The sequence below is a fragment of the Candidatus Accumulibacter sp. ACC007 genome, assembly GCF_907163205.1.
Taxonomy (GTDB): Bacteria; Pseudomonadota; Gammaproteobacteria; order Burkholderiales; family Rhodocyclaceae; genus Accumulibacter; species Accumulibacter regalis.
In genome coordinates, this window is the sequence record NZ_CAJQUD010000002.1 from 1 (window position 1) to 49,380 (window position 49,380).

The following is a 49,380-nucleotide window of genomic DNA, read 5'->3' on the forward strand; positions in this document are numbered from 1 at the left end:
CAGGAGCGCCACTTGCGCTGGTGGTTGGCGGCATGGGGGCCGAGGATCCTGCGGCAATGGTTTCTCGCGGTGACCCGCCTCAAGTGTCGCAAAGTCCTTACGCCGCGGAAGTTGGGGATTTGGGGCGTCCGCTGCTTTGCGCCACAGCTGCAGGCTTCCGTCCGCGGTAATTTTACCACCATAGGAAATGACGCCGCCACCTGTTAATCCGTGCCTCGGCTCCGCCCGCACTCTCGATCGCGCCGTGTGCTGGCCATGTGAGCTTGGCAGCGGTGCCCTGGGTCGTTGTGCTACTGACCGTGTCGAATGGCCGCTTCGGCCGCCCAGCGGCGCCGGGGCAGCCTGTTGGATTTCTGGTGCTACGAAATGCGTGTCTAAGAAGGACACCTCCAGGCAAAGCCGGTGGACGGCCCCGCGGGGCGAACGCGTCGCGCGCAGGAACTCGTGCCTCGGGGCTGACGCCGAGCCGGGTCGGTCACGCGGCGCGCCCCGAACCCAAGCTGAACACAATCGCAGGCAAGCGAGAGTTCGCCGTCCGAGCTGACGCCTACCTTGTGTTTTCCCGTCAGAACGGCTGCCCGCGAAGTCCGATGCTGGGAGCCGCTTCGATGAGTGCGTCCAGGCGCGCCGCCGCTGCGCCTTACTCCCTGCCCTCTGCTCTGATGCGTTGGTGGAGCGGCTGTCCCCAGGCATCGCTTAATAGTCCCGCCTTGGCGGTGGATCTCCCTTAGCCGGTCGACGCCATCGCTTGCAACTGAAGTCCGGCTAGCTTCGCTACCGACCTGGTGAATACTTCGCGGTCAGAACGCCAACCTGGCACAATGAATGCCGGCCGCCTAAGCCTGGCGATCGCCGCCGACAGCTCCTTCTAGCAGCGGGATCAACGTCTTGTTCGCGCACGGGGTCACCGGGGCACCCCCCGCCGTCGTCGATCACGCCGAGACTGCCTGCGACGCCAGTACATGGCGGGCACAAAGCCGTTGTCACCGGAGCCCTTTTCAGCACCTCCCCTTGCACACCGACATGCTACCGCCGCCGCAGCCGCATTCGGCGCATTGCCCGCGCCAAGGTCCGTCGGCTGTAATCAGAATCGCGGTGCTCGCGGCGCCCGAATTGACTTTCTCTCGCTTCGCGAACGCGCGACTTCAATGATCGTATTCGGACAGCTATCGGCTCCGTTGATATTACCCCTTGTTCTTCAAGGGGGCCCTGGTGGGGCCGTGAAAGCTCGGCGGCGCATTGCCGAGGCCGTCAGAGCGAGCCTGAAATGCAGCGCCTCGAGGCAGCGCGTCGAGCTCACGCCATGCGTGCCCGGCCGAGCTTTGCAGGCCGCCAGCGCCGGTCTCGCTCGCCGGAGCAGCGGCGCGACGCTGAGCCAGCGACAGCCCTGCGCCGTGGCGGAAAAAGCTTGTGGCCCTGGGCGAAGGCCGACCTGGGCCACGCTTCTGCGTATGTCTTTCTGGGCCGCCTTACGCTGCCGACACTTTTCTCGGGGGCCGCCAGGGGATTGCCCCCGGCGCCTTTCGCATCCTAAACAATCATACCCTGGGAGTGTTGCCGTGAGAGTGCTGTCATGAAACAGCTTCTGGCCACCGCCCTGCTGGCGGTCGCCTTTTCGGCCTTCGGCCACGGCGGCGAAGATCATGGCGCGCCGCCGCCAGCGCTCAGCCAGAGCGTCGCGCCACGGGCGAGTGCCGCCAGCGAGGAGTTCGAAGTCGTTGTTGCTCTCGAAGACCGGAAACTGGTGATCTATGTCGATCGCTTCGCCAGCAACGAGCCGGTGGCGGACGCCAGGGTCGAGGTCGAGGCGAGCAGCGTGCAGGGTCTGGCCAGCGAGACTTCGCCCGGCACCTACGTCATCGAGCTCGCCGCTGGCCTTCCCGCGGCCAGGCATCCGCTGACCATCAGCATCGAGACCGGCGACAGTGCGGATCTGTTGTCGTTGCTGCTCGACACGTCACGGCCGGCGAGCACCGTTGCGGCACACAGCCATGAGTGGAGCGAGTGGGCGGTGTGGGTCCTGGCCGCCGTGCTGCTGCTTGCCGGCGCCGCCTTGCTCCTGCGCCGCCGCCGGCAACGCAGATGATTGCGAAGAGGAAAACGATGCCCTTGCACAGAATTCTCGCTGCCGCCGCGCTGGCTTGTTCTGCCAGTGCGGTGCTGGCGCATGGCGACGAGGATCATGGCCAGGACAGCAAAGCGGTCACACCGGTGCCGGTCAGCGCGCCACGCGACGGCGCCACGACGAGCATGCGCCCTGCCGCGTCGCCACAGCGCCTGCCCGATGGCAGCCTGTTCGTGCCCAAGCCGTTGCAGCGGCAGATCGGCCTGCGCAGCCAACGAGTCGAGATCGGACCGCTCTCCGCGACGATCGAACTCAATGGTCAGGTGATCGCCGACCCGGAGACCGGCGGCCGCGTGCAGGCGACGTTCGCCGGGAGCGTCGAACCGGGGCCCAAAGGCATGCCCTTCGCCGGCCGAAAAGTCACCCGGGGCGAGATCGTGGCCTACCTGCGCCCGGTCAGCAGCGCCATCGAACGCGGCAACCAAAAAGAGCAACAGGCCGAATTGGCGGGCCAGTTGGCCATTGCCGACGCGCGCGTACGACGGCTGGAAGCGCTTGAAGGGGCGGTGGCACACAAGGAAATCGAAGCGGCGCGCATTGAACGCGGCGCGCTGCGCAAGCGTCTGGCCGCCACCAGCGCCAGCATCGACAGCGCCGAGCCGCTGCGCGCGCCGGTAGCGGGCGTGATCAGCGCCAGCCGCCTGGTCGCCGGTCAGGTCGTCGATGCCAAGGAAATCCTCTTCGAGATCATCGACCCATCACGCCTGGCGGTCGAGGCGCTGGCCTACCAGGCCGGCATCGGCGCGACGCTGATTTCTGCCAGTGCCCTCTCCGAGCAAGGCGCGCTGGAGCTTCGCTTCGTCGGCGGCGGACGACAGATGCGCGAGCAGGCGCTGCCGCTGCTGTTCCGCATCGTCACGCCGAATGCCATGGTCGCCGTCGGGCAACCCGTCAAGGTGATCGTTCGCACGGCGCACGAGATCGAGGGCGCGGCCGTGCCGCGTTCGGCGCTAACCCGCGTCGGTGCCGGCGAGACGGCGGTCTGGGTGCGCACCGACGCCGAACGCTTTGTAGCCCGCCGGGTGCACCCGCAAGCGCTCGACGCGAACCACGTTGCGATCAGCGACGGCCTGCACCACGGCGATCGCGTGGTCATCGAGGGCGCCGGCCTGCTGTCGCAGGTACGCTGAGATGTTCGAACTGATTATCCGCGCCAGCCTCAAGCAGCGGCTGATCGTCGTCGGCGTCTCGCTGCTGCTGGTCATCTATGGCGCGATCACGCTGCGCCAGATGCCGGTCGATGTCTTTCCCGACCTCAACAAGCCAACGGTGACGCTGATGACCGAAGCCGGCGGTATGGCGCCGGAAGAAGTCGAGCAGCTGGTGACCTTTCCGATCGAATCCGGGATGAACGGCATGCCGGGCGTGACGCGCGTGCGCTCGGTCTCGGGAATCGGCCTGTCGATCATCTACGTCGAGTTCGAGTGGGGTTCCGACATCTACCGCAACCGGCAGCAGATCGCCGAACGCCTCAATTTGGTGCGCGATCAGTTGCCGCCGGGGATCGTCCCGCAGCTCGGACCGATCTCGTCGATCATGGGCGAGATCCTGCTGATCGCCATCCCCGCCGACCCCGCCAGGATCAGTCCGATGCTCGTTCGCGAATACGCCGACTGGGTGATGCGGCCACGCCTGCTGACCATCCCGGGCGTCGCCCAGGTGATTCCGATCGGCGGCGAAGTGCGTCAATACCAGGTCGAGCTGCGCCCCGCACAGCTGCAGGCGCTGGGCGTCGAGCGCGAGAAACTGGAAGCCGCGCTGCGTGATTTCGGGGCCAACACCAGCGGCGGCTTCCTGGACGTGCACGGCCGCGAATACCTGATCCGCCAGATCGGTCGCAGCTCGCGCATCGAGGATCTGCAGAACCTGGTGGTCACCGTCAGGAACGGCCAGCCGATCGTCCTCAAGCAGTTGGCCGACGTCAAGGTGGCGCCGGCGATCAAACGCGGTGACGGCAGCTTCCAGGGCAAGCCGGCGGTGATTCTGTCGGTGCAGAAGCAGCCCGCTGCGGACAGCGTGCTGCTCACTCGCGAGGTCGAGAGCGCCATCGCCGAACTCGCCAGGAGCCTGCCCGAAGGGTTCGAAGCGCCGTCGTTCCTGTTCAAGCAGGCCGATTTCATCGAGCACTCGGTGAATAACGTCGAGGAGGCGCTGCGCGATGGCGCCATCCTCGTCGCCGTCATCCTCTTCCTGTTCCTGCTCAACGTGCGCACGACGATCATTTCGCTGATGGCCATCCCGGTGTCGCTGCTCGCCACGGCGCTGGTCTTTCGCTACTTCGGCCTGTCGATCAACACCATGACCCTTGGTGGCCTGGCCATTGCCATCGGCGAACTGGTCGACGACGCCGTGGTCGGCGTCGAGAACGTCCTGCGTCGCCTGAAGCTCAACCGAGAGGCCGGCACGCCACGCCCGGTCGTCGAGGTGATCGCCGCGGCCACCCTGGAAGTGCGCTCGGCAATCGTCTACGCAACGGTGATCATCGTCCTGGTCTTCGTGCCCCTGTTCGTCCTGCCCGGTATCGAGGGGCGCCTGTTCACGCCGCTCGGCGTCGCCTACATCGTTTCCATTCTGGCCAGCATGATCGTCTCGGTGACGCTGACGCCGGTGATGGCCTACTACCTGCTGCCGCGCATGAAGCAGCTGCATGCCGGTGACAGTCCACTGGTGATCTGGCTCAAGCGTGCCGACGCGCGCCTGCTGCACTGGTCCTTCCCGCGTGTGCGCGGCCTGTTGATCGGCGCGCTGCTGCTGGTGCTGGTCGTCGCTGCCAGCGTACCGTTTTTCCCGCGCTCCTTTCTGCCGCCCTTCAACGAAGGTACGCTGACCGTCAATGTGCTGCTCAACCCGGGTACCGCGCTCAGCGAATCGAACCGCATCGGCACGCTCGCCGAGCAGGTGGTCGCCGAGGTTCCCGAGGTGACCAAGGTCGGCCGACGGACCGGGCGGGCCGAACTCGACGAACACGCCGAGGGCGTGCACTACACCGAGATGGACGTCGACCTCAAGGCGTCCGATCGTGGCCGGGCAGAGATCATTGCCGACATTCGCCAACGTCTCGCCACGCTGCCAGCGGTTTCCAACGTCGGGCAGCCGATCTCGCACCGGCTCGATCACCTGCTCTCGGGTGTGCGTGCCCAGATCGCGCTGAAGATCTACGGCGACGACCTCGACACCTTGCGCGCCCTGGCCGCCGACTTGCGCGGGCGGCTGGCGCAGATTGCCGGCGTGACCGACCTGCAGATCGAGAAACAGGTGCTCATCCCGCAAGTGAAAATCCACCTCGACTACGAGCAGGCGGCGCGCTACGGCGTCGCGCCCGGCAATCTCCTGCGCAGCCTCCAACAGATGATCGAAGGCGAGCGGATCACCGAGATCGTCGAGGGCAACCGTCGCTTCGACCTGCTGGTTCGCCTGCCGGAAAGCGCGCGCGGGCCGCAGGCGCTGGCCAATCTGTTGATCGAAACGCCGACTGGCCACGTGCCGCTGTCGAAAGTCGCCAGCGTCGAGGAAAGCGATGGCCCGAACCAGGTCAGCCGCGAGAATTCGCGGCGCCGCATCGTGCTTTCGGCCAACACCGACGGCCGCGACATGTCGCAGGTCATCGCCGACATCCGCAGCGAACTCGCCGCCAAACCGCTGCCCGACGGCTATTTCACCGCGCTTGAAGGGCAATTCCAGGCGCAGGAACAGGCCGCGCGACTGATCAGCGTGCTCGCGACGATCTCGCTGACGATGATCTTCATGGTCCTCTACAGCCGCTACCGTTCGACCGCACTGACGCTGATCATCATGGGCAACATCCCGCTGGCGCTGGTCGGCAGTGTTATCGCATTGTGGATTTCCGGGCAACCGCTGTCGGTCGCCGCACTGGTCGGCTTCATCACCCTGACCGGCATCGCCACGCGCAACGGCATCCTCAAGATCAGCCACTACATCAATCTGTGCGTCTTCGAAGGCGAGACCTTTGGCCAGCACATGATCGTCCGCGGTTCTCTGGAGCGTCTGACGCCGGTGCTGATGACCGCGCTGGTGGCGGCCTTCGCGCTGCTGCCGCTGTTGCTCTCGGCCGATGCGCCGGGCAAGGAAGTGCTGCACCCGGTGGCGGTGGTGATCTTCGGCGGGCTGATCAGTTCGACTCTGCTCGATACGCTGCTGACGCCGCTGATGTTCTGGAGGTGGGGAAAACCGGCGCTGGAGCGCCTGCTGGCCGCCGCTGAAGGCGAAAGTTTCTGAACCTGTTGCAGGCAAACTCACCCGGGGCCGGCCGGGTGGCCGAGCAGACGCGCTTCACGCCGCTGGCGGCGAGCCAGCAGGAGTGCAGATTTCCGCCGCAACGATCACCGGCGCGAGCAGGCAAAGCCGCAGACGGGCGTCGCCCTGGCTTGCCGGAATCGCCAGCGATCATTCGCCGGCGACGTTCCCCCAGCGCGGAAGCAGCGCATGCGGGACGCGCAGTTGATCGAGGATGCGGGCAACGACGAAGTCCACCATGTCCTCGACCCGCTGCGGGTGGTGATAGAAGCCGGGGTTGGGCGGCAGGATGACCGCTCCCGCCCGCACCAGGCGCAGCATGTTCTCGAGATGGATGGCGGAGAGCGGCGTTTCACGCGGGACCAGAATCAGCTTGCGGTTTTCCTTGAGGACCACGTCCGCCGCCCGCTCGATCAGCTTGCTGGCCAGTCCCTGGGCAATCGCCGCCAGGGTGCCCATCGAGCACGGGCAGACGACCATCGCGTCGGGCGGGTTGGAACCGCTGGCCACCGGCGCAAACCACTCTTCGCGCCCGTACACTTCGAGCCTGCCGGGGAGGGCCCGATAGCGTTCGCGCAATGCTGCCTGGGCATCGCTGGCACGGGCTGGCAGGTCCAGCGCCATTTCCTGCCTGGCGACGATCTGCGCGACCTGCGAGTAGAGCAGCTGGACGCGGCAATCGGCGGCCAGCAGGCATTCGAGCAACCGCACGCCGTAGGGCATTCCGGAGGCGCCGGTAAAGGCCAGGCAGATGGTTTCAGGCATTTTCGACCTCGGTTTCATTCGCCGACAGTTCGGCGAGCAGGCGCGTCGCAAGCAGGCCGTTGATGATACCGAAGACGAGCGCGGCGACGGCGAAAAACGGGACCATCAGAAACAGGCCATTGTGCGGAATCAGCCACAGTCGAGCGAGCACGAGTTGGCCGCCGATGTGCGCGAACGCCGCCAGGATGCTCCAGCTGACCGGGCCGAACCAGCGGCTCGGCAGGCGATGGGCCGCGGCCAGCGTGAGCAGGCTGAACAGTGCCCCGGTGAGGCTCATGAAGAAGCCGGGGGAAAGGAAGTAGCCGAGCAGCAGGCCGCCGGCAAAGACCCGCAGGCCGGTGACCCAGGCGGCAGCCGTCCAGCCGTAACGTGCCAGGACAATCAGCGTGACGATGTTCGCCAGCCCGGGCTTGACCCCCGGCAGGGGCAGCGGGATCGCCGCGTCGATCAGCGACAGCCCGATCGCCGCCGCCGCAAGTTGTGCGATGCGGTGATCCTCCGGCGTGGCGATCAGGCGTATCAGCTGCCGCTCCTCGCACCGCTGCGGCGGCAAGGCGGCGGCCATGCCGCCGCGCCTGGCAAGCTCGCTGCGGCTTTCAGACGAGCTTCACCGAGAGCTCGCCGACACCGGCGACCCCCGCTTCGAGAAAATCGCCGCGTTGCACCTTCGATACGCCGGCCGGCGTGCCGGTGAAGATCAGGTCGCCTGGCGCCAGCGCGACATAGGTCGACAGATTGGCGATCACTTCGGCGACCTTCCACGACATCTGTTCAAGATCGCCGTTCTGCCGCAGCTGGCCATTGACCGTGAGCCAGATCGCGCCGCGTTCCGGATGGCCAATGCTGGCCAGCGGCTGGATCGCCCCAATCGGTGCGCTTTGATCGAAACCCTTGGCCATGTCCCACGGATGCCCTTTCTCCTTGGCTGCGCGCTGCAGGTCGCGGCGGGTCAGATCAAGACCGACAGCGTAGCCGAAGACCCACTCGAGGGCCTTTGCCGGCGAGATCGCTGCACCGCCACCGGACAGCGCGACCACCAGTTCGACCTCGTGCTGGAGATCGCTGGTTGCCGGTGGATAGTGGACCTCGCGGACCTCGCTGCCGCCGGACACCAGCGCGTCGGCGGGCTTGCTGAAGAAGAAAGGCGGCTGGCGACCGTCGGCGCCCATTTCGGCGGCGTGAGCGGCGTAATTCTGCCCGACGCAGTAGATGCGGCGAACCGGGAAGAGGGCGTCGCTCCCCGTGACGGGGACGCTCACCTGTGCGGCGGGCGGAAAAACGTAAGCCATGTTTGCTCCTTGTGGTTGAGGGTTTCAGACCGGGTTGTCGAGGTCGACGAAATGACAGTCGAGGCCGAAACGTTCGGCCAGGTGTGCGGCCAGCGCCTGTACGCCGTAGCGTTCGCTGGCATGGTGGCCGGCAGCCAGGTAGGCAACGCCGGACTCGCGCGCCAGATGTACCGTCTGCTCGGAGATTTCGCCGCTCAGGTAGAGGTCGACGCCGAGCGCGATGGCTTCTTCGAAGAGCCCCTGCGCTCCGCCGGAACACCAGGCGACGCGCCTGACCAGGCGCTCGCCGTCGCCGATGAGCAAGGGCGTGCGCTGCAGCTCGTCGCCGACTCGCTGGGTGATCGCGGCAACGCTGTCCGGCTTCTCGAGGCGTCCGTGCCAGCCGATGTCCTGCTCGCCGAAGCGGCCTTCGGGCAACCAACCGAAGCGCCGGGCAAGCTGCGCGTTGTTGCCGAACTGCGGATGGCTGTCGAGCGGCAGGTGATAGGCGATCAGGTTGATGTCATTGTGCAGCAGGGTGCGCAGGCGGGTTCTGCGCAGGCCGGTGACGCGACCGTCTTCGCCGCGCCAGAACCAGCCGTGATGGACCAGGATGGCGTCGGCGGCACGCGCGACGGCGACGTCGAGCAGCGCCTGGCTGGCGGTGACGCCGGCGACCAGGGTCCGGATCTCAGGCCGTCCTTCCACTTGCAGTCCGTTTGGGCAATAATCCCTGAAGCGCCCTGCGTCCAGGATCTCGTCCAGGTAGCGTGTCAATTCCTCGCGTTTCATTCACTGGCTCCGGTTTCGCCCATGCGCAGGCTCTGGCTGATTTTTGCACAAACGGTGACCTTTGGTGTCGCCGTTCTCTTCGTGGTCAGTACCCTCAAGCCGGAATGGCTGGGCAAGGCGCCGGTTTTCGGTACCAGTATCGTTGCCCTGCAGGAGTCGGCCACGGCGGGGGATGCGCCGCCGCTGGTGGCGCCTTCGTATCGCCAGGCGGCGAAGAAGGCACTGCCGTCGGTGGTGCATATCTTTACCTCGCAGAAGATCACGGCACGCCGTCATCCGCTGTTCGACGACCCGGCGTTCCGGCACTTCTTTGGCGAAGCTCCGGAAGGGGATGGACCGAGCAGTTCGGGCCTGGGCTCGGGAGTGATTGTCAGCGCCAACGGCTATGTTCTCACCAACTACCACGTCGTCGAAGCGGCCGACCAGATCGAGGTCGCGCTCAGCGACGGCCGCAACCTGAACGCGCGCATCGTCGGTAGCGACCCCGAGTCCGACCTTGCAGTGTTGCAGATCACGCCGGCGAACGGACAGGCGCTGGTCTTGCCGGCGATCACCCTCGGGCAGATGGACGATGTCGTGGTCGGCGACGTGACCCTGGCCATCGGCAACCCCTTCGGCGTCGGTCAGACCGTGACCATGGGCATCATCTCGGCCCTCGGACGCTCGCACCTGGGGATCAATACCTTCGAGAATTTCATTCAGACCGATGCCGCAATCAATCCCGGCAATTCGGGTGGCGCGCTGGTGGACAGTCGGGGCAACCTGATCGGCATCAACACGGCCATCTACTCGCGTTCCGGTGGCTCGCTCGGGATCGGTTTTGCCATCCCGATCTCGATTGCGCGCAGCGTCATGGAGCAGATCATCGAGACGGGTACCGTCACGCGTGGCTGGATCGGCGTCGAAGCGCAGGAAATCACCGTCGATCTCGCCGAGTCCTTCGGCCTGCCCGATACTCGCGGCGCACTCATCGCCGGCGTCCTGCGGGGTGGGCCAGCCGATGCCGGGGGGATAAAGCCGGGAGATATCCTGCTCGCCGTCGCCGGTCGAGCGGTCGAGGACCCGCACGGGATGCTCGACCTGATCGCCGGCCAGAAGCCTGGCGAAACGGTCCGCTTCCAGTTGCGTCGCCAGAACAAGCTGTTCGATACCATGGTCAAGATCGGCAAGCGCGCACCGCAGAGCCGCGAGACGACTAGCGGTCATGACATGTCGAGATACCCCAGACATTGAAAGTCACGACTGCCCCCTCTCACGTGCAGTGCGCATTCCGGCTTGCACGCCGGAATCGTTCGACGGGCAGGGAGCATGCTCCCTGAATTCCCCGCCTCACCTCCGGCCCTTCTCCCGCAGGGGGAGAAGGGAGTTCGTGAGTCGCTTGCGCGACTTTCACATTAAACAGGAAGGCGGGACATGTGCCAATTGCTGGGCATGAACTGCAATGTGCCGACCGACATCTGCTTTTCATTTGCCGGATTCCAGGCGCGTGGGGGTGCCACCGACGTGCATTCGGACGGCTGGGGGATCGCTTTCTTTGAAGGTCGCGGCACGCGGGTCTTCCTCGAGCCGCTGGCGTCGTGTTCCTCGCCGCTGGCCGGCGTTGTGCGCAGCTATCCGATTCACTCGGAAAACGTCATCGCGCACATCCGCAAGGCGACGCAGGGCATCGTCGCGCTCGAAAACACGCATCCCTTCATGCGTGAACTCTGGGGTCGCTACTGGATTTTTGCGCACAACGGCCACCTGCCCGACTTCGCTCCCGAACTCGACGGGAGTTTCACGCCGGTTGGCGATACCGACAGCGAGCGTGCCTTCTGCTGGTTGCTGGAGAATCTGCGGCGGCGTTTTGCCAGTCGTCCGCCCAGTCAGGCGCAGTTGTTCGAGACCCTGCATGAGCTGACCCTGGAAGTCGGCGCGCTGGGCGCGTTCAACTTCCTGCTGTCGAACGGCGATTGCCTGTTTGCGCACTGCTCGACCAGGCTGAGCTACATCATTCGCCAGGCGCCGTTTGCCGTCGCGCACCTGAGCGACCAGGATTTGAGCATCGACTTCAGCGACGTCACGACGCCCGATGACCGCGTGGCCGTGATCGCCACCGTGCCGCTGACCGACAATGAGTCGTGGACGACGATGCCCAGCGGCAGTCTTTGGCTGTTCGAAGAGGGCGCTCCGGTTACCCATCGCTTGACCGTCGCCGGGCCGCAGCCAGCGGGCGCCTGAAATCGCCCGTGGTCAGGCGGTGGTGATGCAGGTGGCCGTGGCGGCGTTGCGCTTCAGGCGTCCGGTTTCTGGTCTTGCGGTCGCGCTCCGAGATCGGCGACGGCCTTGTTCATCTCGTCGCGGCTCAGCGCTGTCCATTCGCCGCTGCTTGTCGGGTCAGCTTCCTGCTCGTCCGGCGTCTCCTGACGTGCTGCTCGTCGGGTGACGAAGCGCGCCAGTATCAGCCCGAGTTCGAAAAGCAGGCACATCGGAATGGCCATCATCAACTGTGAAATGACATCCGGCGGCGTAAAGACTGCGGCGACGACGAAAGAGCCGACAATCACGTAGGGACGCCATTCCTTCAGTTTGGCGAGATCGACGATGCCGGCATAAACGAGGACGACAACCAGCACCGGGACCTCGAAGGTGACGCCAAAGGCGATGAAGGTGGTCATGACGAAGGACAGGTACTTCTCGATGTCGGTCATCCAGGCGACGCCTTCCGGCGCCACTTTGGCCATGAAGCCGAAAACTGTCGGAAAAACCAGAAAATAGGCGAAGGCCATGCCGACGAAGAACAGGAAGACGCTCACCCCGACCAGTGGCAGGGCCAGCTTCTTCTCGTGGGCGTAGAGGCCCGGGGCGATGAAAGCCCAGATCTGATAGAGGACGTAGGGCAGGGCGATCAGGAAAGCCACCATCAGCGCCACTTTCATGGGCACCAGGAAGACACCGATCACGTCGGTGGCAATCATCTGCCCACCCAGTGGCAGTTTGGCCAGCAAGGGTTGTGCGAGCAGCGAATAGAGTTCCTTGGCCCAGGGGAACAGACCGACGAAGACGATGCCGATGGCGATCAGCGCGCGGATCAGGCGGCCACGCAGCTCAACTAGATGCGAGAGGAATGAGTCTCCGGTTTCTTCGTCCATCGTTTGATCAGACCGTTGCCGCTGGCTTGTCGGGCCCGCCGGCTGCGTTCGTCGCCGGGGTCGCCGTGCCGGCCATGGCCGGCTGCGTCGGCTCGGGTGACGGGGCCAGGCTCGGCTGAGGGCTAGTGGCTGGGGTGCCCGCGTCGCCGCTGACCGCCTGCGCGGTATGGGTCATGGCCTGGCGCGCGGCCTGCATTTCGCCGCTCAGCGACTGCTCGACGCTGCGCGCGGAATCCTGGATCTCGGTGCGCAGTTTTTTCAGTTCGTCGAGCTGGATTTCGCGATTGATGTCCGATTTCACGTCGCTGACGTAACGTTGGGCGCGTCCGAGCAGGTGCCCGGCCGTACGCGCCACTTTCGGGAGCCGCTCTGGACCGATCACCACCAGGGCGACAACCCCTATGAGGATCATCTCGGTAAAGCTGATATCAAACATTGGCCGCCGGTGATTGAGTAAGCGATGAGAAATGCCCCGTGCAGGTGGTCGTCAGGTGACCCTTGGCTGACGCGCTCACGCCGCTGGCGCCTCGGCTAGCTCTTGGTTTTTTCGCGGACCTCGCCCTCGATGGTTTGCGCGTCGTTGACCTGTTGAGCGGCTTTCTGCTGGGGTGGTGGTGCGCTATCGGCAGTGGCCTGATCCTCGCCGGTCGCTTCCTTGATGCCTTCCTTGAAACCCTTGACCGCACCGCCGAGGTCGGAGCCCAGTCCGCGTAGCTTCTTGGTCCCGAAAACCAGCAGGACGATGACCAGAACGATCAACCAGTGCCAGATGCTGAAAGAACCCATGTCAGGTCTCCATTAAGATGAAATACGGCGGGGAGTCGTCCACTGCCGCCGACGCGGAAGCGGCGTTCGCGGCTCGCCGTCAGGCTCGCTTGAGCATCGGCCCGACTGGTTCCGGCCCACCAACGATATGTGCGTGCAGGTGCTGGACTTCCTGATGACCGATAGTACCGGTGTTGATGATCAGCCGGAAACCATCCGGGCTACCCTGCTCGCAGGCCAGGCGGTTGGCGATGGCCAGAATTCTGCCGAGGACGGGCAGATCGGTCTCGGTGGTGCTCGCCAGCGACGTGATGTGCCGCTTCGGAATCACCAGGATATGCACCGGACGAGCCGGCTTGATGTCGTGGAAAGCAAGGACCTCGTCGTCTTCGTAGACCTTGCGCGCCGGGATCTTGCCGGCGACGATCTTGCAGAACAGGCAGTCATCCATGGCTCAACTCTTCCTCGACTTCTTCTCGTCGATTCCCGAGACGCCCTCGCGGCGCCGCATTTCCTGCAGCACATCTTCGATCGACAGGCCGTAGAAGGCGAGCAATACCATCGTGTGGTAGAGCACGTCGGTCGACTCCCAGACCACGTGCAAGCGGTTGCCTTCCTTGCCAGCCATGATCAACTCGGCGGTTTCTTCGCCGATTTTCTTGAGGATCGCATCCGGTCCCTTGGCCATCAACTGTGCCGTGTAAGAGGTTTCGGGGTCTGCCTTGCGGCGTGCAAGCAGCGTCTCTGAGATCCGGTGCAGCATGTCCATGTTCATTTACCGTAGATTTCCCTGGGATCCTTGAGCACCGGGTCGACCGCCGCCCACATTTCCCCCTGCAGTTGATAGAAAAAACAGCTCTCGCGACCTGTGTGGCAGGCGATTCCCCCCGTCTGGTCGATCGCCAGCAGCAGCACATCGCCGTCGCAGTCGGTACGAATCGAGCGCACGCGTTGCGCATGACCGGATTCTTCGCCCTTGCGCCACAGCCGCTTTCGAGAACGCGACCAGTATACCGCGCTACCGCTGTTTACCGTTTCCTGCAGCGATTGCCGATTCATGAAGGCGAACATCAGGACCCGACCGCTGCTGGCGTCCTGGGCAATCACCGGAAGCATCCCCTGCTCGTCCCACTTGAGGGCGTCCAGCCAGTCTTGAGCGGGGTCCAGATCACTCACAGGCGGACCTCGATCCCCCGCTCGCGCATGTACGTCTTGGCCTCATGAACGGTGAACTCGCCAAAGTGGAAGATGCTCGCTGCCAGAACGGCGTCGGCGCGGCCCTCGCTGACGCCGTCGGCGAGATGCTGCAGATTGCCAACGCCACCACTGGCGATCACCGGGATGTCGACGGCGTCGGACACGGCGCGGGTCAGCGGCAGATCGAAGCCGTAGCGGGTACCGTCGCGATCCATGCTGGTGAGCAGGATCTCGCCGGCGCCGAGCTGTTGAACGCGGCGCGCCCAGGTGATGGCGTCGATGCCGGTATTCCTGCGCCCGCCATGGGTGAACACCTGCCATTCTCCCGGCGCCACCTGTTTGGCGTCGATGGCCACGACGATGCACTGATTTCCGACCTTGGCCGACGCGTCGGCGACCAGGTCCGGGTTTTCGACGGCGGCGGTATTCATGCTCACCTTGTCTGCGCCCGCATTCAGCAAGCGGCGGACGTCGGCAACCGAGCGCACGCCGCCACCAACGGTCAGTGGAATGAAGACCTCCGCTGCGCAGGCCTCGACGACGTGCAAAATGATGTCGCGCTGATCCGACGAGGCGGTGATGTCGAGAAAAGTGATTTCGTCGGCACCCTGCTGGTCGTAGCGGCGAGCAATTTCGACCGGGTCACCGGCATCGCGCAATTCGACGAAATTGGTGCCCTTGACGACGCGGCCGGCGGTCACGTCAAGGCAGGGAATGATGCGTTTGGCCAGGCCCACGGTCAGTCAGCGCCTGGATCTTGCCAGTTGGCGGCGAGCTCAGGCATTTGCCGCCCGGTCGGCTTCCGCCTGGGCCACGGCAAAGTCCAGCGAGCCATCGTAGATGGCGCGGCCGGCAATGGCAGCGCTGATGCCTTCCTGCTCGACCGCACAAAGCCGCCGGATGTCGTCGATGCTCGACAGGCCGCCGCTGGCGATTACCGGGATCAGGAGCGCCTGGGCAAGTTTTACCGTGGCCTCGATATTGATTCCGGAGAGCATGCCATCGCGACCGATGTCCGTGTAGATGATCGCTTCGACACCGTAATCCTCGTACTTCTTCGCCAGGTCGATGACGTCGTGCCCGGTCATCTTGGACCAGCCCTCGACGGCCACCTTGCCGTCGCGGGCGTCGATGCCGACGATGATGTGGCCGGGGAAGGCGCCGCAGGCGTCATGCAGGAAGCCCGGATTCTTGACCGCCGCGGTACCAATGATCACATAACTGACGCCATCGTCGAGGCAGCGTTCGATGGTGTCGAGATCGCGAATGCCGCCGCCAAGCTGGATGGGAATATCGTCGCCGACGGCCTGAACGATTTCCTTGATCGCACTCTCGTTTTTCGGCTTGCCGGCAAACGCGCCGTCGAGGTCGACCACGTGCAGGCGCCGCGCGCCTTGTGCAAGCCAGTCCCGAGCCTGCTCGCCGGGAGAACTGGAGAAGACGGTCACCTGGTCCATCAGGCCCTGTTTGAGCCGGACGCACTGTCCGCCTTTGAGGTCAATCGCGGGGATAATCAACATGTCGGAAGAATCTGTGAAGTGAGTTGAGACGAGGGTGGGCAGGGCGCCAGAAGCCGAGAGACCAGGGCTCGGTCAAGGATTCCAGGCGACGAAGTTGGCCAGCAGGGTGAGCCCGTCAACGGCGCTCTTTTCCGGGTGGCACTGAATGGCGAAGATATTATCCCGAGCCACCGCACTGGTAAAGGGTATGCCGTAGGTGGTGGTGCCGACGACATAGTCGTCGTCGAGGGGTTCGACGAAGTAGCTGTGCACAAAATAGAAGCGTGCGCCGTCGTCAATCCCTTTCCACAACGCGTGCTGTCTGGCGTGCCTGACCTCGTTCCAGCCCATGTGCGGCACCTTGAGCTTGCTGCCCGTCGCGTCGAACATTTTTTCGGCGGGGAAATGGTGCACGCCGCCGGCGATCAGGCCCAGGCCCGGCACATCGCCTTCGTCGCTATGGTCGAAGAGCATTTGCTGGCCGATGCAGATGCCCAGGAAAGGCTTGTTGCGGGCGGCTTCGAGCACCGCTGCGCGCAAGCCGCGGGTCTCAATCTCGCGCATGCAGTCCGGCATCGCGCCTTGGCCGGGGAAAACCACGCGTTCGGCGGCAGTGACCTCGGCCGGATCCGACGAGACCAGCACCTGACGGCCATCGGCGACGTGGGCCAGCGCTTGCCAGACCGAACGCAGGTTGCCCATCCCGTAATCGATGACGACGATCGCTCCCTTGGCTGCGGCGACCGCGACCATCAGAGCGTGCCCTTGGTCGACGGGATGCTGGCGCCGGCGCGGGGATCGCTCTCGACGGCGGCGCGCAGGGCTCGACCGAAGGCCTTGAACACCGTTTCCGCCTGATGGTGCGCATTGTCGCCACGCAAATTGTCGATATGCAGGCTCAGCAAGGCATGATTGACCAGGCCCTGGAAGAACTCATGTATCAGATCGACGTCGAAGGCGCCAATCATCGCGCGCTTGAAATCGACATGAAACTCGAGGCCTGGCCGGCCGGAGAGGTCGATCACGACGCGCGAAAGTGCTTCGTCGAGAGGCACATAGGCGTGTCCGTAGCGGCGCAGCCCTTTCTTGTCGCCCAGCGCCCTGGCCAGCGCCTGGCCGAAGGTGATACCGATATCCTCGACGGTGTGGTGCGCGTCGATGTGCAGGTCGCCTTCGGCTTTCACTTCGAGGTCGATCAGGCCGTGCCGCGCAATCTGCTCGAGCATGTGATCGAGAAAGGGGACGCCGGTGGCGAAGCTGCTCTGGCCGCTGCCATCGAGATTCAGTCGAACGGTGATCCGGGTTTCGAGTGTATTCCTGGAAACTTCTGCTTGCCGCATCGGGAGACCATCGCAGGGTGGCAAAAAAACGTCGGGTCTGAAGAAAAATCTTCGTGCTTCGTGTGTCGGCACTGAAACGGTGCCTGTGATCGGCAAACGCAGCTTGACCGACAGAGGCGCATGATACCATTTCATGCTTCCCTTGCATCCGACCCGAGCCGCCTTTCATGAGCCGCTACTGGAGTTCCCTCGTTCATCGCCTGACGCCCTACGTTCCCGGCGAGCAGCCGAAGCTGGCCAGGCTGGTCAAGCTGAACACCAACGAGAATCCCTACCCGCCATCGCCACGTGTTGTCGAGGCGATCAGCGAAGAGCTGCGCAATGGCGGCGAGTTGTTGCGACTGTACCCGGATCCGGCTGCGGATCGCCTCAAGGAAGCCGTCGCCGCCCGCTTTGCAGATTTCGGTATCACCGCCCAGCAGGTCTTCGTCGGTAACGGCTCGGACGAAGTGCTGGCGCATGTGTTCATGGCGCTGCTCAAGCACGAGTTGCCGATCCTTTTCCCCGACATCACCTACAGCTTCTATCCGGTCTATTGCGGCTTGCACGACGTCGCCTATGCGACCGTGCCGCTGGATGAGAATTTCGCGATCCGTATCGACGACTATGTCGCGCCCAATGGCGGCATCATTTTTCCGAACCCGAATGCGCCAACCGGCTGCCTGCTGCCGCTACCAGCGATCGCCTCGCTGCTGGCCCGGCATCGGCAATCGGTGGTCATCGTCGACGAAGCCTACGTGGACTTCGGCGGCGAGTCGGCGATGGCGCTGGTCAGTGAACACCCGAACCTGCTGGTCGTGCGCACGCTGTCCAAGGCGCATTCGCTGGCCGGCCTGCGCGTCGGCTACGCGGTCGGCCAGTGCGCGCTGATCGAGGCGCTGGATCGTGTCAAGAACAGTTTCAACTCGTATCCGCTCGATCGTCTGGCGATTGCCGGCGCCGTTGCCGCAATCAGCGATCAGGCGTATCTCGAAGCGACGCGGCAAGCCGTCATGCGCAGCCGCGAGGCGCTGTGCAGCGACTTGCGGGGGCTGGGTTTCGAGGTCTTGCCGTCGGCGGCCAACTTTGTCTTTGCTCGTCATCGGCTGCACGATGCGGGTGAACTCGCCGCCGCACTGCGTCAGCGCGGGGTCATCGTCCGCCACTTCAAGTTGCCGCGTATCGACCAGCACCTGCGCATCACGATTGGTACCGACGCGCAGGGCGAACTCCTGGCCGAGGCCTTGCGCGAAATCCTCGCTTGAGCGCTGCGCCGCTGAACGTCGCCAGACGGCGCGCTCAGCTTTCGATACGATACTCGGCTGATCTGGCGTGTGCCGGCAGCCCTTCGCCGTAGGCCAGCGTCGCTGCAATGCGCCCCAGCGTTTTCGACGCCGCCTGCGAAACGCGGATCAGGCTGGTCCGTTTCTGAAAGTCATAGACGCCCAGCGGTGACGAGAAGCGCGCGCTGCCCGAGGTCGGCAGAACGTGGTTGGGACCCGCGCAGTAGTCGCCCAGCGACTCGGAGGTGTAGCGGCCGATGAAAATCGCACCCGCGTGGTCGATTTTCGCCACCCAGGCTTCGGCGTCCTCGAGCGACAGTTCGAGGTGTTCGGGCGCGATGCGGTTGGCGATCCGGCAAGCCTCGTCGAGATCGCGCACCTGGATCAGCGCACCGCGATTTTCCAGGGCGGCACGGATCACCTCGTGGCGTGGCATCGTTGGCAGGAGTTTCTCGAGCGCCGCCGCGACGCGCTCGATATACGCGGCATCCGGACAGAGCAGCAGCGATTGCGCCAGTTCGTCGTGCTCGGCTTGCGAAAAGAGATCCATCGCCACCCAGTCGGGGTCGGTATGGCCATCGCAGATCACCAGGATCTCCGATGGGCCGGCGACCATGTCGATGCCGACGACGCCGAAGACGCGGCGCTTGGCCGCAGCGACGTAGGCGTTGCCGGGGCCGACGATCTTGTCTACCTGCGGAACCGTCTGCGTGCCATAGGCCAGCGCTGCAACCGCCTGTGCGCCGCCGATGGTGAACACGCGATCGACGCCGACCAGCGCCGCGGCAGCGAGTACCAGCGGATTCTGCTCACCGGCCGGTGTCGGCACGACCATGATCAACTCGCCGACACCGGCGACGCGCGCCGGAATGGCGTTCATCAGCACCGACGAGGGGTACGAGGCCTTGCCGCCCGGCACGTAAAGGCCGACGCGGTCGAGCGGTGTGATTTTCTGGCCAAGCATGGTGCCGCGTGTTTCCGCGTCGTCATCTTCGTATTGCCAGCTCTGCAGGGTCTGCCGTTCGTGGTAGCTGCGGACGCGCTTGGCGGCCGCTTCAAGCGCCTGGCGCTGCGCAAGCGGAAGGCCGTGCAGCGCCTCCTGCAGCGCTTGCTGCGGGGTTTCCAGTTGCGCCATCGAACTGACGTGCAGGCCGTCGAAACGCTGCGTGTATTCCAGCACGGCGGCGTCGCCGCGGCCTTTGACGTCGGCCAGGATGGCGGCGACCGTTGTCTCGATCGCCTCGTCCTGGGTCGTCTCGAAAGCCAGCAGCGCGTCGAGTCTGCTCGTGAAATCGGCGTCGGCGCTGTTCAGGCGCTTGATTCCGATCATCGGTCGACGACCGCGGCGATGGCGTCGAGAATCGGCTCCAGCGTTTCGCGCTTCAGTTTGAGCGCCGCCTGGTTGACGATCAGGCGCGACGAGATGTCCATGACGTGCTCGACGGCGATGAGATTGTTCGCTTTCAGCGTGCTGCCCGTGGATACCAGATCGACGATGGCGTCGGCGAGGCCGGCCAGCGGCGCCAGTTCCATCGAACCGTAGAGTTTGATCAGGTCGACATGCACGCCCTTGGCGGCGAAGTGCTGGCGAGCGATGTTCACGTACTTGCTGGCGACCTTGAGTCGCGCACCCTGGCGGACGGCGTTGCCGTAATCGAAGCCGGCAGGAATGGCGACCATCATTCGACACTTGGCGATCTTCAGGTCGATGGGCTGGTACAGCCCCTCGCTGCCGTGTTCGAGCAGGACATCCTTGCCCGCGACGCCCAGGTCGGCGGCTCCGTACTGCACGTAGGTCGGCGCGTCGGTGGCGCGGACGATGACCAGGCGCACATCATCGCGGCTGGTCGGGATGATCAGCTTGCGCGAGGTCTCGGGATCCTCGCGCGGCTCGATGCCGGCGGCGGCCAACAGCGGCAGCGTCTCTTCGAAAATTCTGCCCTTGGAGAGGGCGATGGTGATGCCATTCACGGGGCGTTTCCTGCGCGACAACGAAGCGCGCATTCTACCGCAATGCTGCTGGGCTGCCTGCCCTGAACCGGGTGCCATGCTTTCGCCCGGGAGAGCGGCGGGGTTGGTGCGCGTGTCGCGAGGTTTTGGGGCGGCTGACGGCACGCCAAGATAGCTGTCTGCGCGCACAAATAGCGTATTATTCGCGCGCAATTGCAAATGACAGCCGGAAGCGGACGAAAAACGCAAAAAACATGCATGACCAGGCCGCACGCTGGCGAGCCGCCAAATCGGTGCCATCGGTCGCACCAGGACCCCCAATGGGTCTTTCGGTTACTGCAGATATCGGAGGAGTGATGGCATGGAACAAATGACTATCTATATCAATCTCGTACTTATTCTGGTCTTCATCGCCGGCAACGCCTTTTTCGTGGGCTCGGAGATCGCCATCTCGTCGGCCCGTCGTAGCCGGATCAAGCAGTTGTCCGAGATGGGTGACAAGCGAGCGGCAAGGGTCGAGATGCTGCACAATGAACCGGAGCGCTTCTACTCGGTGACCCAGGTGGGTATCACCCTGGTTTCCCTGGGCCTGGGCGCGGTCGGTATGGAGACGATAAGCACGCTGACCGATTCGACCTTCGTCGCCCTTTTCATGCTCTTCGGCGACAGCGCAGCTCTGACCAAGGCTGCGCATACCATGTCCTACGTTTTCGCCTTCATCGCCATTTCCTTTCTGCACGTGGTCGCTGGCGAACTGGCGCCCAAGGTCCTCGCTTTCCACAAGGCCGAACAACTGAGCATGGCCGTCGGCGGGACGATCAACGTCCTGTATCTGACTTTCAAACCACTGATCCACGTCATGAAGATGTCCTCGAACGCTCTGCTCAGGCTCTTCGGGCAGCGGAATCTGGAAGGCCATGGGGAAAGTCACTTCACGATGTCGGTCGAGGAGATTCGCATGATTCTCTCGGCCAGCGAGAAGGACGGCACGCTCGCCCCCGAGGAGACGCAGATGATCCGCGGGGTTTTCAAGCTCGACGAACACACGGTACGCGAGGCAATGATTCCGCGTACGGCCATTCGCGCCTTGACGCAGGATGACACGCTTGCCGATGCCTTGCGGGTCTTCCGTGACGTGCCGCACGCGCGCTTTCCGATCTGCGACAAGAGCCTCGACCGGATTACGGGCGTCGTGGCGATCAAGGAGTTGCTGACGGTGATGGCGGAAAGCAGCGGCCAGACACTCGAAGAGGTCAGCAGGCGACCGGTCGGCGATTTTGCGCAGGCGCCGTTTATCGTTCCGAACAGCAAGTCGCTGAGCGACCTGCTCAAGGAGTTCAAGCGCACCCGTCAGCAGATGGCGATCGTGATCGACGAATACGGTGGCACCGAAGGGATCATCACCCTCGAAGATATTCTCGAAGAAATCGTCGGCGAGTACGAGGACGAATTCACGCGTCAGGGGAGGCGGCTGAAGAAGCTGGTCGGCAGTCAGTACGAGATCGACGCATCGATGCGGGTAACCGATCTGGAAAACCTGCTCGATTTCCCGTTCCCGCTGGACGATGACTACGTTACTCTCGCCGGGCTGTTTTACAAGAAGCTGGGCAACGTGCCGAAAATTGGCGACTCCGTCGAGCTCGAAGGTGGCCGTCTGACGGTGCTGGAAATGGACAACCACCGGATCACGCTCTTGAAGTTCGAAGATACTGCCGTCGGCGCTGACGGAGTCGTGCGCCTCGTTGAAGACTCTTCAGCGGCAGATGCCGCTACCATCAGTTCGGCATCCTGACAAAAGAGTGGGCGGAAGGGGCGGCAGCACGTTCTCAGCGAACGCAATCCACCGAGTAGACCGGCTTGCCATTGACCACTGCCTTGACCAGGCCGTGGACGTCGGTTTCGAAGCCCGGGAAGCGCTCATTGAAATCGCGCGCGAAGCGAAGGTAACGGACGATGGTGGCGTTGAAACGCTCGCCGGGGATCAGTAGCGGAATTCCCGGTGGGTAGGGCGTCAGCAAGGTGCTGGTGATCCGTCCTTCGAGTTGATCGATCGGTACACGGTCGATCTCGCGGTGCGCCATGCGCGCGAAAGCGTCGGTCGGCTTCATTGCCGGTTCCATGTCCGAGAGATACATCTCGGTGGTCAGGTGTGCGACGTCGTTGGCGGCGTAGATGCCGTGAATCTGTTTGCACAGGTCCTTCAGCCCGTAGCCGGCGTAGCAGGCGTTCTTGGCCAGGAACTCCGGCATCACTTTCCACAGCGGCAGGTTCTGATCGTAGCCATCCTTGAACTGCTGCAGTTCGGTGACCATCGTGTTCCATCGGCCCTTGGTAATGCCGATGGTGAACATGATGAAGAAGGAATACAGGCCGCACTTCTCGACGATGATGCCGTGTTCGGCCAGGTACTTGGTGACGATTGCCGCCGGAATTCCCGAGTCGGCGAAGTCGCCATCGACGTCCAGTCCCGGCGTGATGATCGTCGCCTTGATCGGATCGAGCATGTTGAAGCCTTCGGCGAGCATGCCGAAGCCATGCCAGCGCTCGCCGGGCTTGAGGATCCATGCGGCGCGTTCTTCGATGCCTTCTTCGGAGAGATCGTCCGGTCCCCAGACCTTGAACCACCAGTCGGCGCCCCACTCCTGTTCGACCTTGCGCATCGCGCGCCGGAAGTTGAGCGCTTCGGCAATCGATTCTTCGACCAGTGCCGTTCCGCCCGGCGCCTCCATCATCGCCGCGGCGACGTCGCAGGAAGCGATGATTGCGTACTGCGGCGACGTCGAGGTGTGCATCAGATAGGCCTCGTTGAAGATGTCGCGGTCGAGTTTGCGCTCTTGCGAATCCTGTACCAGGATTTGTGACGCCTGCGACAGGCCGGCCAGCAACTTGTGCGTCGATTGCGTCGAGAAGATCATGGTGTCCTTGCAGCGCGGCCGGTCAGCCCCGATCGCGTGGTAGTCGCCATAAAAATCATGGAAGGCGGCATGCGGCAGCCAGGCTTCGTCGAAGTGCAGCGTGTCGATGGCGCCGTCGAGCATTTCCTTGATTTCCTCGACGTTGTAGAGGATGCCGTCGTAAGTGCTCTGGGTAATGGTCAGCACGCGCGGCTTGGCCTTGACGTCGCGGGCGAAGGGATGCGACTCGATCTTCTTGCGGATGTTTTCCCAGCGGAACTGTTCCTTGGGAATCGGTCCGATGATTCCGTAGTGGTTCCTGGTCGGCATCAGGAATACCGGTATCGCGCCGGTCATGATGATCGAGTGGAGCACCGATTTGTGGCAGTTGCGATCGACGATGACCACGTCGCCTGGCGCGACGGTCGAGTGCCAGACGATCTTGTTCGACGTCGAAGTGCCATTGGTCACGAAAAAAAGGTGATCGGAACAGAAGATACGCGCCGCATTGCGCTCCGAGGCGGCGACCGGGCCGGTATGGTCGAGCAATTGGCCGAGTTCCTCGACCGCGTTGCAGACATCGGCGCGCAGCATGTTCTCGCCGAAGAACTGATGGAACATGCGGCCAACCGGACTCTTCAGGAAGGCTACGCCGCCCGAGTGGCCCGGGCAATGCCACGAATAGGAACCGTCCTCCGCATAGTGCGTCAGCGCGCGGAAGAACGGCGGCGCCAGGCTATCGAGGTAGGCCTTGGCCTCCCGTATGACGTAACGGCCGATGAATTCGGCCGTATCCTCGAACATGTGGATGAAGCCGTGCAGTTCGCGCAGAACGTCGTTGGGGATGTGCACCGAGGTGCGTGTTTCGCCGTACAGGAAGATCGGGATGTCCTCGTTTCGGCAGCGGATTTCCTTGACGAAGGCGCGCAGGCTGGCGACCGTCTGTTCGGCCTTGCCTTCCCTGAAGTCTTCGTCGTCGATGGTCAGGATGAACGCCGAGGCGCGACTTTGCTGCTGGGCAAACGAGGTCAGGTCGCCATAGCTGGTGACGCCAAGCGCCTCAAAGCCTTTCTTCTCGATGGCCTTGGCCAGCGCCCGGATGCTCAGACCGCCGGTGCTTTCCGAACGGTAGTCCTTGTCGATGATGATTACCGGGAAATCGAGGTGCATGGCCAGTCCAGTACGAAATCAAGAGTAGTACGACAGGGGCCCGGCGAGCCCGGCGGCGTTGGCGACGCTTGTTGTCCGGCGACGATACGGCTGGCGTTCACGCACGGGTCACATTTTCGGCAGCGTCACGCCGGTCTGGCCCTGGTATTTCCCGGCCCGATCCTTGTACGAGGTTTCGCATTCCTCGTCGGATTCGAAGAACAGGACCTGGGCGATGCCCTCGTTGGCGTAGATCTTTGCCGGCAGCGGTGTCGTATTCGAGAACTCCAGCGTCACGTGGCCTTCCCACTCGGGTTCGAACGGCGTCACATTGACGATGATCCCGCAGCGCGCGTAGGTGCTCTTGCCGAGACAGACGGTGAGCACGCTGCGTGGGATGCGGAAGTATTCGACCGTACGGGCCAGGGCAAACGAGTTCGGAGGGATGATGCAGAAGTCGTTCTTGACCTCGACGAATGAATTCGGATCGAAGTTCTTCGGGTCGACGATCGTCGAGTTGAGGTTGGTGAACAGCTTGAATTCGTTCGAGCAGCGAATGTCATAACCGTAGCTCGAAGTGCCGTAGGAGACGATCCGTCGACCATCGATCTCGCGCACCTGGTTCGGCTCGAAAGGTTCGATCATGCCGTGCTCTACCGCCATGCGGCGGATCCACCTGTCCGACTTGATCGACATCGCTGCTCACCCTACCGTGCTAAATCTGGAAAGGTGCCCATTCTACGGCGTCCAGCCGGGAGAAGGAACCGCTTCTCGTCGGGCTGCCAGGCGACCCGGCGCACGGCCGGGTGCAATGTGGCAGCGGCAGTGGCGCCGGCGCGCTTCTTTCTCCAGCGCTCAGGTGTTCTGGACGACGATGCTCGGAAACTTGGCGCTCATGTCGCGGCTGCGCTCGGCAACCTTGACCGCGAGGCGGCGAGCAATCGTGCGGTAGATCTCCGCCGCCCGCGAGTCCGGGGCGCCGACCACGGTTGGCGTGCCCGCATCGGTCAACTCGCGGATCGAAAGTTCCAGGGGCAGGGCGCCGAGAAACTCGGTGTCGTAGTCCTGGCACATCTGCTGACCGCCACCTTGGCCGAAAATGTGTTCTTCGTGGCCGCACTGCGAGCAGATGTGGATGCTCATGTTCTCGACCAGGCCGAGAATCGGGATGCCCACCTTCTCGAACATCTTGAGGCCCTTGCGGGCGTCGATCAGCGCGATGTCCTGCGGCGTGGTGACGATCACCGCGCCCGTCACGGGAACCTTCTGCGCCAGCGTCAGCTGCGTGTCGCCGGTTCCCGGCGGCATATCGACGATCAGGTAATCGACGTCGTCCCAGCTGGTCTGCTTGAGGAGCTGTTCGAGGGCTTGCGTGACCATGGGTCCGCGCCAGACCATCGGCGAATCGATATCGATCATGAAGCCGATCGACATCGCCTGCAGGCCGTGCGCACGCAGCGGATCCATCGTCTTGCCGTCCTCGGACTCGGGTTTCTGGCCCGCCAGACCGAGCATCTGCGGCTGCGAAGGGCCGTAGATGTCGGCGTCGAGCAAACCCACGGTGGCGCCTTCCTGCGCCAGCGCCAGGGCCAGGTTCACTGCCGTCGTGCTCTTGCCGACGCCGCCCTTGCCGGAGGCCACGGCGATGATGTTCTTGACGCCGGGGAGGGGCTTCAGGCCACGCTGCACTGTATGGGCGACGATCTTGACGCCGACGTTGGCGCTGATATTGCCAATTCCGGCGACTGTTCTCAGTTTCTCGATCACCGTCCGACGAATTTCGTCGAGCTGAGTTTTCGCCGGGTAACCGAGTTCGATGTCCAGTGAGACGTCTGCCCCTTCAACCTTGATGTTCTTCGCCGAACGGGTCGACAGGTAATCTTTTTCGGTGTTCGGATCGATCAGATCCTTCAGCGCCGCCTGTACGGCTTCAATCGTTACAGCCATGGTTGCCAAAACTCCTTTGATGGATACCTGAGTGATTTAGTAAAGTTTACCCGAAAAAGCGCTGCAGCACACGTCCAGCGGCGCATAAGCCACGCGCCGTGGCGACGTGAGGGATGCCTTTGTCTCCCGCCGGCTGCCCTGTTAAGCTCGGCGCATGAAGACGCCTTCTGGACTCTCTCGCCGCGCCGACAAGAGCTGGGTGCTGGCTGCCATTCGCCGCATCGAAGCCGACTTTCAGCGCTCCAGCGATACTCATCTGATCCCTTTGCCTCTGCCCGGTTTTCCGGGTGTCGATCTCTATCTGAAAGACGAATCGAGTCACCCCACGGGCAGCCTCAAACACCGTCTGGCGCGCTCGCTGTTTCTCTATGCGCTGTGCAACGGCTGGTTACGCGAGGGGAGTACGGTGGTCGAGGCGTCCAGCGGTTCGACGGCCATCTCCGAGGCCTATTTTGCCCGCCTCGTCGGTCTGCCTTTTCTCGCCGTGATGCCGGAGTCGACGTCGCCGGAGAAGGTCGCGGCGATCGAATTCCAGGGCGGCCGCTGCCACTTCATTGACGATCCGATGAGCATCTACAGCGAAGCGCAGCGCCTGGCCGACAAGTTCGGTGGTTACTACATGGATCAGTTCACCTACGCCGAGCGGGCGACCGACTGGCGTTCCAACAACAACATCGCCGAGTCGATTTTCGAGCAGATGCGGCTCGAAAAATACCCCGTTCCGAGCTGGTTGGTCTCGAGTGCGGGTACCGGCGGTACCGTCGCTACCCTCGGCCGTTACGTGCGCTACCGTGCGCGGCCAACGCGCGTCTGCGCAGCAGACGCCGAGTACTCGGTTTTTTTCGACCACTATCGCCACCGGGACCCGGAACTGCGTGTGTACAAAGGCTCACGAATCGAGGGTATTGGCCGGCCACGCGTCGAGGCGTCGTTCCTGCCCGAGGTGATCGATGCCATGGTCAAGGTACCGGACGTCTGGTCAGTGGCGGCGATGTACGAGCTCTCCGCGCGCCTGGGACGTGGCGTCGGCCCGTCGACGGGCACCAATCTGATCGCCGCGCTGGCGTGCATGGACGAGATGCGCGCGAGTGGCGAAAGCGGCTCGGTGGTGACCCTGCTTTGTGACGCCGGGCAGCGCTACGCGGATACCTACTACAGCCACGACTGGTTGCAGCGCGCCGGCCTGAATTGCGCCATCGAGCGAGTCGCTGTGGCGGCTTCGCTCGATTCCGGTGAGATTGCCACTCCGCTGGCTGCCAGTTGGCAGAGCGCAGGGGAACTGCCCGGCGACACCGGCCGCTAAGCGCCGCTGCCGCTCACCTTTGGGCCGTTGCCGGCAGGCTATTCTGTCGTACCCAGTTTCGCCAGGTGGCAAAGACCGTTGGGTTGAGTGCGGCGATCACCGAGCGGCGCCAGACGTCTTCCGCGTCATAGTCGTCGTTGGTCAGGGTGCACACCTGTCCGCCGGTTTCGCGCAGGATGAGGCTGCCAGCGGCGTAGTCCCAGAGTTTCTGGCCGCCGTGCAGGTAGAGATCGAGACGGCCGGCGGCGAGGTTGCACCAGTCGAGTGTCGAGCTGCCGAAGTTGCGCTGCGAATAGAACGGCGGGCTGACGGCAATGCGATCAGCGAGTTGCTTGGGGATGCGCTTGAAGTCTACGCCGCCGACGGCGCGCCCGATGTCGGCCGTTACCGCGCGCAGCGGCAGGCGGCGGCCATTGAGGTAGGCGCCGTTGCCTTCGCGAGCATAGAACATTTCGTCGGTGATCGGGTTGTAGGTCACCGCCAGCCGCGTCCGCCGCGCGCGTATCCAGGCGACCGAAACGGCGAAGAAGGGGAGGCCGTTGATGAAGTTGGTCGTGCCGTCGATCGGGTCGATGCACCATAGCCCGTCGTTGTCGTTGCTGCCGCCGTGCCAGGCAGCACGTTGCGCCTCTGGCGTCATTTCTTCGCCGATGATCGGGCAGTCACGGATCTTCAGCAGACGGTCATGCAGGAAATTTTCGGCAGCCAGGTCGGCTTCCGAACAGAAGGACCCGTCGTCCTTGCGCTGATCGTGAATGACGCGCAGGAAGCGCGGCATGATCTCGCGCTGCGCCACCTCGCGGACCAGCGCGACAACGCCGTCGAGCATTCGTTTGAGTTCGCTGTCAGCGGCCGCCAGTCTGGCCGCGCTATCGATACCGTTCATCGTGAATCAGGCGCGCCATTTGATCGAACAACCGATGCTGGCGACCTGTTCGCTCGGGCCTTGTCCGGTCTCGGCGACCATGCGCATGGCTTCCAGCAACTCGCGACGAGCGTCCGTCGCCGCGGGCAGGCGGCCGCTGGCGTCGAGCCGGCCGCGGTACTGCAGCTCCAGTCGGCTGTTGAAACCGAAGAAGTCGGGTGTGCAAACGGCCGCGTAGCTGCGCGCGACCTTCTGTGTCGTGTCGCAGAGGTAGGGGAAGGAGAAGTTGCGCTGGCGGGCCAGTTGCTGCATGTTTTCAAGAGAATCCTCGGGATATTCGCTGGGGTCGTTGCTCATGATCGCGGCGACGCCGATGCCCAGTGCCTGCACTTCGCGTGCGTCGCGACAGATGCGGTCGATGATTGCCTTGACGTACGGGCAGTGGTTGCAGATGAACATCAGCAGCAGCCCGTTCGGGCCGCGTAGCGAGTCCAGCGTGTGCCGTGATCCCGTGGTGTCCTCGAGTGCGAAGTCTACGGCTTGCCAGCCGAAGTCACACACCGGGGTATTGAGCGCCATGACAGAGCTGCCTCCAAAGAACGACCATCCAGTAGCTAAGCTTTTATAATAACATGGTGAATGATCCCCGTTTTCATTGCCCGATCCCGCTGCTGGTTGGCGCGCGTGTCGAGTTGCCCGAACGCGTTGCGCATCATGCGCTGAAGGTCTTGCGCCTGCGCAGCGGCGCTGCCTTGACGCTGTTCACCGGCAGCGGTGGGGAATATTCCGCGCGAATAGCACTTGTCGAGCGTTCGCGAGTCAGCGTCGAGGTGCTGGGCTGGTCGCCCATCGAGCGTGAATCGCCGCTTGCGATCACCCTGGTGCAGGCGCTGCAGGCGGGTGAAAAAATGGACTTGACGGTGCAGAAGGCTGTCGAACTCGGCGTCCAGCGTATCGTGCCGGTGATCTCGCGGCGCAGTGTGGTGCGTCTCGCCGAGGAGCGCGCCCTGCGTCGGCTCGAGCATTGGCGGGGTGTCGTCGCGGCCGCCGGCGAACAGTGCGGCAGAAACCGGCTGCCGGAAGTCACCGCACCGGAGAGTATTGGCGACTGGTTGGCGCGCAGGCCCGAGTCCGATGTCCTGCGCTTGCTGCTCTCGCCGGCTTCCGGATGCTCGTTGATGGGCGTGCCGGCGCCTGTCCCCGGTACGCGTGTTGAACTGCTGATTGGCGCCGAGGGTGGGCTGGCGCCAGAGGAAATGCAACTGGCGTCGCAGTGCGGTTTTTTATCGGTGCGTCTCGGACCGCGTATCCTGCGCACCGAGACCGCTGGTCTGGCTGCGCTCGCGGCAATCCAGTTTTTGTGGGGTGACCTGAAAGAGGAGTAAGGAATGTTTGAATCGGCCGAGCTGGGACACAAGATCGACAAGGCAACCTACCGTGAAGAGGTCCCCAAGTTGCGCGCGGCGCTGCTTGAGGTGCAAGGACAGTTGAGCGAGAACGGCAGCTTTCCGGTGATCGTTCTGATCAGCGGCGTCGATGGATCGGGCAAGGGCGAAACCATCAATGTCCTGTACGAGTGGATGGACCCGCGTTTCCTGTCGACGCATGCTTTCTACGCCCCCACCGCCGAAGAGAAGGCGCGCCCGTCGATGTGGCGTTACTGGCGGGCACTGCCGCCGAAAGGTCGGGTCGGAATTTTCTCCGGCTCCTGGTATTCGGCGCCGATCGCCGAACGGATCAGTGGCGAAATGTCGCGCTCCGCTTTCGACCAGCGCATGGACGAACTCAACCGCTTCGAGGCGATGCTGGTCAATGAGGGCGCGCTGGTGCTCAAGTTCTGGATTCATCTGTCCAAGGACGCACAACGGCAGCGCTTGACCGACATCGAAGCCAACCCCTTGACCAAGTGGCGAGTCACCAAGGCCAGTTGGGATCGTCTGAAGACCTACGACAAACTGCAGGAGGTGGCCGGTCACCTGCTGCGTACCACCAGTACGCCCGGGGCGCCGTGGATTATCGTCGAAGGGACCGACGACCGTTATCGTTCGCTGACCGTTGGCAAGACGATTCTCGAAGCTGTCCAGCAGCGTTTGGCGGACAAGCGACCGCCGCAGAGCGCACCGGTCGCGCCGGCCTTGTCGCCACGCATCGACGGCCTTGACGTGCTCAGTGCGCTGGACATGTCGCAAAGCCTGCCGAAGAGCGTTTACTCGCCCGAGCTGGCGAAGTGGCAGGGGCGCCTGGCGGAGCTGACGCGTCACCCGGAGTTCAGAAAACGCGCCTTGATTCTCGCTTTCGAGGGCTCCGATGCGGCCGGCAAGGGGGGCGCCATCCGGCGCATCATTTCGGCCATGGACGCCCGCCAGTATCAGATCATTCCGATCGCTGCACCGACCGAGGAGGAGCGCGCGCAGCCGTATCTCTGGCGCTTCTGGCGGCATATGCCGCGTCGCGGACGGGTGGTGATCTTCGACCGCACCTGGTACGGCCGAGTGCTGGTCGAGCGAGTCGAAGGCTTCTGCAGCGAAGCCGACTGGCAGCGCGCTTACGCCGAAATCAACGATTTCGAGCACGATATCTTCCACGCTGGCGGTATCGTCATCAAGTTCTGGCTGCAGATCACTGACGAGGAGCAGTTGCAGCGCTTCGAGCAGCGCGCGGAGGTCGAGCACAAGCGTTTCAAGATCACCGAGGAAGACTGGCGCAACCGCGACAAGGCCGGGCCCTACCATGAGGCGGTCTGCGACATGATGGATCGCACCAGTTCCGGAACCGCTCCGTGGACCATCGTCGAGGCCAACGACAAGTATTTCGCGCGCGTCAAGGTCTTGCAGACCATCTGCGAGCGGATCGAGAAGGAACTGAAGCTCGCGCCGATGAAGGAACCCAAGGTCCCGAAGGTTGCGAAAGCAGCCAAGGCCGCAAAAGTCGAGAAGGTCAAAGAGGTCAAAGAGGTCATAGAGGTTAAAGCGGCCAGCAAGGGCGGCGAACCCGAGGCGCTCGACGCGAAGGCTGAAGCTGCCGAGTGACATGTCGGACGACTTCAGCTCTGCCCACTTCGTTACCTGGTTCCGTTCGGTTGCGCCGTACGTCAATCTGTTTCGTGGCAAGACTTTTCTGATCGCTTTTGGCGGCAAGGCAATTGCCGGGCCGCTGGCGCGTACGCTGGCCTACGACGTCAACCTTCTGGCGGCGCTTGGCGTTCGCCTGATCCTGGTTCACGGCGCGCGGCCACAGATCGAGGAGTTGCTGCGTCAAAAAGGGCTGGAGTCGGTCTATCACGGCAACTATCGTGTCACCGATGCCAGCGCCCTCGATTGTGCGATTGACGCGGTGGGCAGCATCTACGTCAGGATCGAGGCCCTGTTATCACAGGGCCTCGCCGATACGCCAATGGCCAATAGCACGATCAGGGTCGTCGGCGGCAATTTCGTCACCGCACGGCCGCTCGGTGTCGTCGATGGCGTCGACCTGCAGTATTCGGGTCAGGTGCGCAAGGTCGACAGCGAAGGAATTCGCGCGCAGCTGGGCCTCGGCAACATCGTTCTGCTGTCCTGTCTGGGGTCGAGCCCGACTGGAGAGATCTTCAATCTGGCCGTGGAGGAGGTGGCCGAGGCGGTCGCCACCTCGCTGCCGGTAGACAAGCTCATCTTCCTGACCGATAGCCGCGGCGCCACCGACATCGATGGCGCGCTGCTCGACGAGTTGACGGTGGACGCGGCCGAGCGACTGGTCAGTCTGGGTGACTGGCTGTCGAGCGATCTGAAGCGTTATCTCCCCTGCGCCGTGCGTGTTGGCCGTGCCGGTGTCGGACGAGTGCACATGATCGGCTACGACGAGGACGGTACGCTATTGCGCGAGCTGTTTACGCGTGACGGCGTGGGCACGGTAATCAGCCGCGAGTCGCTTGAAATCCTGCGCGACGCTCGTCCCGACGATATCGGTGGCCTGGTGGCCCTGATCGAACCGCTCGAAGAAGAAGGCTCTCTGGTTCGCCGTTCACGAGAGTTGCTGGAGCGCGAAATATCGCGCTTCTCGGTGGTTGAACACGATCGGGTGATCGTGGCCTGCGCGGCACTTTACCCTTATGGCGCCGAGGAGGCCGAACTGGCTTGCGTGGCCGTGCACCCGCATTACCGGCGTTGGGGTTATGGTGCATTGCTGATGAAGCGCATCGAGGCCAAGGCGCGTGCTTCGGGAGTCAAGCGCCTGTTCGTGCTGACGACCGTGACCTCGCAGTGGTTCAGGGAGCGCGGCTTCATTGTGCGCCAGGTCGATCAGCTGCCAGCCGAAAAACGGCTGGTCTACAATCTGCAGCGTCGTTCCAAGGTGCTGATCAAGTATCTCTAGGTTTTTCCCGTGTTTTCCGCTCGGTCCGTGCGGCCGGCGGGGACGCATAACGTTTGGCTCTGCGGGTTGTACGCAGCGTTTCAAGGAGTGGGTTGCATGGCAAGAATGGTTAACTGCATCAAGCTGGGGCGCGAGGCTGAAGGTCTTGATTTTCCCCCCTATCCGGGTGAGTTGGGCAAGCGCATTTATGAAGAAGTCTCCAAGGAGGCGTGGCAGCAATGGGTTCGCATGCAGACCATGATCATCAACGAGAATCGCCTCAATCTTGCCGATGCCGCACATCGCAAGTATCTGGCCGAGCAGTTGGAGAGGCATTTCTTTGGGAGCGGCGCCGACGCCGTGCAGGGTTACGTACCCCCCAAGCCATAGCCGCCGCTGGATCCCGGTCAGCGCGCGGTTGGTGATCCAGGACGTGGCTTGCGCGCTGGCCGTGATGTTGGCCAGAGCCGGTCGCTGGCGCAAGGGCCGGCGACCGCTTTGAGCGACCCCGCGCGATCGTTCATTTCGCGCTCAGCGTTTGCACGCCACCCTGCGTGGCGAGCAGACAGACATCGGCCGGCCGGTGGGCGAACAGGCCATTGGTCACCACGCCGACGATCTGGTTGATCCGCGTTTCCAGGCCGCTGGCGTCGAGGATGGCGAGTCCGCTGACGTCCACGATCAGATTGCCGTTATCGGTCACGAAGCCCTCGCGCAGCATCGGCGTGCCGCCGATTGCCGCCAGTTGGCGGCAGACGTGGCCGATGGCCATGGGAATGACCTCGACGGGTAGCGGGAAGTGACCCAGTACCGCGACCAGTTTGCTGCCGTCGGCGATGCAGACGAACTTCGCGGCCACCGCGGCGACGATCTTTTCACGGGTCAGGGCGCCGCCGCCGCCCTTGATCATCTGCAGCGTGGCGTTGATCTCGTCGGCACCGTCCACGTATACCGGGATGACGTCCACCGTGTCGAGATCGAAGACCGTGATGCCGTGGCCTTCGAGTCGCTTCCGGGTGGTTTCGGAACTGGCCACGGCTCCACGGATCCGGTGGCGAATCCCGGCCAGCTCGTCAATGAAGCAGTTGGCGGTCGATCCCGTTCCGACGCCGACGATTTCTCCGTCGACCAGGTAGGCAAGGGCTGCGCGGGCTACGGCTTTCTTCAGTTCGTCCTGGGTCATTGCGGCGCTCTGTTGGTTGGGGTGTGAACAGCTGAATCGTTGCTGACTGATTGAATAGGGCGGCATTGTAGCGAAGCCCGGCAAGTGACGACAGTCTCGGCCGCTGGCTGGCCGCAGCAAGCGTCGCAGCGTCACCGTCAGAGATCGCCGGCGACGCCGGTATACTTGCCGCTCATCGCCTAAGCAGGGGAGAGCCGTGACTGACGAAAGCCCGTTCAAGGGGAAGACCGGTTTGCAAAGGGTCTGGAATGCGCTTCACTATTCGCTGGCGGGGCTGCGCGCTGCCTACCTTGCCGAAGACGCCTTTCGCCAGGAGGTGCTGCTGGCCGCGCTGCTCATACCGCTGGCGTGTTTTTTGGCCCCTGACGGCTTCGGCCGGGCGCTGATGATCGCTAGCGTATTGCTGGTCCTGATCGTCGAACTGCTCAACTCGGCGATCGAGGCGACCGTAGACCGGATATCGCTCGACAGCCACCCCTTGGCCAAGCGCGCCAAGGATATCGGCAGCGCTGCGGTATTGCTGGCCTTGCTCAACGTGTCCTTGGTGTGGGTTTGCGTGCTGATCGGCTGAGTCGCTCGTCAGGGCCTGCTGTTTCCCGGCCTGGCGCCGGCGCGGCACTCAGCTGATGCGGCGCAGATGGATCAGCGCCGAGATCTTGGCCCCCAGCCAGCCCAGGCCCCCGCCGATGGCAGTGAGCGCGACAATGTCGTTGCTTGCCAAGCCCTGCAAGGTGAACGAGCCGCCATAGAGGCGTGCCAGTTCAGCGACCGGAGGGGTCAGCAGATGGCTGCCGGTGCTGACCAGGGCCGCTGCACAGAGGCCGCCGAGAGCTCCTTGCAGCATGCCGAAGTAGTGCAGCGGGCGCTGAATGTAGCTATTCGTCGCGCCGATCAACTTGGCGACCTCGATCTCCGCCGCCTGGGCCAGGATCTGCAAGCGAATGGTGTTGAAAGTGATGGCCACCAGCGCACCGGAAAAGAGCACGGCCAGCAGAACGACGATCAGTTTCCCGAGGCGGAGCAGCGCGTCGAGTCGTTTGACCCATGCCGAGTCGAGCTGAACGTGCGCCACCTTCGGCCAGCTGGCAAAGGTTTTCGCGAGCAACTCGAGCGACTCTGGCTGCGCATCTGCAGGCGTGACGACGAAGGCGTCCGGAAGTGGGTTCTTGGGCAGGCTGCCAATGATCTCCGCCATTCCCGCGGACTCCCGCAGGCGCTTCAGCGCCTGGTCGCGAGGGACGTAGTGCCAGCTTCCCGGGCTCGCCTGCTGCAGCAGCGACTCGATTTTGGCGACGTCGGGCGGGCCGGCCTCGAGGGCCAGGAAAATGCTGATCTGCTGGACGCCAGGGGTATCACCGGTGACCGCTCGCAGGTTTTCTATCGCCAGCCAGCCGGCGGTCGGCAGGGTCAGCGCGACGCCGATCACCAGCAATGACAGCAGCGTGTTCAGTGGTGCGCCCAGCAGGCGACGCAGCGCGTCGCGCAGCGCGGTGAGGTGTTGTACCAGCCAGGTCGTCATGGCGCGACTCCGTCTGCGCAGGGCGTACTCGCCGGCTCACTCATCTGGCCCTGGTCGAGGCGCAGAATCCGGGGATTCACCCGCGCCATGATCAGCGGGTCGTGGGTGGCAATGACGACGGTTACGCCGACCTGCTGAAAGGCGCGAAAGATGTCGATGATTTCGATCGCCGAAGCGGCGTCGAGGTTGGCAGTCGGTTCGTCGGCGAGAATGATTGCCGGCCGATTGACCACCGCTCGGGCGATCGCCAGGCGCTGCTGCTCGCCGCCGGAGAGGGTGATCGGAAAGGCTTTGGCGCGGTTCGGCAGGCCGACCTTGGCGAGCGCGGCCTGCGCGCGACGTGGCGCATCCTTGACCGGGTGGCCGACGATCGACAGTGGCAGGAGCACGTTGTCGAGAACGCTGCGGTCGAAGAGCAGTTTCTGGTCCTGAAAAATGAGCCCCAGCTTACGGCGCAGGTAGGGAATGGCGCTCTTGCGCAGTGCCGCGAGATTCTGGCCGTTGATCACGATGCTGCCCGAGGTTGGCCGCTCGATGGCGGCCAGCAGCTTGAACAGCGTCGATTTCCCGGCGCCCGAGTGTCCGGTCAGGAAGACCATTTCCCCGGCGGTGATCTCGAAGCTCACGTTCCTGAGCGCTTCGTGACCTTCAGGGTAGCGTTTGGTGACAGCGTTGGCAGTAATCACTCGAATAGCGCATCGACAAAGTCACGGGCGTGGAAGGGTCGCAGGTCGTCTATGCCTTCGCCGACGCCGATGTAGCGAACGGGTTTCGGACACTGGCGCGCGATCGCGGCGACGACACCGCCCTTGGCCGTGCCATCCAGTTTGGTCAGCACCAGGCCACTGACCTTGATCGCCTTGTCGAAGGCCATGACCTGCTGCAGTGAATTCTGGCCAAAACTGGCGTCGATGACCAGCAGGGTCTCGTGCGGTGCGGAGGGGTCGGCTTTCTGGATCACTCGCCGCACTTTGGCGATTTCGTCCATCAGATGCAACTGCGTGGGCAGGCGACCGGCCGTGTCGGCGAGCACGACGTCGATGCCGCGCGCCTTGGCGGCAGCAATGGCGTCGAAAATCACCGCCGCCGAGTCGCCGGACTGCTGGGCAATGACCGTCACCTTGTTGCGCTCGCCCCAGGTCTGCAACTGCTCACGCGCTGCGGCGCGGAAGGTGTCGCCTGCGGCAAGGAGAACCGACAGGCCCTGCGCCTGGAAGTGCTTGGCGAGTTTGCCGATCGAGGTCGTCTTGCCGGCACCGTTGACGCCGGCAATCATGATCACGAAAGGCTTGTGCGATTGCACATCGAGCGCCTCCTCGAGGGGCTGCAACAGCTCGTACATGGCGTCGGACAGCGCCTTCTGGATCGCCTCCGGGGTGGCCAGCTTGTCGCGTTTGGCGCGCGCCTTCAGCTGGTAGAGGAGATGCTGGGTGGCGTCCAGGCCGACGTCGCTGGTCAGCAGCACGGCTTCCAGTTCTTCCAGCAGTTGCTCATCGACCGTGCCGCGCGAGAACAGCGATTTCAGCCTGCCGCCAAACTGCGCACGCGTGCGCGACAGGCCGCTCTTCAGCCGGTAGCGCCACGAGGCTGCCGCCACCTCCGCGTTTTCGCCGACGCTTGGCGTGCTGCTGGCGGGAGTAGGCTTGGGAGCTTTTTTGTGGAAACCAAACATGGTGCTTTCGTGTCTCCAAGGCGGTCGGGAAGCGGGCCGGTGGTAAGATGCCGGCGCAAGTACCCGACACATCCGGCAATTTTATCAGAAGCGATTCATGCTCATGCGCCAGGCGAGACTGATTCCTCTATTGCTGCTCCTGGCCGCGCCTCTGCCCGCGCTGGCCGAAACCTTCGAGCAGCAGCTGCCGAACGGCCTGCGGGTCATCGTCAGGGAGGACAGGCGTGCGCCGACGGTCGTGCACATGGTCTGGTATCGCGCCGGCAGCATGGACGAAACAAATGGCCGAACCGGCGTCGCGCATGTTCTCGAACACATGATGTTCAAGGGTACACCGAGCGCCGGGCCAGGCGAGTTCAACCGTCGCGTCGCCGCTGCCGGCGGCCGTGACAATGCCTTCACCAGCCGCGACTACACGGCCTATTTCCAGCAGGTGCCGAAGCACCAGCTCGCCGAGATGATGCAGCTGGAGGCCGACCGCATGCGCCATCTCACCCTCGACCGCGACGAGTTCGCGCAGGAGCTCAGGGTGGTCATGGAGGAACGTCGCCTGCGCACCGATGATCAGCCGCAATCATTGCTCTTCGAGCAGCTGACCGCCAGTGCTTTTCAGGCGCACCCGTATCGCGTACCGATCATCGGCTGGATGAACGACCTCGAGAATCTGGCTCCTGCCGATGCGCGTGCCTGGTATGACAACTGGTATGCGCCGAACAATGCCTATGTGGTGGTCGTCGGCGACATCGATCACCAGGCAGTGTTCGCGCTTGCCGCGCAGCACTATGGTCCCCTGCCGGCGCGCCCGTTGCCGGTCAGGAAACCTCAGGACGAACCCCCTCAGCTCGGCACGCGTCGGCTGACCGTCAAGGCGCCGGCAGAACTGCCGCTGCTGATGATGGCCTACAAGGTGCCGGTCATCCGCAATGTCCACCAGGATGTCGATCCCTATGCGCTGGAAATTCTCGCCGCAGTGCTCTCCGGCCACGACGGCGCACGCTTGTCGACGAACCTGGTGCGCAGGCAACACCTGGCTGTCGAGGCTGAGGCCAGTTACGACTCGACCGCACGCGGCCCGGGCGTCTTCTACCTGCAGGGCTCGCCCAGCAAGGGAAAGACCGTCAGCGAACTCGAAGCCGGGCTGCGTGCTGAAATCGCTGCCGTGCGGCAGAACGCGGTCAGCGCGGATGAGCTTGTGCGTGCCAAGGCGCAACTGATTGCGGGCCAGATCTACAAGCTTGATTCGATGTTTGAGCAGGCCATGGAGATCGGCCAGCTGGAAGCGGTGGGTATTCCCTACACACAGAACCGGCGCCTGATCGAAAAATTGCAGGAGGTGACTGCCGAGCAGGTTCAGGCGGTCGCCCGCAAGTACTTCGGTGACCAGCAGCTGACGGTTGGCGACCTCGATCCGCAGCCCTTGCCGTCCGCAGCGGCTCGCCGATGAGTGCCTGGCGATGAGCTCCTGCAAGCTTCTGTTCCTGCTGTTGCTTTCTCTGGGCATGCAAATGACGCACGCCGCGCCCCAAATCGAGCGCTGGCAGACGACAGCCGGCGCGCGCGTGCTGTTCGTCGAGACCCATGCGCTGCCAATTGTCGACATTCAGGTCGATTTTGCCGCCGGCACGGCGTATGAAGGCACCGGGCAGGCGGGCGTCGCTTCCCTGACTCGGGAACTCGTCGAACTCGGGGTCGCCGGAATGGACGAGACGCAGCTAGCCGACCGGATGGCGGATGTCGGCGCCCAGCTGACCGGTGGCGTCGACCGGGATCGCGCTTCGATTGCTCTGCGTACGCTGTCGATGGCCGACAAGCGCACGGTTGCCTTCGATCTGCTTCGCGCCATCCTGAGCACGCCCCAGTTTCCCGCCACCGTTTTCGAGCGTGAGAAGGCGCGTTCCGTGGCTTCTCTCAAGGAAGCGCTCACCCGTCCAGAGACGCTCGCCGACCGGGCATTGTGGAGCGCCATGTACCCGTCGCATCCCTACGGACGGCAGGCGACGGCGGAGTCGGTGGCGGCGCTGGAACGGGCGCAGGTGCGCGCTTTCCATGCCGCCAATTACACCGCGCCGCGAGCGACGCTGACCATCGTTGGCGATCTGTCGCGTGCGCAAGCCGAGGCAGCGGCCGAGAAGCTGACTGCGGCACTGCCGGCAACGCCAGGAATGACCGCGATTGCCGTCCCGGAATTGCCGCGCTCCGGCGAGCAGCGGATTGCGCATCCGGCGCTGCAGGCGCACCTGCTGCTCGGATTGCCGGCGCTCAAACGCGGTGATCCTGATTTCTTCCCCCTGCTGGTCGGCAATTACTCGCTTGGCGGCGGAGGCTTTGTCTCCCGCCTGATGAAGGCGGTGCGCGATCAGCGAGGTCTGGCGTACAGCGTGCATAGTTATTTTCAGCCCCTGGCGCAGTTGGGGCCCTTCGAGATCGGTCTGCAGACCAAGAAGGAGCAAGCCCAGGAGGCGCTGAGGTTGACTCGCGAAGTACTCGCCGGCTTCCTGGCGCAAGGCCCGAGCGACGAGGAGTTGCTGGCGGCGAAGCAGAATCTGATGGGCAGTTTTCCGCTGCGCCTGGACAGCAATCGCGGGATTCTGAACAGCGTCGCGGTAATCGGTTTCTATGAGCTGCCGCTTGATTACCTCGATCGCTACCCGGACAACATCGAAAAAGTGACTCTCGCCGACATCAAGGCTGCGTTCGCGCGTCGTGTGCGCCCGGAACACCTGGTGACGGTGATCGTCGCCGGGGAGTGAGGCGCTGAATACGGTGCGCATCATCGGCGGGGAGTGGCGGCGGCGTGTCTTGCGCTTTCCCGATTCTCCAGGTCTGCGGCCGACGCCGGATCGTGTGCGCGAGACCCTGTTCAACTGGCTGGGCAACGACCTGAGCGGCCTTTCCTGCCTCGATCTGTTCGCTGGCAGCGGCGCGCTCGGCTTCGAGGCGGCGTCGCGCGGCGCGGCCAGAGTGACGCTGGTCGACAGCTCGCCGAAGGTGGTGGCCGCGCTTGAGCTCAACGCGAGAACGCTGGGCATGGCTGGGCGCCTGGAGATTGTGCGCTCGGATGCGGTAAGATTCGCAGCTTCCGCACGCTCGCGCTTTGACGTGCTGTTTCTCGATCCGCCTTTCAATGAGGGCTGGATCGAGCGTCTGGTGACGAACGTGCCGGCCATCCTGGCCGCGGATGGCGTGATTTACGTGGAGGCTGAAAGGGCTCTGGACGGTTGCGGCGACTGGCGCACGGTGCGTCGTGGGCGGGCAGGCCAGGTTTACTATCACTTGATGAGGCGAGGCGAAGCGGATGGCGCTGAATAGGCGGATGGCAATCTATGCAGGTACCTTCGACCCGATGACCCGGGGTCACGAGGATCTCGTGCGGCGCGCGAGCTGCCTTTTCGACCGGGTAATCGTGGGGATCGCCGAGAGCCAGCCGAAGCGGCCGTTTTTCTCTCTTGAAGAGAGGGTCGAGATGGCTCGCGAGTTGTTGGTGCCCTACCCGAACGCCGAAGTCTGCGGTTTCAACGGCCTGCTGATGGATTTTTTGCACGACAAAGGTGCCAAGGTGATCATCCGCGGCCTGCGCGCGGTGTCCGATTTCGACTATGAGTTCCAGATGGCGGGGATGAACAGAAACCTGTTCCCGGAGGTCGAAACACTGTTTCTGACCCCCGGTGAGCAGTACATGTTCATTTCGGCGACCATGGTGCGGGAAGTCGCCGTGCTCGGTGGCGATGTCAGCAAGTTCGTACACCCGGCCATCTGTGAGCGGCTGGCCAAACGAGTACGAGAAATTTCAACGATCTGAAGGAAGCACAAGAATGTCTCTGATTATTACCGATGAATGCATCAACTGCGACGTGTGCGAGCCCGAATGCCCGAACGAGGCGATCACGCAAGGGGAGGAAATCTACGAGATCGACCCCAACAAGTGTACAGAGTGTGTCGGGCACTACGATACGCCGCAGTGCGTCGAGGTGTGCCCGGTCGATTGCATTCCCAAGGATCCGGCGAATCAGGAAAGCGAAGACGTGCTGTGGATCAAATACGAAAAGCTTACCGGCAATCCTGGGCGGCCCTGAAAGCTGGCGCCGCAAGTTTGCCGACGAGCCGTCCCTGCTTCAGGGACGGCTTTTTTTCGAGCACCTGAGAGCCTCTCACCGACGATGGCTGCGGCGGCTATTCGGCTGTCGCCAGGGTCATTTCTCCGGCCATCGCCAGTTGCTGGCGTAGTTTCTGCTTGGCTGCCTCGAAGCGGGCGAGATGGGCCTTGCCGAGTGGAATGGCAATCGGCAAGGCAATGGCCAGCGGATCGACCGGCTTGTCCTTGACCCGGAACTCGTAGTGCAGATGTGGGCCGGTCGCCAAGCCGGTTTGTCCGACGTAGCCAATGGTGTCGCCCTGACGTACGCGCGCCCCTTTGCGAATTCCCTGGGCGAAGTTCTTGAGGTGGCCGTAAGCCGTCGAGTAGCTGCCTTGATGCTTGAGCACGATCAGGTTTCCGTAACCTCTCTCGCGCGCCGCCGTTTCGACGACACCGTCGGCAACCGCAAGAATGCCGGTCCCTGTGCGCGCCGCATAGTCCACGCCTTTGTGAGCTCGCCAGGTGCGCAGTATGGGATGGAAACGTGCGCCTGAAAAGCCCGACGAGATACGGGAGAATTCTATCGGTGAGCGTAGAAACGCCTTGCGCAGGCTGCTGCCGTCGGCCGCGTGGTATGCGCCCTCGCCCTGCTCCGGCTGAAACCAGTAGGCTTGCAAGACGTTCTGGTCATTGACCAGCTCGGCAGCCAGGATGCGCCCGCTACGTACGGCCTGGCCGCGGTAGGTGAGAGTCTCGTAAACCAGCGAAAAGCGGTCTCCCTTGCGCAGGTCGCGATGGAAATCGACCTCGCTGCCAAAAATAGCCACCATTTGCATGGCGATGGCGTCGGGAATGTCGGCGTCGTCGGTCGCACCGAACAGCGAGTGGTGGATTTCACCGGACTTGACGACCGTCCGGCTCTCCAGTTGCAGCGCTTGTTCATGAGCGACGAAGCCGTCACCGCTGCGTTCGACGACCAGCAGCGCGTCCTTGCCGGGTAGCTCGACATAGAGGCTGTGCAGATCTCCCCAGGCGCCGGCCCTGGCGCTGACGGTATTGCCCGGCTGCAAGTGCCGAGCCATATCCTTTGCTTGCCGGTTGCTGCGGATGAAATCTAGCGCTTCCCCGTCGTAGATGCCCAGGCGGTGCATCAGGCTGGCGATCGTGTCGCTGCGGCGGACACGCTCCTCGCGCAGAAATACCGTGCTGCCGGTATCAAGCAGAGTGATGGATGGCGCCGGCAGTTTTTCGAGAACTGTGGTCAGCTTGACGGTAGCGTCCTTGGCCGACGGGGCAACGGCGAATGCGGCGACCATGCCGAGCAGTGAAAAGCCACCGATGGCGGCTGCTGCCCAGCGGTGACGACGCAGTCGGTCGATCGTTGGGTGTGAATGCGTTAGAATCCGGCTCTCCTTGATATCCATGGGTTGTCGGCGACAAAACCGCTGCAGTCTAGCAAAAAACCCTGCTTCCCAGAAGCTCTCTGGGCAGAAACCATAGAGGTTTGCATGCGCGCTGTTGAACACGACCTCACGCAGATCAAGCGTGGGTGCGAAGAATTGTTGATTGAAGTCGAGCTGATCGAGAAGCTGAAAAGCGGCCGTCCACTGCGCATCAAGGCCGGCTTCGACCCCACCGCTCCCGATCTTCACCTCGGGCACACGGTGCTGATCAACAAGCTCAGGCATTTTCAGGATCTGGGTCACCACGTGCTGTTCCTTATCGGCGACTTCACCGGCATGATCGGCGATCCGACCGGCAAGAACGTCACTCGGCCACCGTTGTCGCGCGAGCAGATCCTTGAAAACGCCAGGACTTATCAGGAGCAGGTGTTCAAGATTCTCGATCCCGAAAAGACCGAGGTCTGTTTCAACTCCACCTGGTTCGACCCCTTTGGTGCCTCCGGAATGATCCGCCTGGCTGCGCTGCACACGGTTGCACGGATGCTCGAGCGCGACGATTTTGCCAAGCGCTATCGCAGCGGGCAGCCGATTGCCATTCACGAACTGCTCTACCCGCTTTGCCAGGGCTATGATTCGGTGGCCATGAAGGCCGACGTCGAACTCGGTGGCACCGACCAGAAATTCAACCTGCTGGTTGGCCGCGAGTTGCAGAAGCATTTCGGCCAGGCGCCACAGTGCATTTTGACCATGCCGCTGCTCGAAGGGCTGGACGGCGTCAACAAGATGTCCAAGTCACTGGGCAACTACGTCGGAATCAACGAGCCACCGAGCGAGATGTTCGGCAAGCTGATGTCGATTTCGGACGAGCTGATGTGGCGCTACTTCGAGCTCTTGTCGTTCCGCGCCAGCGACGCGATCGAGGCGCTCAAGGGCAGGGTGGCTGGTGGCGGCAACCCGCGCGATGCCAAAGTTCTCCTGGCGCAGGAAATCGTCGAGCGCTTTCATGGCCGAGCCGCCGCCGGGCAGGCGCTCGCCGATTTCGACGCGCGCTTCCGGCATGGTGCGATCCCCGATGACATTGCCGAGGTGTGCTTGCCGGCTAGTGGCTTGTCGCTGGGTGTCGCGCAGGTCCTCAAACAGTCGGGACTCACCGCGAGTACCTCCGAGGCCCTGCGCATGATTGACCAGGGCGGCGTCAAGGTCGATGGTTGTCGGGTCGACGACAAGCAACTCGTCCTGCTTCTCGGGCACAGCTACGTGCTGCAGGTGGGCAAGCGGAAGTTCGCGCGGGTGAGTATTGCCTGAGCCCTGCACGGGTCAAAGGCGGCTCCCGCTGCTGATTTGATCAATGATCCGCGAATTGTTTGGCGAAAGGGTTGACGCCCACTTTTGAGCCTGTATAATTCGCACCTTCGCTGCCGAACACGACAAAAAAACTTTTTAAAATCAAGTTGTTATGTCGCATGCGTGTGGTTGGGAGGTGGCCTTTTGGGGCCGCGCAGGAAGTGGCAGACGATCTTGGCGGGTTTGACGAAACAAGTGTTGACGCCGCCGGAAACGACTGTATAATGCGCCCCTCTCGCTGCTCGGGAACAACGGCAGCACGGCGGTTCGACCAAATGGTCGTTCCACCAGCTCTTTAAAAATGAGACAACCGATAGGTGTGGGTTCTTGATCTGGGACGGTCTGTTTAGGCGGATTGTCAAAAAAGATGGAGTAACTCGCACGGAAGTAAGACTGCTGGTCTGGGGAGACTTGGGCTGGCAGGAAGAACGTCGAGCGAGGGTTTTAGGATTTGAACTGAAGAGTTTGATCCTGGCTCAGATTAAACGCTGGCGGCATGCCTTACACATGCAAGTCGAACGGCAGCACGGGGGCAACCCTGGTGGCGAGTGGCGGACGGGTGAGTAATGCATCGGAACGTGCCCTGAAGTGGGGGATAACGCAGCGAAAGCTACGCTAATACCGCATATTCTGTGAGCAGGAAAGCAGGGGATCGCAAGACCTTGCGCTTTGGGAGCGGCCGATGTCGGATTAGCTAGTTGGTGGGGTAATGGCCTACCAAGGCGACGATCCGTAGCGGGTCTGAGAGGATGATCCGCCACACTGGGACTGAGACACGGCCCAGACTCCTACGGGAGGCAGCAGTGGGGAATTTTGGACAATGGGCGAAAGCCTGATCCAGCCATGCCGCGTGAGTGAAGAAGGCCTTCGGGTTGTAAAGCTCTTTCGGCGGGGAAGAAATTGCTTGGGTTAATACCCTGAGTAGATGACGGTACCCGAATAAGAAGCACCGGCTAACTACGTGCCAGCAGCCGCGGTAATACGTAGGGTGCGAGCGTTAATCGGAATTACTGGGCGTAAAGCGTGCGCAGGCGGTTTTGTAAGTCAGATGTGAAATCCCCGGGCTCAACCTGGGAACTGCATTTGAGACTGCAAGACTGGAGTTTGGCAGAGGGGGGTGGAATTCCACGTGTAGCAGTGAAATGCGTAGAGATGTGGAGGAACACCGATGGCGAAGGCAGCCCCCTGGGCCAATACTGACGCTCATGCACGAAAGCGTGGGGAGCAAACAGGATTAGATACCCTGGTAGTCCACGCCCTAAACGATGTCAACTAGGTGTTGGGAGGGTTAAACCTTTTAGTGCCGTAGCTAACGCGTGAAGTTGACCGCCTGGGGAGTACGGCCGCAAGGCTAAAACTCAAAGGAATTGACGGGGACCCGCACAAGCGGTGGATGATGTGGATTAATTCGATGCAACGCGAAAAACCTTACCTACCCTTGACATGTCAGGAATCCTGGAGAGATTTGGGAGTGCTCGCAAGAGAACCTGAACACAGGTGCTGCATGGCTGTCGTCAGCTCGTGTCGTGAGATGTTGGGTTAAGTCCCGCAACGAGCGCAACCCTTGTCATTAATTGCCATCATTAAGTTGGGCACTTTAATGAGACTGCCGGTGACAAACCGGAGGAAGGTGGGGATGACGTCAAGTCCTCATGGCCCTTATGGGTAGGGCTTCACACGTCATACAATGGTCGGTCCAGAGGGTTGCCAACCCGCGAGGGGGAGCCAATCTCAGAAAGCCGATCGTAGTCCGGATCGCAGTCTGCAACTCGACTGCGTGAAGTCGGAATCGCTAGTAATCGCGGATCAGCATGCCGCGGTGAATACGTTCCCGGGTCTTGTACACACCGCCCGTCACACCATGGGAGCGGGTTCTGCCAGAAGTAGTTAGCCTAACCGCAAGGAGGGCGATTACCACGGCAGGGTTCGTGACTGGGGTGAAGTCGTAACAAGGTAGCCGTAGGGGAACCTGCGGCTGGATCACCTCCTTTCTAGAGAAAAACTGGATCGAGAGCTCACAACCTATCGGTTGTCACAAGCGGCACAAGCGGATGGGTCTGTAGCTCAGTCGGTTAGAGCATCGTCTTGATAAGGCGAGGGTCGTTGGTTCGATTCCAACCAGACCCACCAGCGTATCGGCGGAAGGCGGCGGAAAGTGATTGAGGCCCATCTGGCGGCATGCTGGAGGTGTTGTCACCCGGTACCCGGGGGATTAGCTCAGCTGGGAGAGCACCTGCTTTGCAAGCAGGGGGTCGTCGGTTCGATCCCGTCATCCTCCACCACCCGCAACTTGTGAGATGTCAGGCCTGAAGAGTTTGTGGACTCTTCAGGCCTGACCCCTTACGGGGCTCGTGCTCTTTAACAAAATGGAAGAAGGTAGTATCACCGGTTAAACGCAGTCGGTTTGATGCGTGGAGAGGCCGGTGATACGGTTGTGATTGCATCGATCTCCCTGTTGATTCAGGGAGAGCACAAAGGAGTTGCCTGTAGTCTGGAGGTCTCGCAAGAGAGCTTAAGGTTATAGGATCAAGCGAATAAGTGCATGTGGTGGATGCCTTGGCGATTACAGGCGATGAAGGACGTACAAGCCTGCGAAAAGCTCTGGGGAGCTGGCAATGAAGCTTTGATCCAGAGATATCCGAATGGGGAAACCCACTCCGCAAGGAGTATCCCACGCTGAATATATAGGCGTGAGGAAGCGAACCCGGCGAACTGAAACATCTAAGTAGCCGGAGGAAAAGAAATCAACCGAGATTCCCAAAGTAGTGGCGAGCGAACTGGGAACAGCCTGCAAGTGATAGCAATTGAGTTAGCGGAAGCCTCTGGAAAGTGGCGCCATAGTGGGTGAAAGCCCCGTACGCGAAAACTTGGTTGTGGTACTAAGCTTGCGACAAGTAGGGCGGGGCACGAGAAATCCTGTCTGAACATGGGGGGACCATCCTCCAAGGCTAAATACTCGTAATCGACCGATAGCGTACCAGTACCGTGAGGGAAAGGCGAAAAGAACCCCGGGAGGGGAGTGAAATAGATCCTGAAACCGCATGCATACAAACAGTGGGAGCCCCTTCGTGGGGTGACTGCGTACCTTTTGTATAATGGGTCAGCGACTTACGTTCAGTAGCGAGCTTAACCGAATAGGGGAGGCGTAGGGAAACCGAGTCTGATAAGGGCGATTAGTTGCTGGGCGTAGACCCGAAACCAAGTGATCTATCCATGGCCAGGATGAAGGTGCGGTAACACGCACTGGAGGTCCGAACCCACTAATGTTGAAAAATTAGGGGATGAGCTGTGGATAGGGGTGAAAGGCTAAACAAACTTGGAAATAGCTGGTTCTCTCCGAAAACTATTTAGGTAGTGCCTCAAGTATCACCGACGGGGGTAAAGCACTGTTATGGCTAGGGGGTCATCGCGACTTACCAAACCATTGCAAACTCAGAATACCGTTGAGTGCGAGCTTGGGAGACAGACATCGGGTGCTAACGTCCGGTGTCAAGAGGGAAACAACCCAGACCGCCGATTAAGGTCCCAAAGACATAGTTAAGTGGGAAACGAGGTGGGAAGGCTTAGACAGCCAGGAGGTTGGCTTAGAAGCAGCCATCCTTTAAAGAAAGCGTAATAGCTCACTGGTCGAGTCGTCCTGCGCGGAAGATATAACGGGGCTCAAACTATGCACCGAAATCGCGGATATCCGTAAGGATATGGTAGGAGAGCGTTCTGTAAGCCGTTGAAGGTGTCTTGAGAAGGATGCTGGAGGTATCAGAAGTGCGAATGCTGACATGAGTAGCGATAAAGGGAGTGAAAAGCTCCCTCGCCGAAAGCCCAAGGTTTCCTGCGCAACGTTCATCGGCGCAGGGTGAGTCGGCCCCTAAGGCGAGGCTGAAAAGCGTAGTCGATGGGAAACAGGTCAATATTCCTGTACCTCTTTGTAATGCGATGGGGGGACGGAGAAGGTTAGGTCAGCCGGGTGTTGGACGTCCCGGTTCAAGCGTGTAGGAAGGTCTTTTAGGCAAATCCGGAAGATCAATTCTGAGGCGTGATAACGAGTGGTCTTTGACCGCGAAGTGATTGATACCATGCTTCCAAGAAAAGCCTCTAAGCTTCAGTTACAGAGAGACCGTACCGCAAACCGACACAGGTGGGCAGGATGAGAATTCTAAGGCGCTTGAGAGAACTCAGGAGAAGGAACTCGGCAAATTTGCACCGTAACTTCGGGATAAGGTGCGCCCTGATAGGTTGAAGCCCCTCGCGGGTGTAGGCTGAAAGGGTTGCAGTGAAATGGTGGCTGCGACTGTTTAATAAAAACACAGCACTCTGCAAACACGAAAGTGGACGTATAGGGTGTGACGCCTGCCCGGTGCCGGAAGGTTAAGTGATGGGGTGCAAGCTCTTGATCGAAGCCCCGGTAAACGGCGGCCGTAACTATAACGGTCCTAAGGTAGCGAAATTCCTTGTCGGGTAAGTTCCGACCTGCACGAATGGCGTAACGATGGCCACACTGTCTCCTCCTGAGACTCAGCGAAGTTGAAATGATTGTGAAGATGCAATCTCCCCGCGGTTAGACGGAAAGACCCCATGAACCTTTACTGTAGCTTTGCATTGGACTTTGAACCAATCTGTGTAGGATAGGTGGGAGGCTGTGAAACTGGGACGCTAGTTCTGGTGGAGCCAACCTTGAAATACCACCCTGGTTTGTTTGAGGTTCTAACCATGGCCCGTGAATCCGGGTCTGGGACCGTGCATGGTAGGCAGTTTGACTGGGGCGGTCTCCTCCTAAAGTGTAACGGAGGAGTACGAAGGTACGCTAGGTACGGTCGGACATCGTGCTGATAGTGCAATGGCATAAGCGTGCTTGACTGCGAGACTCACACGTCGAGCAGGTACGAAAGTAGGTCATAGTGATCCGGTGGTTCTGTATGGAAGGGCCATCGCTCAACGGATAAAAGGTACTCTGGGGATAACAGGCTAATACCGCCCAAGAGTTCATATCGACGGCGGTGTTTGGCACCTCGATGTCGGCTCATCACATCCTGGGGCTGTAGTCGGTCCCAAGGGTATGGCTGTTCGCCATTTAAAGTGGTACGTGAGCTGGGTTTAAAACGTCGTGAGACAGTTTGGTCCCTATCTGCCGTGGGCGCTGGAAATTTGAAGGGGGCTGCTCCTAGTACGAGAGGACCGGAGTGGACGAACCTCTGGTGTACCGGTTATGACGCCAGTCGTATTGCCGGGTAGCTAAGTTCGGAAGAGATAAACGCTGAAAGCATCTAAGCGTGAAACTCGCCTTAAGATAAGATTTCCCTGGGGACTTGATCCCCCTGAAGGGTCGTGGTAGACCACCACGTTGATAGGCTG

45 protein-coding genes, 2 tRNA genes and 2 rRNA genes are annotated in these 49,380 nt (G+C 62.3%); 23 read left to right on the plus strand and 26 right to left on the minus strand.

What is annotated here, in order from left to right; genetic code table 11:
• The first annotated feature begins 1,573 nt into the window (after positions 1–1,573).
• From QZ634_RS10495 to QZ634_RS10505, 3 genes are read left to right on the plus strand one after another with little or no spacing between them, the layout of a single operon-like run.
• A complete protein-coding gene (locus QZ634_RS10495) occupies positions 1,574–2,086 on the plus strand; it encodes an LPXTG cell wall anchor domain-containing protein (protein WP_291988139.1) in 513 nt (170 codons plus the stop codon).
• A 17-nt stretch (positions 2,087–2,103) separates the two neighbouring features.
• Complete coding sequence (locus QZ634_RS10500) at positions 2,104–3,255, plus strand: HlyD family efflux transporter periplasmic adaptor subunit (RefSeq protein ID WP_291988141.1); 1,152 nt, start codon at positions 2,104–2,106, stop codon at positions 3,253–3,255.
• Position 3,256: 1 nt separating this feature from the next.
• Positions 3,257–6,361 carry an efflux RND transporter permease subunit gene (locus QZ634_RS10505; protein ID WP_291988143.1) on the plus strand — a complete coding sequence of 1,035 codons (3,105 nt, stop codon included), beginning with the start codon at positions 3,257–3,259 and terminating at the stop codon, positions 6,359–6,361.
• A gap of 168 nt (positions 6,362–6,529) precedes the next feature.
• Here QZ634_RS10505 and QZ634_RS10510 read toward each other — a convergent pair whose 3' ends face one another.
• Genes QZ634_RS10510 through QZ634_RS10525 form a run of 4 tightly spaced genes read right to left on the minus strand, consistent with a single transcriptional unit; the run spans position 6,530 to position 9,204 of the window.
• The gene (locus tag QZ634_RS10510) at positions 6,530–7,144 is read right to left on the minus strand and encodes a flavin prenyltransferase UbiX (RefSeq protein WP_291988144.1); all 615 of its coding nucleotides are present in this window, start codon (positions 7,142–7,144) and stop codon (positions 6,530–6,532) included.
• On the minus strand, positions 7,137–7,709 hold the full coding sequence (locus tag QZ634_RS10515; protein WP_043565256.1) for a Gx transporter family protein: 573 nt from the start codon (positions 7,707–7,709) through the stop codon (positions 7,137–7,139). The genes QZ634_RS10510 and QZ634_RS10515 overlap by 8 nt, the downstream gene beginning before the upstream one ends.
• A gap of 31 nt (positions 7,710–7,740) precedes the next feature.
• Positions 7,741–8,433 carry a fumarylacetoacetate hydrolase family protein gene (locus QZ634_RS10520; protein ID WP_291988146.1) on the minus strand — a complete coding sequence of 231 codons (693 nt, stop codon included), beginning with the start codon at positions 8,431–8,433 and terminating at the stop codon, positions 7,741–7,743.
• Between the two features lie 24 nt (positions 8,434–8,457).
• On the minus strand, positions 8,458–9,204 hold the full coding sequence (locus tag QZ634_RS10525; RefSeq protein WP_043565254.1) for a Nif3-like dinuclear metal center hexameric protein: 747 nt from the start codon (positions 9,202–9,204) through the stop codon (positions 8,458–8,460).
• Between the two features lie 21 nt (positions 9,205–9,225).
• Here QZ634_RS10525 and QZ634_RS10530 point away from each other — a divergent pair, with 21 nt between their 5' ends.
• A complete protein-coding gene (locus tag QZ634_RS10530; RefSeq protein WP_291988149.1) occupies positions 9,226–10,437 on the plus strand; it encodes a trypsin-like peptidase domain-containing protein in 1,212 nt (403 codons plus the stop codon).
• A gap of 180 nt (positions 10,438–10,617) precedes the next feature.
• Positions 10,618–11,424: a class II glutamine amidotransferase gene (locus QZ634_RS10535; protein WP_291988151.1), complete on the plus strand. Its 807-nt coding sequence runs from the start codon at positions 10,618–10,620 to the stop codon at positions 11,422–11,424.
• A 53-nt stretch (positions 11,425–11,477) separates the two neighbouring features.
• Here QZ634_RS10535 and tatC read toward each other — a convergent pair whose 3' ends face one another.
• The 10 genes from tatC to hisB form a co-directional block, all read right to left on the minus strand.
• Entirely contained in the window at positions 11,478–12,335 is an 858-nt protein-coding gene (gene tatC / locus QZ634_RS10540) for a twin-arginine translocase subunit TatC (protein ID WP_291988153.1), read from the minus strand.
• Positions 12,336–12,342: 7 nt separating this feature from the next.
• Entirely contained in the window at positions 12,343–12,771 is a 429-nt protein-coding gene (gene tatB, locus QZ634_RS10545) for a Sec-independent protein translocase protein TatB (RefSeq protein ID WP_291988155.1), read from the minus strand.
• A gap of 95 nt (positions 12,772–12,866) precedes the next feature.
• Entirely contained in the window at positions 12,867–13,121 is a 255-nt protein-coding gene (gene tatA / locus QZ634_RS10550) for a Sec-independent protein translocase subunit TatA (RefSeq protein ID WP_291988158.1), read from the minus strand.
• 79 nt (positions 13,122–13,200) lie between these two features.
• Positions 13,201–13,551, minus strand: coding sequence for a histidine triad nucleotide-binding protein (locus tag QZ634_RS10555; protein WP_291988160.1), 351 nt, complete (start codon positions 13,549–13,551; stop codon positions 13,201–13,203).
• Between the two features lie 3 nt (positions 13,552–13,554).
• A complete protein-coding gene (locus tag QZ634_RS10560; RefSeq protein WP_042335393.1) occupies positions 13,555–13,875 on the minus strand; it encodes a phosphoribosyl-ATP diphosphatase in 321 nt (106 codons plus the stop codon).
• Complete coding sequence (hisI, locus tag QZ634_RS10565) at positions 13,872–14,276, minus strand: phosphoribosyl-AMP cyclohydrolase (RefSeq protein ID WP_291988163.1); 405 nt, start codon at positions 14,274–14,276, stop codon at positions 13,872–13,874. The genes QZ634_RS10560 and hisI overlap by 4 nt, the downstream gene beginning before the upstream one ends.
• Positions 14,273–15,034 (minus strand): imidazole glycerol phosphate synthase subunit HisF, encoded by a 762-nt coding sequence (hisF, locus tag QZ634_RS10570; RefSeq protein ID WP_291988165.1) that lies wholly within the window; start codon positions 15,032–15,034, stop codon positions 14,273–14,275. The genes hisI and hisF overlap by 4 nt, the downstream gene beginning before the upstream one ends.
• A 39-nt stretch (positions 15,035–15,073) precedes the next feature.
• Positions 15,074–15,817: a 1-(5-phosphoribosyl)-5-[(5-phosphoribosylamino)methylideneamino]imidazole-4-carboxamide isomerase gene (hisA, locus tag QZ634_RS10575; protein WP_291988167.1), complete on the minus strand. Its 744-nt coding sequence runs from the start codon at positions 15,815–15,817 to the stop codon at positions 15,074–15,076.
• Positions 15,818–15,889: 72 nt separating this feature from the next.
• Positions 15,890–16,549 carry an imidazole glycerol phosphate synthase subunit HisH gene (hisH, locus tag QZ634_RS10580; protein WP_291988170.1) on the minus strand — a complete coding sequence of 220 codons (660 nt, stop codon included), beginning with the start codon at positions 16,547–16,549 and terminating at the stop codon, positions 15,890–15,892.
• Positions 16,549–17,136 carry an imidazoleglycerol-phosphate dehydratase HisB gene (hisB, locus tag QZ634_RS10585; protein WP_043565235.1) on the minus strand — a complete coding sequence of 196 codons (588 nt, stop codon included), beginning with the start codon at positions 17,134–17,136 and terminating at the stop codon, positions 16,549–16,551. Before hisB ends, hisH begins: the two co-directional genes overlap by 1 nt.
• 167 nt (positions 17,137–17,303) lie before the next feature.
• Here hisB and hisC point away from each other — a divergent pair, with 167 nt between their 5' ends.
• Positions 17,304–18,380, plus strand: coding sequence for a histidinol-phosphate transaminase (gene hisC / locus QZ634_RS10590; protein WP_291988172.1), 1,077 nt, complete (start codon positions 17,304–17,306; stop codon positions 18,378–18,380).
• A gap of 34 nt (positions 18,381–18,414) precedes the next feature.
• Here hisC and hisD read toward each other — a convergent pair whose 3' ends face one another.
• Together hisD and hisG are read right to left on the minus strand one after the other, a co-directional pair.
• Positions 18,415–19,728: a histidinol dehydrogenase gene (gene hisD / locus QZ634_RS10595; RefSeq protein ID WP_291988174.1), complete on the minus strand. Its 1,314-nt coding sequence runs from the start codon at positions 19,726–19,728 to the stop codon at positions 18,415–18,417.
• Complete coding sequence (hisG, locus tag QZ634_RS10600; protein ID WP_291988176.1) at positions 19,725–20,369, minus strand: ATP phosphoribosyltransferase; 645 nt, start codon at positions 20,367–20,369, stop codon at positions 19,725–19,727. The genes hisD and hisG overlap by 4 nt, the downstream gene beginning before the upstream one ends.
• A gap of 340 nt (positions 20,370–20,709) precedes the next feature.
• Between hisG and QZ634_RS10605 the strand changes: the two genes are divergently transcribed.
• Positions 20,710–22,140, plus strand: a complete 1,431-nt coding sequence (locus QZ634_RS10605; protein ID WP_043565229.1) for a hemolysin family protein — start codon at positions 20,710–20,712, stop codon at positions 22,138–22,140.
• A gap of 34 nt (positions 22,141–22,174) precedes the next feature.
• Here QZ634_RS10605 and QZ634_RS10610 read toward each other — a convergent pair whose 3' ends face one another.
• The 3 genes from QZ634_RS10610 to apbC all read right to left on the minus strand — a co-directional run bounded on the left by QZ634_RS10610 (position 22,175) and on the right by apbC (position 26,338).
• The gene (locus QZ634_RS10610) at positions 22,175–24,412 is read right to left on the minus strand and encodes an arginine/lysine/ornithine decarboxylase (RefSeq protein ID WP_291988178.1); all 2,238 of its coding nucleotides are present in this window, start codon (positions 24,410–24,412) and stop codon (positions 22,175–22,177) included.
• Between the two features lie 108 nt (positions 24,413–24,520).
• On the minus strand, positions 24,521–25,087 hold the full coding sequence (gene dcd, locus QZ634_RS10615) for a dCTP deaminase (RefSeq protein WP_043565226.1): 567 nt from the start codon (positions 25,085–25,087) through the stop codon (positions 24,521–24,523).
• A 159-nt stretch (positions 25,088–25,246) separates the two neighbouring features.
• Positions 25,247–26,338 (minus strand): iron-sulfur cluster carrier protein ApbC, encoded by a 1,092-nt coding sequence (gene apbC / locus QZ634_RS10620; RefSeq protein WP_291988180.1) that lies wholly within the window; start codon positions 26,336–26,338, stop codon positions 25,247–25,249.
• 154 nt (positions 26,339–26,492) lie between these two features.
• Between apbC and QZ634_RS10625 the strand changes: the two genes are divergently transcribed.
• Positions 26,493–27,641 carry a PLP-dependent cysteine synthase family protein gene (locus tag QZ634_RS10625; protein WP_291988182.1) on the plus strand — a complete coding sequence of 383 codons (1,149 nt, stop codon included), beginning with the start codon at positions 26,493–26,495 and terminating at the stop codon, positions 27,639–27,641.
• A gap of 13 nt (positions 27,642–27,654) precedes the next feature.
• On the opposite strand, the gene QZ634_RS10630 is transcribed toward QZ634_RS10625, so the two are convergent.
• Positions 27,655–28,470: an inositol monophosphatase family protein gene (locus QZ634_RS10630; RefSeq protein ID WP_291988213.1), complete on the minus strand. Its 816-nt coding sequence runs from the start codon at positions 28,468–28,470 to the stop codon at positions 27,655–27,657.
• A 63-nt stretch (positions 28,471–28,533) separates the two neighbouring features.
• A complete protein-coding gene (locus tag QZ634_RS10635; RefSeq protein ID WP_291988184.1) occupies positions 28,534–29,085 on the minus strand; it encodes a thioredoxin family protein in 552 nt (183 codons plus the stop codon).
• Between the two features lie 53 nt (positions 29,086–29,138).
• Here QZ634_RS10635 and QZ634_RS10640 point away from each other — a divergent pair, with 53 nt between their 5' ends.
• The 4 genes from QZ634_RS10640 to QZ634_RS10655 all read left to right on the plus strand — a co-directional run bounded on the left by QZ634_RS10640 (position 29,139) and on the right by QZ634_RS10655 (position 33,225).
• Positions 29,139–29,891, plus strand: a complete 753-nt coding sequence (locus QZ634_RS10640) for a 16S rRNA (uracil(1498)-N(3))-methyltransferase (protein ID WP_291988186.1) — start codon at positions 29,139–29,141, stop codon at positions 29,889–29,891.
• A 3-nt stretch (positions 29,892–29,894) separates the two neighbouring features.
• Positions 29,895–31,535: a polyphosphate:AMP phosphotransferase gene (gene pap / locus QZ634_RS10645; protein WP_291988188.1), complete on the plus strand. Its 1,641-nt coding sequence runs from the start codon at positions 29,895–29,897 to the stop codon at positions 31,533–31,535.
• Position 31,536: 1 nt separating this feature from the next.
• The gene (gene argA, locus QZ634_RS10650) at positions 31,537–32,856 is read left to right on the plus strand and encodes an amino-acid N-acetyltransferase (protein ID WP_291988190.1); all 1,320 of its coding nucleotides are present in this window, start codon (positions 31,537–31,539) and stop codon (positions 32,854–32,856) included.
• Between the two features lie 96 nt (positions 32,857–32,952).
• Positions 32,953–33,225 carry an oxidative damage protection protein gene (locus QZ634_RS10655; RefSeq protein WP_043565215.1) on the plus strand — a complete coding sequence of 91 codons (273 nt, stop codon included), beginning with the start codon at positions 32,953–32,955 and terminating at the stop codon, positions 33,223–33,225.
• A 130-nt stretch (positions 33,226–33,355) separates the two neighbouring features.
• On the opposite strand, the gene rpiA is transcribed toward QZ634_RS10655, so the two are convergent.
• Positions 33,356–34,018 (minus strand): ribose-5-phosphate isomerase RpiA, encoded by a 663-nt coding sequence (gene rpiA / locus QZ634_RS10660; RefSeq protein ID WP_291988192.1) that lies wholly within the window; start codon positions 34,016–34,018, stop codon positions 33,356–33,358.
• Between the two features lie 196 nt (positions 34,019–34,214).
• Between rpiA and QZ634_RS10665 the strand changes: the two genes are divergently transcribed.
• Complete coding sequence (locus QZ634_RS10665; RefSeq protein ID WP_291988194.1) at positions 34,215–34,589, plus strand: diacylglycerol kinase; 375 nt, start codon at positions 34,215–34,217, stop codon at positions 34,587–34,589.
• Between the two features lie 48 nt (positions 34,590–34,637).
• On the opposite strand, the gene ftsX is transcribed toward QZ634_RS10665, so the two are convergent.
• From ftsX to ftsY, 3 genes are read right to left on the minus strand one after another with little or no spacing between them, the layout of a single operon-like run.
• Positions 34,638–35,537: a permease-like cell division protein FtsX gene (ftsX, locus tag QZ634_RS10670; protein ID WP_291988196.1), complete on the minus strand. Its 900-nt coding sequence runs from the start codon at positions 35,535–35,537 to the stop codon at positions 34,638–34,640.
• On the minus strand, positions 35,534–36,223 hold the full coding sequence (gene ftsE, locus QZ634_RS10675) for a cell division ATP-binding protein FtsE (protein WP_291988198.1): 690 nt from the start codon (positions 36,221–36,223) through the stop codon (positions 35,534–35,536). The genes ftsX and ftsE overlap by 4 nt, the downstream gene beginning before the upstream one ends.
• Positions 36,220–37,209 (minus strand): signal recognition particle-docking protein FtsY, encoded by a 990-nt coding sequence (gene ftsY / locus QZ634_RS10680; RefSeq protein WP_291988200.1) that lies wholly within the window; start codon positions 37,207–37,209, stop codon positions 36,220–36,222. The genes ftsE and ftsY overlap by 4 nt, the downstream gene beginning before the upstream one ends.
• A 97-nt stretch (positions 37,210–37,306) precedes the next feature.
• Between ftsY and QZ634_RS10685 the strand changes: the two genes are divergently transcribed.
• The 5 genes from QZ634_RS10685 to QZ634_RS10705 are packed head-to-tail and all read left to right on the plus strand — an operon-like array spanning position 37,307 to position 41,282.
• Positions 37,307–38,653 (plus strand): pitrilysin family protein, encoded by a 1,347-nt coding sequence (locus QZ634_RS10685; RefSeq protein WP_291988203.1) that lies wholly within the window; start codon positions 37,307–37,309, stop codon positions 38,651–38,653.
• Between the two features lie 10 nt (positions 38,654–38,663).
• On the plus strand, positions 38,664–39,959 hold the full coding sequence (locus tag QZ634_RS10690; RefSeq protein ID WP_291988205.1) for a pitrilysin family protein: 1,296 nt from the start codon (positions 38,664–38,666) through the stop codon (positions 39,957–39,959).
• A gap of 4 nt (positions 39,960–39,963) precedes the next feature.
• Complete coding sequence (rsmD, locus tag QZ634_RS10695) at positions 39,964–40,518, plus strand: 16S rRNA (guanine(966)-N(2))-methyltransferase RsmD (protein ID WP_291988214.1); 555 nt, start codon at positions 39,964–39,966, stop codon at positions 40,516–40,518.
• Positions 40,511–41,008: a pantetheine-phosphate adenylyltransferase gene (coaD, locus tag QZ634_RS10700; RefSeq protein ID WP_043565317.1), complete on the plus strand. Its 498-nt coding sequence runs from the start codon at positions 40,511–40,513 to the stop codon at positions 41,006–41,008. The genes rsmD and coaD overlap by 8 nt, the downstream gene beginning before the upstream one ends.
• A 13-nt stretch (positions 41,009–41,021) precedes the next feature.
• Complete coding sequence (locus QZ634_RS10705; protein ID WP_169065557.1) at positions 41,022–41,282, plus strand: YfhL family 4Fe-4S dicluster ferredoxin; 261 nt, start codon at positions 41,022–41,024, stop codon at positions 41,280–41,282.
• A gap of 97 nt (positions 41,283–41,379) precedes the next feature.
• On the opposite strand, the gene QZ634_RS10710 is transcribed toward QZ634_RS10705, so the two are convergent.
• Complete coding sequence (locus tag QZ634_RS10710; RefSeq protein WP_291988209.1) at positions 41,380–42,708, minus strand: peptidoglycan DD-metalloendopeptidase family protein; 1,329 nt, start codon at positions 42,706–42,708, stop codon at positions 41,380–41,382.
• Positions 42,709–42,792: 84 nt separating this feature from the next.
• Here QZ634_RS10710 and tyrS point away from each other — a divergent pair, with 84 nt between their 5' ends.
• From tyrS to QZ634_RS10735, 5 genes are all read left to right on the plus strand, one after another.
• Positions 42,793–43,992 (plus strand): tyrosine--tRNA ligase, encoded by a 1,200-nt coding sequence (gene tyrS, locus QZ634_RS10715; protein ID WP_291988211.1) that lies wholly within the window; start codon positions 42,793–42,795, stop codon positions 43,990–43,992.
• A 492-nt stretch (positions 43,993–44,484) separates the two neighbouring features.
• A 16S ribosomal RNA gene (locus tag QZ634_RS10720) occupies positions 44,485–46,022 on the plus strand.
• Positions 46,023–46,084: 62 nt separating this feature from the next.
• Positions 46,085–46,161 (plus strand) — tRNA-Ile (locus QZ634_RS10725).
• 76 nt (positions 46,162–46,237) lie between these two features.
• Positions 46,238–46,313, plus strand: a tRNA-Ala gene (locus tag QZ634_RS10730).
• Between the two features lie 242 nt (positions 46,314–46,555).
• Positions 46,556–49,380: ribosomal RNA gene (locus QZ634_RS10735) — 23S ribosomal RNA — on the plus strand; the annotation flags it as partial.

Coding starts and splice junctions, on each gene's coding strand:
- QZ634_RS10500 (WP_291988141.1), top strand. CDS start 2,104: ATGCCCTTGCACAGAATTCTCGCTGCCGCCGCGCTGGCTTGTTCTGCC.
- QZ634_RS10510 (WP_291988144.1), bottom strand. CDS start 7,144: ATGCCTGAAACCATCTGCCTGGCCTTTACCGGCGCCTCCGGAATGCCC.
- QZ634_RS10535 (WP_291988151.1), top strand. CDS start 10,618: ATGTGCCAATTGCTGGGCATGAACTGCAATGTGCCGACCGACATCTGC.
- QZ634_RS10515 (WP_043565256.1), bottom strand. CDS start 7,709: ATGGCCGCCGCCTTGCCGCCGCAGCGGTGCGAGGAGCGGCAGCTGATA.
- tatC (WP_291988153.1), bottom strand. CDS start 12,335: ATGGACGAAGAAACCGGAGACTCATTCCTCTCGCATCTAGTTGAGCTG.
- tatA (WP_291988158.1), bottom strand. CDS start 13,121: ATGGGTTCTTTCAGCATCTGGCACTGGTTGATCGTTCTGGTCATCGTC.
- QZ634_RS10495 (WP_291988139.1), top strand. CDS start 1,574: ATGAAACAGCTTCTGGCCACCGCCCTGCTGGCGGTCGCCTTTTCGGCC.
- hisD (WP_291988174.1), bottom strand. CDS start 19,728: ATGATCGGAATCAAGCGCCTGAACAGCGCCGACGCCGATTTCACGAGC.
- tatB (WP_291988155.1), bottom strand. CDS start 12,771: ATGTTTGATATCAGCTTTACCGAGATGATCCTCATAGGGGTTGTCGCC.
- QZ634_RS10630 (WP_291988213.1), bottom strand. CDS start 28,470: ATGCTCGACGGCGTTGTCGCGCTGGTCCGCGAGGTGGCGCAGCGCGAG.
- rpiA (WP_291988192.1), bottom strand. CDS start 34,018: ATGACCCAGGACGAACTGAAGAAAGCCGTAGCCCGCGCAGCCCTTGCC.
- QZ634_RS10525 (WP_043565254.1), bottom strand. CDS start 9,204: ATGAAACGCGAGGAATTGACACGCTACCTGGACGAGATCCTGGACGCA.
- ftsY (WP_291988200.1), bottom strand. CDS start 37,209: ATGTTTGGTTTCCACAAAAAAGCTCCCAAGCCTACTCCCGCCAGCAGC.
- QZ634_RS10560 (WP_042335393.1), bottom strand. CDS start 13,875: ATGAACATGGACATGCTGCACCGGATCTCAGAGACGCTGCTTGCACGC.
- QZ634_RS10705 (WP_169065557.1), top strand. CDS start 41,022: ATGTCTCTGATTATTACCGATGAATGCATCAACTGCGACGTGTGCGAG.
- apbC (WP_291988180.1), bottom strand. CDS start 26,338: ATGGCTGTAACGATTGAAGCCGTACAGGCGGCGCTGAAGGATCTGATC.
- pap (WP_291988188.1), top strand. CDS start 29,895: ATGTTTGAATCGGCCGAGCTGGGACACAAGATCGACAAGGCAACCTAC.
- QZ634_RS10635 (WP_291988184.1), bottom strand. CDS start 29,085: ATGGCGCTCAATACCCCGGTGTGTGACTTCGGCTGGCAAGCCGTAGAC.
- QZ634_RS10520 (WP_291988146.1), bottom strand. CDS start 8,433: ATGGCTTACGTTTTTCCGCCCGCCGCACAGGTGAGCGTCCCCGTCACG.
- QZ634_RS10530 (WP_291988149.1), top strand. CDS start 9,226: ATGCGCAGGCTCTGGCTGATTTTTGCACAAACGGTGACCTTTGGTGTC.
- hisH (WP_291988170.1), bottom strand. CDS start 16,549: ATGGTCGCGGTCGCCGCAGCCAAGGGAGCGATCGTCGTCATCGATTAC.
- hisB (WP_043565235.1), bottom strand. CDS start 17,136: ATGCGGCAAGCAGAAGTTTCCAGGAATACACTCGAAACCCGGATCACC.
- tyrS (WP_291988211.1), top strand. CDS start 42,793: ATGCGCGCTGTTGAACACGACCTCACGCAGATCAAGCGTGGGTGCGAA.
- hisC (WP_291988172.1), top strand. CDS start 17,304: ATGAGCCGCTACTGGAGTTCCCTCGTTCATCGCCTGACGCCCTACGTT.
- QZ634_RS10505 (WP_291988143.1), top strand. CDS start 3,257: ATGTTCGAACTGATTATCCGCGCCAGCCTCAAGCAGCGGCTGATCGTC.
- argA (WP_291988190.1), top strand. CDS start 31,537: ATGTCGGACGACTTCAGCTCTGCCCACTTCGTTACCTGGTTCCGTTCG.
- QZ634_RS10690 (WP_291988205.1), top strand. CDS start 38,664: ATGAGCTCCTGCAAGCTTCTGTTCCTGCTGTTGCTTTCTCTGGGCATG.
- QZ634_RS10555 (WP_291988160.1), bottom strand. CDS start 13,551: ATGGATGACTGCCTGTTCTGCAAGATCGTCGCCGGCAAGATCCCGGCG.
- ftsX (WP_291988196.1), bottom strand. CDS start 35,537: ATGACGACCTGGCTGGTACAACACCTCACCGCGCTGCGCGACGCGCTG.
- QZ634_RS10610 (WP_291988178.1), bottom strand. CDS start 24,412: ATGCACCTCGATTTCCCGGTAATCATCATCGACAAGGACTACCGTTCG.
- QZ634_RS10685 (WP_291988203.1), top strand. CDS start 37,307: ATGCTCATGCGCCAGGCGAGACTGATTCCTCTATTGCTGCTCCTGGCC.
- QZ634_RS10710 (WP_291988209.1), bottom strand. CDS start 42,708: ATGGATATCAAGGAGAGCCGGATTCTAACGCATTCACACCCAACGATC.
- QZ634_RS10640 (WP_291988186.1), top strand. CDS start 29,139: ATGGTGAATGATCCCCGTTTTCATTGCCCGATCCCGCTGCTGGTTGGC.
- dcd (WP_043565226.1), bottom strand. CDS start 25,087: ATGTCGATCAAGTCGGACAGGTGGATCCGCCGCATGGCGGTAGAGCAC.
- QZ634_RS10605 (WP_043565229.1), top strand. CDS start 20,710: ATGGAACAAATGACTATCTATATCAATCTCGTACTTATTCTGGTCTTC.
- QZ634_RS10625 (WP_291988182.1), top strand. CDS start 26,493: ATGAAGACGCCTTCTGGACTCTCTCGCCGCGCCGACAAGAGCTGGGTG.
- QZ634_RS10655 (WP_043565215.1), top strand. CDS start 32,953: ATGGCAAGAATGGTTAACTGCATCAAGCTGGGGCGCGAGGCTGAAGGT.
- hisA (WP_291988167.1), bottom strand. CDS start 15,817: ATGTTGATTATCCCCGCGATTGACCTCAAAGGCGGACAGTGCGTCCGG.